The sequence below is a fragment of the Kribbella sp. NPDC048915 genome, assembly GCF_040649595.1.
Classification (GTDB): Bacteria; Actinomycetota; Actinomycetes; order Propionibacteriales; family Kribbellaceae; genus Kribbella.
In genome coordinates, this window is the sequence record NZ_JBEZFT010000019.1 from 1 (window position 1) to 54,911 (window position 54,911).

Sequence of the window (54,911 nt, forward strand, 5' to 3'; positions counted from 1 at the left end):
CCACCACCGACCGCAACAACTACAAGATCACCCACACCATCCACATCCACGACGGTTGACAACCACACCCCAGCCCTAACTGAGCGGCATTGGGGGCAACCCTCCAGCTCAGTGGGCAACCCCGTTCCGGGCGCCTGCGCCAACTCCCGGTGCGCGTAATGAGCTCGCGGAGGGCGTGCGCAGCCCGCGGAGGGCGTGTCCAGGTCGAGGTGGGCGTGCATAGGTCGCGGCGGGCGTGCACAGGTCGCGGCGGGCGTGCACAGCCTGCCGTGGGAGTGGACAGGTCGCGGTAGGCGTGCACAGGTCGCGGCGGGGGGGGCAGGTCGCGGTGGGGGTGCAGCTCGCGGTGGGCGTGCACAGGTGCGGTGGCGGTGCACAGCTTGGGTGAGAGTGAACAGGCTGGTCGGAGCGAACGGGCTGGGGTCGGCAGGGACAGCTTGCGTGGGTGTGAACAGGTTGTGGTGCGTGCAGACCTGATATTGCCTGTTGGAACCCCCAGCTTGGTGTCCCACGACCCGATGACCGGCGCTCTACCGGCGGCTCCTTGGCGTCTGGATGAGCGCGGACGGCCCACACCCCACGTCCACCCCAGCCCGCGTCCCTCACCCGGCGCCTTCGGCCACCACAACTGGGTGGTGCAGTTCGGCAGTACTACGGAAGCGACCGATGAGAGCCGTGCAAGCTCTGTGGATAACTCTCCGGACGGACACCCTCCGTATGCGACGCTTATACCCCCAGCATCAGCGAACGGAGCCCTTATGCCGCGCCGACCGGCCCTCAAGCCAACCGCCGCAGCCCTCTGCACCCTCCTGGCCCTCACCGCCTGCGAAGGCTCCCCCGAAGCCGCCCAACCCAACAGGTCACCCTCGGCGGCAGCGTCCACGCCGGCGTCGACACCGTCACCATCCGCGGCTCCGACGAACACCGCCGCAGCGCAGGCGGCGGCGGCCCAGACCGGATACCGGTCGTACATGGCGGCGAAGATGGCGACGGCCGCCAGCGGCGGCAAGGACGTGGCTGGGCTGTCCAAGGTGGCAGTCGGCATCATGTTGAAGGCAGAGTTGAACCAGGCCGCGCTGTACAGAGGCAGGGAGCTGCGATCAGTCGGACGTATCGATGTCGTCTGGACCAAGCCGCTCAAAGTGGGGGCGGCCGGAACCAACGGCCAGATCGCGGAAATCACGGTCCAGGCCTGCCTCGACGCATCGAAGGCGAAGACCGTCGACGCACAAGGCAAGAACGTCAAGGCGCCGGGCACGCCGACGCGCTGGCTGGACGAAATGCAGATGCGCTTCGATCACGGAGCATGGAAGGCTTACTACGGCACCAACCGGGCCGCGCAATGCTGACCACAGCAATCGCGACAGCGATTCTCGCCACGAGTCTGACCGCACCGACAGGTGTGACAGACAGCCTGACCGAGCCCAGTCAGCCGCCCTGTCGACAGAACATTCTACTCGGCCAGTGCGAATTGCAGGTGAGTGATGACGGGCATCCGCCCACAACGTCAGTCGTGAAGACTCCTGGTGCGAAGAAGCCGGGCGGGTCCGCCTGTATTTTCGAAGGGCAGGCCGTGCCGTGCCGGACGACGTACGGGTTCTTCGATGTGCGATCGGGGTGCTACCTGTTTTCGCTGGGCTTTCCAAGATCTTTGGAGAAGTCTGTTGGCAGTGCCAGCGATTACCCGCCAGGCACGAAGTTCTACGGCTGTTGGCTGATCCTTGGCGTGGTTGAAGGAAAGCCGGTCGTCCAGATCACGATGGAGTCAGTCAATCGGCCACCTGGTGAGGAGCGGACGATTGATCCTCGGGTGGCGGCTCGGCGGGTGGTGGAGACCATGGAGTTCGTGGCGCCGGGGCTGGGGTTGTCGCCGTACGTGCAGAGTGCGGATCACGTGGGCATCGTGAACGTGCCGATCTGGATGTGGGTGACGGATCCGGGACCGACGACCACTGGTCCGCAGACGAAGACCGCGACGCTGGGCGGGGTGTCCATCACCGCGACCGGCACCGTGGATCGCATCGAGTGGTCCATGGGCACCGGGAAAACCGTGACCTGTAAGGGATCCGGGACTCCGTTCACCCGCGCGATGGCGACCGGCAGGTCGCTCAAGGACATGCCGTCCTCCCCCACCTGCGGGTTCAGGTATCCGAAGTCCTCCCGCTGCGCGAAGTCCGGTACCTATACCGTCAGCGCGACGGCGTACTGGACCGTGCACTGGACCGGTGGCGGCATGGAAGGTGACATTCCGCTCGACTTCACCCGTTCCGTCCCGCTCCAGGTGACGGACCTGCGGCCGGTCCTCGTCGACCCCGACGGCGGCTCCGAACAACCGTCGGTACCTCCCCGCGGCTGCAGCAACTGACGAACAGGCTCCCACCACATCCGTGGCGGGAGCCTGTTCGGGGCAGGTCAGCGGTGCAGGTCGAAGCGGTCGAGTTCCATGACCTTGTGCCAGGCGGCAACGAAGTCGTTGACGAACTTCTCCTTCGCGTCGTCGCTGGCGTAGACCTCGGCGACGGCGCGGAGTTCGGAGTTCGAGCCGAAGACCAGGTCCGCGCGGGTACCGGTCCACTTGACCTTGCCGTCGACGGTCGCCTCGAAGGTCTCCTGGCTGCCGTCGGTCGCGTGCCACTCGGTGCCCAGGTCGAGCAGGTTCACGAAGAAGTCGTTCGTGAGCGTGCCCGGCTGCTCGGTGAGGACGCCGTACTGCGAACCGTCCCAGTTCGTGCCGAGGACCCGCAGGCCGCCGACGAGGACGGTCAGCTCCGGCGCGCTGAGCGTGAGCAGGTTCGCGCGGTCGAGCAGCAGGTGCTCGGCCGGGAGGCGGTTGCCCTTGCCGTAGTAGTTGCGGAACCCGTCGGCGACCGGCTCGAGCGCCGCGAACGAGTCGGCGTCGGTCTGCTCGGCGGACGCGTCCACCCGGCCGGGCGTGAACGGTACGACGATGTCGTACCCGGCGTTCTTCGCCGCGATCTCCACACCGACCCCACCGGCGAGGACGATCAGGTCGGCGAGCGACACCGGCTTCCCGAACGACTGCTGGATGTCCTCGAGCGTCCGCAGTACGAGCGCGAGCTGGTCCGGGTTGTTGACCTCCCAGCCGATCTGCGGCTGCAGGCGGATCCGCGCACCGTTGGCGCCACCACGCTTGTCACTGCCGCGGAACGTCGACGCCGACGCCCACGCGGTCGACACCAGCTGCGACACCGACAGGCCGGACGCCGCGATCGCGGCCTTCAGCGCGGTGACGTCGGCGTCGTTGATCAGCTCGTGCTCGACCGGCGGCAGCGGGTCCTGCCAGATCAGCACCTCGTCCGGAACCTCCGGGCCGAGGTACCGCGCAACCGGGCCCATGTCGCGGTGGGTCAGCTTGTACCAAGCACGCGCGAACGCGTCCGCGAACTCATCCGGGTTGTCCTTGAACCGGCGCGAGATCGGCTCGTAAATCGGGTCGAACCGCAGCGCCAGGTCGGTGGTCAGCATGGTCGGTACCTTGTTGGGGCCGCCGTGCGCGTCCGGGATGACCGCCTCGGCGCCCTTCGCGACCCACTGGTGCGCGCCGGCCGGGCTCTTCGACAGCTCCCACTCGTAGCCGAACAGGATCTCGAAGAAGTCGTTGGTCCACTGTGTCGGCTTCGTGGTCCAGGTGACCTCGAGACCGCTGGTGATCGCGTCGGCGCCCTTACCGCTCTTGTACGTGCTCTTCCAGCCGAGGCCCTGCTGCTCGATCGGCGCGCCCTCGGGCTCGGCCCCGACGTTCTCGGCCGGGCCGGCGCCGTGGGTCTTGCCGAAGGTGTGACCGCCGGCGATCAGCGCGACCGTCTCCTCGTCGTTCATCGCCATCCGGCCGAATGTCTCGCGGATGTCGCGCGCCGCGGCGACCGGGTCCGGGTTGCCGTTCGGGCCTTCCGGGTTCACGTAGATGAGACCCATCTGGACCGCTCCGAGCGGACGCTCGAGCTGACGGTCACCGGAGTACCGCTCGTCGCCGAGCCAGGTGGTCTCCGGACCCCAGTACACGTCGGTCTCCGGCTCCCAGACGTCCTCGCGGCCGCCGGCGAAGCCGAAGGTCTTGAAGCCCATCGTCTCCAGCGCGACGTTGCCGGTGAGGATCATCAGGTCGGCCCAGGAGATCTTCTGGCCGTACTTCTTCTTGACCGGCCAGAGCAGCCGGCGCGCCTTGTCCAGGTTGCCGTTGTCGGGCCAGCTGTTCAGCGGGGCGAACCGCTGCTGGCCGGCGCCGGCGCCGCCGCGGCCGTCGTGGATCCGGTACGTACCCGCGCTGTGCCACGCCATCCGGATCATCAGCGGGCCGTAGTTGCCGAAGTCGGCCGGCCACCAGTCCTGCGAGCTGGTCAGGACCTCGGCGATGTCCGCCTTCACCGCCGCGAGATCCAGGGTCTGGAACTCCTTGGCGTAGTCGAACTCTTCGCCGAGCGGGTTGGTCACCGGCTGGTTCTTGGCCAGGATCTTCAGGTTGAGCTGGTGCGGCCACCAGTCGCGGTTCGCGTCCCCTTGGGTCGGGTGGACGCCCTGACCGTGGTTCACCGGGCAGCCGCCGGTCTCGGCCCCGCGGCTCTCCGCGGTCGCCTCACCGGGCAGGGGCTCATGGTTCTCGGACATCGAATTCCTTCCAGGACTGGACTTGGACGACAGGGAGTTCAGGTACGGCAGTTCAGGTACGGCAGTTCAGGTTCGGTGTCGGCAGTACGGCGACTTCAGGTACGGCGAGGTCGGGGTCAGCAGGTTCAGGTACGGCGGGAGCAGTCGGCGCAGAGGCCCCAGTAGATGACCTCGGCCTCGTCGATGACGAACCCGTGGTCGTCGGACGCGGTGAGGCACGGCGCGTGCCCGACCGCACAGTCGACATCCGCGATGGCTCCGCACGAACGGCAGACCACGTGGTGATGGTTGTCACCGACCCGCGATTCGTACCGCGCGACCGATCCGAGCGGCTGAATCCGCCGGACCAGTCCCGCGGCCGTCAACGTGTGCAGCGAGTCGTACACCGCTTGGTGTGAGGCCTGAGGGAGTTCGTTGCGCACGGCACCGATGATCGAGTCGGTGTCCGCGTGCGGATGCCCGTACACCGCGGCCAGCACCGCCAGCCGTGGGCGGGTCACCCGCAACGAGGCCCCACGCAGCAACCCCTCGAGCTCGTCCACCGTCGGCATGCCCGCAGTCTCTCGCCTTTTCTGGAATGAGTCAAGATTAGCTTCCGCGTCCGGTACTGCGCCTTTTCGCTGCGGTACGGGCGGAGTACGGGCAGGGCGGCGAACGTGGCGGCCCCTAGGTTGCCCTTCATCAGGCAATTGGACTGTTGAGGAGTGATTGTGAGTTTGTCTGTCCGAAGGGTCTCGGTACTGGTCGCGGCGCTCGCCTTGCTGCTGTCGACCGCGGTGACGATCCGGCTCGCGAACACGGCGGAGGCCGTCACCTGCGTGCGATCGTCGAGCACAACCGACAGCGTTCTGGGCGGTCTGGGCTTCCAGTACCGGAACTGGCCGGGTGGCAACGCCAAGGTGCGCGTGACCTACAGCACCTCGAACGCCGTCAAGACGATCCGGGTCCGGATGGCGCAGGACGGCAAGAGTTCCTGGACGATCCTGTCCGCGAGCGGTGGCCGCAAGGTAACGAAGACGGTCAGCGTCGGCTACCACTCCAAGGGCAACGGGACCCTGTGGTTCGAGCCGCGGGGCGACAGCACGAGGACCGGCCGCACCCTCTACTCGTTCTGCCTCTACAAAGGCTGATCCGGCAACGAACTGAGCCGACCGGCTTCGGCCGCGAGCAGCTCGAATCCGCACGCCTTCGCGATCAGGGCGGCCTGCTCGGCGGACAACGCCGCCGCCGAGTGGTCGCCCGTCGCGAGTTGCGCCGAGGCCAGCGTGAGCAGTGCCTCGGCCTCGAGGTACGGATACGTGTCGCGCGCGATCGCCAGGCATGCCTCGATCCATTCGAGCGCCGCCGCTGGATCGCCGAGCGTCAGCTGCGCCTGCGCGACGGCCGAAGCGGTCTGCGCCTGCGCCTTCGGATCGCGGACGAGCTTCGCGAGCTCATGCGCTCGGAGGGCAGTCTGCAGTGCGGCGGCTCCGTCACCACGCCGGCTGTGCAGCCGCGCCCATTCGTCCAGCGTGGACGACTCGCCACGGTACTGCGAGCGCTGGTGATACGTCGCCATCAGCTCGCTCAACAGCTCGGCAGCACGTTCGGTCGCCCCTGACTGCCGCAACGCACCGGCCAGGTTGCCGCGGATCGTCAGGCGCGATGTCTCCAGACCGTGTTCGCTGATCTCCAGCGCCGACGTGAACAGGTCCGCGGCCTTCTGCAAGGCGCCCGCGTACAGCCGAACCATCCCGAGCCCGTTCAGCGCGATAGCACGCACATGCCCGCGGGGCTCGGTATCGGTCAACTCCAGTGCGCGCGACATCCAGTGCTCGGCGTCGTCGAGCTTGCCTCGCTCCAGTTGCAGCCAGCCGACCTGATGCGCCAGGTAGGCAGCAGCGATCGGACGCCCGACCGCCACCGCGAGCGCGTGACCGGCGAGGCAGTCGGACATCGCGTCCTCGTCTCGCCCGACCGCGCCCAGCGCCTGGCCGCGGTTGATGAGCATCGCAACCTTCGCGAAGTCGTCACCGGCCGCTGTTGCCGCGGCCATCCCAGCCTGTGCCGCCGGCAACCATCCCTCGGCGTCCCTGCGAAGCAGGTAGTACCCCCGGAGCTGGTCAGCGATCCGCCACGCCAGCGAAGCCCCGTCGTCCTGTACGACGGCCAGCAACGCCGGGAGCTCTTCGTCGAGCCACTCGAGCGCGGACTCCGCTGACTGGAAGACCTCCGCTGCGGCGGGGTACTCGCTCAGCCGGACGAGCTGTGGATGCACGACGTCGACCGCCGCCGTCACCGTCTCGGCGTACCACTCGTGCAGCCTGCTCCGCGCCGACTCGCTCTCGTCGTCCGTGGCGACCAGCCTGCGCGCATACAGGCCGAGCAGGTCGTGGAAGCGGTAGCGGTTCCTCGAGTGCTGCAGGAGCATGTTCGCGCCCAGCAGGTCCTCCAAGACGCGGTCGGCCGTCGGGACCGGTACGTCGAGCAACGCCGCCGTACTGTCGGCGCTGAAGTCGTCCCCCGGATGCAGACTGCACAACCGGAACGCCCGCTGCGCGTCCGGCGCGAGATCCGCGTAGCTGAGCTGGAAGCTGTTGAGCACGCTGGACTCGCCCAGACTGAGCTCGGAGAGTCGCCGGTTGCTGTCGTCGAGGCGGCGGGCCAGGTCGGCGACCGTCCAGCCGCGCCGGGTCGCAAGCCTCGCGCCCGCGATGCGCAGTGCGAGGGGTAGTCGCGCGCAGGCCTCCGCGAGGTCATCGATGCCCTCGCTGTCGGTACCCACTTCCGGCGCTCTGGAGGTGGAGGTGATCAGCGCGACCGCGTCCTCGTGGCTGAGTGGTTGGAGGCTGACAACCCCGGCGGCTTCCAGGTCGAGCAGCTGTCTGCGGCTGGTAACGATCGCATCGCTCTGCCCCGCACCGGGCAGCAGCGGCCGCACCTGCGCCGCGTCTCGCGCGTTGTCCAGGAGGAGCAACATCCTTCGGTCCGCGAGTTCGCTACGCAGCAGAGCGGCAGCCTCGGCCTCGTCGGTGCCGATCCGCCGGCCCGGTACGCCGAGCGCACGCAGGAACCGGGTCAACACCTGCAGCGGCGCCGTGGTCGCCGTACCGTTGCCCCGCAGGTCGGCGTACAGCTGCCCGTCCGGGTATTCCTCCCGCAGCCGATGCGCCGCCGTCAGTGCCAGCGCCGTCTTGCCCACGCCCGCGACACCGTCGATCAGCACCACCCGGGACGACAACCCGCGCCGGCCGAGCGCCGTGCGGATCGCGTCCAGCTCACCCGCCCGCCCGACAAAGTCCGGCGGCGCCGAAGGCACCTGCTGAACGACGCCCCGCTCACCCCTCGTGTGGGGCGGGAAGTTGGTGTGCTGCGGAGCCTCGTGGCGGCGGAGTACGGCGAGGTGGGCTTCGCGAAGTGTTTCGCTCGGGTTGATGCCGAGGTGTTCGGCCAGCGCGGTACGGATGCGGTCGTACGCATTGAGCGCCTCAGCTTGCCGGCCGGCTGCGTCGAGGGTACGGATCAGGTCGACGTGCAGCGGCTCGTCGAGTTCGTCACGGTTGGCCAAAGCGCGCAGCCGCTCCAGCGCGACCTCCGGTTGACCCAGATCGCGCGCCAGCCGAGCAAACGCCCGTACGGCGGCGACGTACTCGTTGAACACAGCAACGTACGCCGGATCGGCCAGCACCTGCTCCACATCGGTCTCACCGCGCCACAACGCCACAGCCTCCGACAACAACGCGAACGCCGCCGCCTCCCGTGTTGCTCGCGCCGTGAGGTCGCGGAACGCCAGCAGATCGAGCCCATCCACGTCCACCGTCAAGCGGTACCCGGTGCCTGCGGCAACCACCACCGGCGCCGACGCGTTGGCAGGCTCGAGCAGACGCCGCAGCCGCGCCATGCGTGTGTGCAGCAAGCCGGCAGCGTTCGCAGGTACCTGTCGCGGCCACAACAGGGCAATGAGCTCGTCCTGCCCGACAATCGCACCAGCAGCCAACGCGAGCCGTACCAGCAGGGCACGCTGCGTCCGCGAGTTCACCACGAGCGCCACGTCGCCCCGCCATACCTCCAGCGGTCCGAGTACGGCGATCCGCATCGGCCCGGCGCCATCGGCCGCACTCACCTCGTGACGAACCACCCTGGCCGCGGCATGCAGCTCGTCGGTGTCCCGCCGGCCTAACCCGAGCGCATCGGCCAGCGCAGCGATCGAGTCCGGCTTAGGACTCCGAGTACGTCCCTGCTCAAGATCCCGAACAGCCCCCGCGCTCAACCCTGCCCGAGCCGCCAACTCCCGCTGCGTAACCCCCGCCCCCACCCGAAACCCGCGCAGAAGCTCCCCGAATCCGCCCCGAGGCAGGCCGAACTCGTCCCCACCCCGCGTCCCCCGCGCCCAACCCGGCACTCAAGCATCCTACTGACGCTCAGTAGCACCCCAGCCCCCGGAACTCGAAACGGTCCGACCCATCCGCACCGCCCTCCAAGCCCGGCCCAGCCCCCACCAAACACTCGCTCAACGGCCCATCTCCCAGCCCAGCCCTCAAGCCAACCGCCCAACCCAACCCCAGCACCGGAGCAGACTGCCCAACCCGACTCCAAACCCCGAGCCAGCCGCCAAACCCAACCCCCGCACCCGAGCAGACTGCCCAACCCGACCCCAGCACCGGAGCAGACCGCCCAACCCGACTCCAAACCCCGAGCCAACCGCCCAACCCAACCCCAGCACCCGAGCCAACCGCCAAACCCAACCCCCAGCCGCCGAGCGAAGCGAAGGCAAAAAGGGGGTGCGGGTGGCGGAGCCCCCGCCGGCGGCGAGCGGAGCGAAGCCGCACAACACGACGAAGGCGAGGTGGTCAGCGCAGGATCTGCGCGACACACCTCGCCCATCGTCTTCGTGGAGCTGAGGGGATTCGAACCCCTGGCCTCTTCGTTGCGAACGAAGCGCGCTACCAACTGCGCCACAGCCCCGAGCTGGTCACCGGGTTTCCCTGGCGACCGCGAAACTCTAACACGGAGAGCCCCGCAGACTAAAACCGGATATCAGTCGCCGACTGCGCGCTTCACCTCAGGCTCTTCCTGGACCGAGGGCCGCGCCGAGGGGGTGACGGTTTCGGCGATTCCGGACTTCTCGGCGGGGTCGGTGGTGCGGGCGCTGGAGAACACCTCGTCGTCGGTCAGCGAGATGGTGCGGACCGTACGGTCGGGGGCCTTCTCCTTCATGACGTACGTCGGCAGCGTGACCGGCACCGGGTCCCAGAGGCCTTCGGCCGGCTTCTTCTCCTCGGGCTTCGGCGCGGGCTCGGCGGGGAGCTTGACCTCGATGGTCTTCTCCTCGTCGGGCGACGGCGCCGGCTTGCCCGCCGGGCCGCGGTCGTGTCGTGCCTGCGCCCGGGCACGGCGCTGGGCGGCGGCCTCGGCGCGGGCCCGAGCCTGGCGCCGCAGCTGCACGCGAGTGAGGATGACGAACGCCACGATCAGCGCACCGGGGATCGCGACCGTCCACCACAGCAGGATCTCCAGTCCGGCGAGGGCCACGACGGACAGCAGCGAAAGGGTCAGGATCGACAGCACCCGCCGACGGCGCATGGCGGCCACCCGGCGGGCTCGGTTCGGAACGTACCGCGTGCCCGGTGGCGACTCACCCGCGGCCGCTGCACCCGCCGCGCTCGTCCCAGCCGGGGCCGATTCGGTGGAGGCCGCTCCGGCCGGGCGTACGACGTACCGCGGCCGCGACGGATCGCGCGCGAGCACCCGCGCCTCGCCGGACGTCGGCACCACCGGCCGGCGTCGCGCCTCGTCGCCCCGCTTCAGCCACATCGGGACGAGGTAGGCGGCCCACGCGGCGACGATCGCCACATAGATCAACCCTGTCGTCCCCATGCGATGACGCTAAAGCGCGGCGGGGGCCAGATGGGGTACGTCGGACGGTGTGTCGCAAGAGAACTCGTGTGACTGGTGTGAACAGTACGCTCCGTAGTCAGCGCAGTCGCGCTACGAGACCGGGTCCGACCTCTTCGACGTTGAGGGCGAAGATGCGGTGGTCGCGCCAGTCGCCGTCGATGTGCAGGAACCGCGGCCGCTCGCCCTCGTACCGGAAGCCGAGCTTCTCCACGACCCGCAAACTCGCCTTGTTCTCCGGGCGAATCGCCACTTCGATGCGGTGCAGGCCGAGCGTGAACCAGCAGTGGTCGGCGGCCATCGCGACTGCGGTCGGCACGATCCCGCGGCCGGCGTACTGCTCGTCGACCCAGTAGCCGAGGTTCGCCCAGCGGGCCGAGCCGTAGGTGATTCCGGAGACCGTGAGCTGTCCCACCAGCGGCCACTTCGACCGCTTGCCGAGACCGGCCGCACCGCCGTACGTGATGACGAACGGCAGCATCCGCCCGTACTTCGCCTGCCGGTTCCAGTCGCGTGCCATCGCGCGAAACGTCCGCGCGCCGTCGTCCGCGCCCGGTGGCTGGGTGGCGTCCCAGGGCCGCAGCCAGCTCACGTTGCGCTGGCGGGCCGCGGCCCATTCGGCGCCGTCGCTCGGGCGCAGCGGGCGCAGCCCCACCTGCCCGTGCTTGAGCTCCACCGGCCACTGGACGACGGCCATCAGTCGGCGTCCGTCCGCACGTGGTCACCGCCGTGGACCTGGTCGACCGCATGACGCAGCAACGATTCGAGTACGGCGAGACCGTCCTTCACACCGCCCCGCGAACCCGGCAGGTTGACGATCACCGTCCGCCCTGCGACACCCGCGAGCCCGCGGGACAGTGACGCCGTCGGGATGCCGTTGGCCACGCCGTACGCCCGGATCGCCTCGGCGATCCCCGGGATCTCCTTCGACAGCACAGCGGCCGTCTGCTCAGGTGTCTCGTCGGTCGGCGAAATCCCCGTACCGCCGGTGGTCAGCACGACGTCGTACGACGCCTCCACCGCCGCACGCAGCGCCTGGCCGACGGGATCGCCGTCCGGCACGATCTGCGGACCGGACACTTCGAAACCCCATGCCTGCAACCGCTCGGCGATCAGCGGACCGGTGGTGTCGGTGTAGACACCGGCGGCTGCCCGGTTCGAGACGCTGACGACCAGAGCCTTCACGGCCGCTCCCAATGCCCGGTCTTACCACCTTCTTTGAGCTCCACCCGGACGTCGGACAGTACCGCTGCCGGGTCGAGTGCCTTCACCATGTCGATCACGGCCAGCCCGGCGACAGCGACGGCGGTCAGGGCCTCCATCTCGACACCGGTGCGGTCGGTCGTCTTCACCTGGGCCCGGATCAGTACGGCGTCGTCGGCGACCTCGAGGTCGACCTTGGCGCCGGTGATCGCGATCGGGTGGCACAACGGGATCAGGTCAGGGGTCCGTTTCGCGCCCATGATCCCGGCGATCCGGGCGACGCCGAGCGCGTCCCCCTTCGGCACGCCTCCGCCGCGGAGCGCCGTCACCACCTCGGCCGACACCAGAACCTTGCCGCTGGCAACGGCTCGGCGGACCGTGGTGTCCTTCGCCGACACGTCCACCATCCGCGCGGCACCGGTCTCGTCGACGTGGGTCAGCCCGCCCGGTCCCGGCGTCCCGGAGTCTTGTGTCATCAGGCACCCCCAAGCAGCATCAGCTCGACCTGATCGCCGGCCCGCACCGACGTCACGTCCTCCGGCACCACGATCAGTGCGTTCGCCCGGCTCAGCCCGCCCAGCAGGTGGGAGCCGTGCCCGCCGACTGTACTGGCCATCCAGCCCTCGTCACCGGACGTTGCCGCGGCCCGGACGAACTGCCGCTTCCCCGCCGGCGAGCTGAACCCGTCCAGCGTCACGCCCGGCATGAGCGGGCGCCGGTACGGCATCTGGCCCATCATCTTGCGCAGCGCCGGCCGCACGAACACCTCGAACGACACATATGCCGAGACGGGATTGCCGGGCAACGTGAAGATCGGAACCTCGTCCTCGCCGATCACCCCGAACCCCTGCGGCTTGCCGGGCTGCATCGCGACCTGCGGGAAGTCCACCGTGCCGAGCTTGGACAGCTCCTCCTTCACGATGTCGTACGCACCCATGCTGACACCGCCGGTGGTGATGACCAGGTCGGCCCGCACCAGCTGGTCGGACAGCGTGTCCATGATCCGCTTCGGATCGTCGTCGACGATACCGACGCGATACACCACCGCGCCGGCGTCGCGCGCGCACGCGGCCAGGGTGTAGCTGTTCGAGTCGTAGATCTGCCCTTCGCCCAGCCGGCTCCCCGGCTCGCGCAGCTCGGCGCCGGTCGAGATCACAACCACCCGCGGTCGCGGCCGTGCCTTCACCCGCGCCCGGCCAACCGCGGCCAGGACGGCGATCTGCCGCGGCCCGAGGACCGTGTCGCGGTCGAGCACCTTCGTCCCCGCCGTCACGTCCTCCCCCGCATGGCGCACCGAACCGCCGAGCGGCGGCTGCTGGGTGATACGCACGTTGACCGTCCCGCCGTCGGTCCACTCGACCGGGACCACGCTGTCCGCGCCGCGCGGCATCGGCGCCCCGGTCATGATCCGCACGCAGGTCCCGGGGGTGACCACGATCGGCTCGCTGCGCCCGGCCCGGAACTCCCCGACCACCGGCAGGGTGATCGGATTCTCGTCCGCGGCGCCGGCCAGATCCGCCGCCCGGACCGCATAACCGTCCATGGCGGAGTTGTCGAAGCCCGGCAGACTCACCCCCGAGACGATGTCCTCGCAGAGCATCAGCCCGACTGCGTCCATCAACGGCTGGTCGAACGCCGGCAGGGCGGCAACCCGGCCGAGCACGACCTCCAGATGCTCATCAACACTCCGTCTCACGAGCTCGACCCTAATCCACCCGACCGCCGTTCCCGGCGATAGTTCCGGAAGGGTGCGCCAAGAAGTCCGGCTGGGTTCTAGCCAGGTTCCGATTCGGGATGCGCGCCCCAGACCATGCGGACGTCGGGTGCGCGTTCCTCGTTGCCTGCGCCGTCGGTACGCCGTACCTCACGGAACCCGTGCCGCCGGTAGAAGGACTGTGCGCGGGTGTTGCTCTGGAACGTCCACAACGCCAGCCCGCCGGGGCGGAGGTCCTTGGCCAGGTCGACCAGCGCCGAGCCGATGCCCTGACCGCCCGCCTCCGGGTCGACGTACAACTGGTCGAGGTCGTCGCCGTCGAGCGTGAGGACCGCGACGATCCGGTCGTCGCCGAGCGCGACCCAGGTCTGCGCGTCCGGCAGCAGGACGTCGGCGAACCAGACGGCGACCTGCTCCTCGGTGTGGATCGCGGCCGGCAGTTGGGCGCCGTCGGCATGCCGCGAACGCCACCACAGCGCGGCCGCCTCGTCGGTGTCGGACGGTTCGAGCGGGCGGACCAGAAGGTCCTCGATCACCGCAGCTCGGTTCCGTCCGGGATCACCCGGCGCTCGCCCTCCGGCGCGATCACCTCGACGTCACCGATCACCACGACGTCCTTGCCGAAGGCAACATCGCCGCGGACCGCGAGCCGGTCGGCCCGGACCAGCGACGGCGCACCGGCCGGGAACCGGGTGTCGAAGTCGGCGAGGATCTTGTAGTACTCCGGGTCGAGGTCGATGTACGGCTCGTCGCCCTGGTGCGTCGTGGTCAGGTCGCCGGCCTCGTCGAGCTGGTACACGTCCGAGCGCAGCACCAGCAGATCGTTGGTGGTCTTCACCGGCTTGAACCGGCTGCGGTCGACGACCACCGCCTGCGAGCCCTCGAAGGTCTCGATCGCGGTCCCCATCCCGGTCTCCAGCTGGATCACCTTCGGCGAGGACGGGTCGGCCGGGTCGACCGTCTTGTGGTTCACGATGATCGGCAGCCCGAGGATTCCGTCGTTGCCTTCCATCAGCTCGGCCAGGCGGTCCAGGTCGATCCACAGGTTGTTGGTGTTGAACGTCTTGTGCCGGGTGATGTCCTGAAAGTACTGCGTGTCCTCGTCGGCGACCTGGGCGCTGTCGCGCAGGATCAGTCGCCCGTCGGACTTACGGACCGCGACGTGGCCGCCCTTGCGGTCGGAGCGGGTCCGCCGGCACACCTCCATCCCGAACGGCACGTCGTGATCGGCCATCCAGGCCGCGATCCGCCCGTCCGGGGTCGCCCCGAGGTTGTCGGCGTTCGAGATGAACGCGTGCCGGAAACCGCGCTCCCGGAGTGCGTCGAGTGTGCCCGACGCGACCAGCGCGGTGAAGAGGTCACCGTGACCGGGCGGGCACCAGGCGAGCTCCGGGTCCGGCTCCCACTCGGCCGGCGTCAGGTCGTCGGCGAGCAGCTTCGGCTCCATATTCTGCATGAAGTCGAGCGGCAGCCCGTCCACGGCGAGCCCGTCGTACTCGTTCAGAATCTGCAGCGACTCTTCCTTGGTGCGGAACGAGTTCATCAGGATCAGCGGCAGCGGTACGTCGTACGTGCGCCGGGTGCTGAGGATCTGGCGGGCGATGATGTCCAGGAAGGTCAGGCCGTCCTTGACCGGCAGCGCGGACTTCGGGCCGGTGACGCCCATCGACGTACCGAGGCCGCCGTTCAGCTTGATGACCACTGTCTCGGCCAGGGCGGCGCGCAGCGCTTCCGGATCGGTGTCCAGATGGTCCAGGTGCGGCAGGTCGCCGACCGGCTCGATGTCGTCTTCGCGGATCTTCCCCAGCTGCCCCGACTCGAGCAGCTGGTAGTAGTGCGTGAAGACCCGAATCGCGACGTCGGCAGCGCCGGCTGCGCGCATCTTCTCCTGTGCCAGTCTGAGACCCAGCTCACTCATGCACCAACCCTAGGCGACGCATGGTGATCCCAGTATTGCCCGGGTCACGCTCCTACGATCGAGCTGTGTTCCAGACGAAGGCCGCGGCACGGCAGCACTTCCTCGGCGCGCGCGGGCTGCGGCCCCAGCCGGAGGGACTGCTGGCGAGTGCCCAGCAGGCGCTGCCGGATGTGCACCGGATCGCGCTGTACGTGTCCAGGGGAGCTGAGCCGCAGACCGGTGCACTGATCGACTGGCTGCTCGCGACGCACCGCGAGGTGCTGTTGCCGATCCTGTACGCCGACAACGACCTGGGCTGGGGTGTTGCGCCCGGGGCGGCGGATCTGGTGCCCGGTCGGCTCGGGCTGTCCGAGCCGCCGACCGATCTGGGTTCGGAGGCGATCGCCACCGCCGAGCTGGTCATCTGTCCGGCCTTGGCGGTCGCCCGTGACGGCGTACGGCTCGGTCGTGGCGGTGGCTCGTACGACCGTGCGCTCGCCCGCGTGCGCCCCGGTACGCCGATCTGGGCCGCCGTGTACGACTCGGAGATCGTGGACCACCTGCCGTGTGACGAGCACGACTACCCGGTCGACGCGGCGCTCACTCCACGTCACCTGGTGCAGCTGCGAAGATCGGTGGATGACTGAGACCGCTGTCCAAGCAGCAGCCACAGCCGCACGCAACCTCGGCCTGACGGTCACCGAGCCGGCAGTGCTGTACGAGGGCTTCTCCACCGTTGTACACCTTAAGCCGTCACCCGTGGTCGCGCGAGTGCCGATGCACCTGCCACCAGAACTGCGGGAGTCGGCGCCGATCGCCGTCCGCCAGCAGCGTGAGCTCGACGTGGTCGCCTGGCTGGCCGGCCAGGGGCTGCCGGTGACCGTGCCGAGCCCACTGGTGCCGATGGCGCCCGTGGAGCAGGACGGCCTGTCCATGACGTTCTGGGAGTACGTCGACGTGGACAGGTCGACTGAACCGGACTACGCGGCCGCAGTGGCTCGTGTACCCGAGCTGCACGCGCTGCTCGCGCAGTACCCGGGCGAACTGCCCTTCATGAGTCCGCTGCGGTTCGTGGGGCACGGTCTCTCGGTCGCGAAGGCGGTGCCGGGGCTGCTGGAGCAGGAGGACATCGACCGGGCTCGTGCGGAGTGGAAGGTCCTGGAGCCGATTCTGACCACCAAGGCAGGCTTCGAAGCCGCCTTCCCGGCTGTCGCCGTGCAGCCGCTGCACGGCGACGCTCCGGCGTGGAATCTGATCACCACCACGAACGGTGCGTTCTGGGCCGATTTCGAGGACGTGACGGTCGGACCGCGCGAGTGGGACGTCGCCGGCTGGGGACCCGACCTGTGCCGCGCCTACAGCGACGCGGCGCCGGTCCCGCTCGACCCCGCGGTCCAGCAGCTGATGGATCTGGCCCGGGTACTCCAGCTCCTGGTGTGTACGCCGCTGGTGCCGCAGATTCCGGAGCTGGCGGACGGCATCCGCATGTACGCCGCCCAGTGGCGGGAGATGCCTTTCGCCGCCGGTCTGGGCTAGCCAGGGGCTAGCTGTCGGGCTTGGTGAAGGTCAGGGAGTGCTTCCGGGCCGCCTCGACGGCGCCCTTCGTGTAGGCCCACTGGAGCGTCTCACCCTTCACCCACAGCTCGGTCTGATCCGTGTAGTGCGACGAGAACGCATGGCCGGACACCCCGGTCAGGTTGATCCAGCGGGACTTGTCGAAGTCGGACAGGTCCACCACCATGCGCATCGACGGCGTCGACGTCACGGCGTACCCCTCCGCGGCGTCCCAGGAGGTCGCGTCGACGATCGACGTACCGCCGCCGAGCTCGTACGGGCCGCGGTTGAAGATCCTCCGGACCAGGCCGATGTCCGACGTACCGAGGGTCTGGTTGGTGAGCGTGAGCTTGTGCAGCCGGCCCCACTCCCAGTTGGACGGCTCCCGCGCCATCTTCTGGGTGATCTCGGTCCGCGCGTTGACCAGGGCCTCCCGCAGGATGTCGTCGCGGCTCTCCCGTTGCGGCGTGGCGATGTTGTCCCACCAGCCGCTGTTCTGCTGGGCGATCAGCTTGCGGACCACCTCGAACCAGCGGGAGCCGCCGTCCGGCCAGGTGTCCTTGGGCAGCTGGTCGTGGAACGTCAGAGCGAGCACGTTGCGCCAGACCACGTTGAAGTACGCCGCGGCGGCCGAGTCCGGCGGCTGGGTGAAGTCCCAGTTCCGCAGGGTGTCCTGGCCTTGCCGGTCGAACTCGTCGTCGATGCTGATCCGCAGCAGGTACGGCACCAGCATTTCGGCGATGCTGTTCTTGGTGTCCAGCTGGATCGACGCCATCGCGTTCGCATCCAGCTTCCCGGCCGCCTTGATCCGCTTGAGGATCTCCTGTGAGCGGTACCCGTAGTCCCACGAGTTGGTCAGGTAGTAGGGGTACGTGTTCGGCACCACTGCCTGGTTGGCGGTGACGATGACGCCGTCCGGCGGGTCGTACTCGGTCGGCAGCGAGTCGAACGGGACGTAGCCCTTCCAGTGGTACCTCGGGTCCCAGCCCGGGACCGGCCAGTCGCCGCGGCCGACCGAGCGGACCGGCACCCGCCCCGGCGCCTGGTAGCCGATGTGGCCCTCGGTGTCGGCGTACACCAGGTTCTGCGAGGGCGCCTCGAACAGCCGCGCGGCCGCACGGAATTGCGACCAGTTCTGGGCCATGTTGATCGCGAACAGCGCGTCGGCGGTCCGGCCCGGGGTCAGCGCGGTCCACTGCAGCGCGACGCCGTACGCCTTCGGGTACTTCGCCCGCGCCGCGGCGGACTCGCCGACCTTGCGCTCGTCCTGGCCGACATCGGAGATGAGCGGGCCGTGCCGGGTCTCGCGGACGGTGAGCGTCTCCGGCTCGTCCTCGCCGGCGATCTTGAACGTCTCCTGCCGGGTGGCCATCGCGCGCCACTTGTTGTTGTAGAGGACGTTGTCGCCGTCGATCCGCTCCAGGTACAGGTCCTGGACGTCCGGGTCGAGGTTGGTGAAGCCCCAGGAGATCGAGTTGTTGTGGCCGATCACCACACCCGGGAGACCGGAGAAGCTGAAGCCGGAGACGTCGAACGGACAACTCTTGCCGACGTTGTTGCAGTGCAGGCCGACCTGGGTCCAGATGCCCGGCATGGACGCGCCGAGGTGCGGGTCGTTGGCCAGCAGCGGCTTTCCGGTGGTGGTGTGGTCACCGGACACCACCCAGGAGTTCGAGCCGATGCCGTCGCCCTGTCCGAGCAGCTCGGGCAGGCCCTTCGCGACCTTCTCCACGGTGTCGAGCGACTTCAGCAGGTCCTGGGTGAGCATCCCGCGGCGGACCTCGGGGGCGACCGGCGAGGTGGTGAACTTGCCGTCCTTCGCGACCGCCGCAGCGGACAGGATCGGCTGGTTGCGCTCGTACGGGTACTGCGGGTAGAGGCTCTCGATGTTGCGCGCCGGGAACGCCGCCAGCAGCTTCGTCCGGGTGATCTCCTCGTCCAGGTTGCCGCCGAGGTCCCACGCCATCGCCTTGAGCCAGGCCAGCGAGTCGGCGGCGGTCCAGGGCTCCGGCCGGTAGTTCTTCGGCCCGCCGGGCTGCAGTGACAGGACGCCGTACTCCAGGCTCAGACCGGAGCCGCTGTGCTCGGACAGGTAGGCGTTGACGCCGCGGGCGTAGTCGTCCAGGTACTGCCGGGTGGTCGGACTGAGCAGCGGCAGCTCCTTCTCGGCCACCCGCCGCCAGCCGAGGGTCCGGGTGAACTTGTCCGTCTCGAGCGCGGACCTGCCGAACAGCTCGGTCAGCCGGCCGGACGTGACGTGCCGGCGGAAGTCCATCTCGAAGAACCGGTCCTGCGCGTGCACGTAACCCTGCGCGGCGAACAGGTCAGCCGGGGTGTCGGCGTAGATCTGCGGGATGCCGTTGGCGTCCCGGAGCACGGTGACGTCGGCCTCCAGACCGTTCAGATCGATCGTTCCGTCGTACGTCGGGAACGAATGGCGGACGACGTACACGACGGTTCCCGCAATCACCAGGAGGACCGTGGCGAGGGCGATTCCGCTGACGATGACGGCTCGAAGCAGGCGACGCACGGACCAACCGTAGAGAATCCCACCGCCCACCCCAAATGGGGTCCCGCACAACTTTGCGTTGCTCTGCGTCAGCTTTACATCGACGCTGAGTTGAGCTACAGAGGACCGGGTTTGGAATACTTCGGCCCGCTGGCGCATTATTAGCAGTCGGGTAGTAGGAGTGCCAGCGGCCTGAAGGGAACCGACCGTGCCGACGTACCAGTACCAGTGCACCGACTGTGGCGAAGCGCTCGAGGTGCGCCAGAGCTTCACGGACGACGCCTTGACCGTGTGCCCGAACTGCCAGGGCAACCTGCGCAAGGTGTTCAACGCCGTGGGTGTCGTGTTCAAGGGCTCCGGCTTCTACCGGACCGACAGCCGGTCGTCGGGCAACAGCTCGCTTCCCGCGAAGTCCGACTCGTCGGCCTCCGGGGCGTCCAGCTCCTCGTCGTCCTCCTCGGATTCGTCGTCGGGCGGTTCGTCATCCACGTCGACTTCTTCGTCCTCGTCTTCCGGTTCTTCGACGAGCTCGTCCTCGGGCACCAGCGCGGCCTGACCGCCGCGCCTGTGGATAACTGAAGGGCGGTCGCCGGAGAAACTCGTACCTTCTCCGGCATGAAAATCCCCTCGCTCCACGACCTGCTCCGGGCCGCCCGTTGGCACCGTCGGCTGCTGGCCGGCGTCGCCGCCGCGGCCGCTGTGTACTTCGGACTTCTTGCCCTCTCCCCCGCGCCGCCACCGACGGTCGCCGTGCTGGCGGCAGCGCATGACCTCAGCGGCGGAGCCATACCGGACCGCGGCGACTTACGCACTGTCGAGCTACCGCCCGACGCCGTGCCCTCCGGCGTACTGAAACCTGGCAGCGAGCTCACTCACCGTGTCCTCAACGGCCCGGTCAGAGCAGGCGAACCACTCACCGACGCGAGATTTCTCGCCCCACCCGCCGTGCCGTCGGGCTCCGTTGCCTACCCGTTCCGCGTCGACGACGCCGACATCGCCGCCCTGCTCCGGGTCGGCGACCGCATCAATCTGTACGGCGCCGTGAGTACGACCGCCGACGCTGCCGGGCTGCTCGCCCGAGCCGTGCGCGTGGTGGCGTTGCCGGCACCTCGATCGTCGTCCACCGGGGCGCTGATCGTGATCGCGACGACGCCGGACACGGCCGCGCGACTGGCGCAGGCCACCAGCAACGCGAGAATCAGCGTCGCTCTGACCCCCGATACGAGCTGATCACGCAGCGAATTGGCCGCGGGACGATCTGTTGCCATCCGGCGCGGGCACTCGCCCTACGGAGCGTGCAGGCCTAACTTGTGCGGGTAAACCCCTCGCTCCGTGGAGGCACCATGCTCAAGGGCTTCAAAGAATTCATCATGCGCGGCAACGTCGTCGACCTCGCGGTCGCGGTCGTCATCGGCGCAGCGTTCGGTGCGATCGTGACCGCGCTGGTCGACGGCCTCATCAACCCGCTGATCGCGGCGATCTTCGGAAAGGCCGACATCAGCAAGGTCGGAAACTTCACGGTCAACGAGGCGGTGTTCTCGATCGGCTCGATCCTGCAGGCTGCGCTCAACTTCCTGTTCGTCGCCGCGGCCGTCTACTTCTTCATCGTGATGCCGCTGAACAAGCTGGCCGAGCGCCGCGCCCGTGGGCAGGAGCCGGAGCCCGAGCCGTTGACGACCGAGCAGGAGCTGCTGACCGAGATCCGGGACCTGCTTCGTACCCGCCAGCTGTAAAGAGTCCCAGTCAGCAGGTGGACGTGAATCCTCAGCCCCTGAGCTCGCCGGCGTCCACCTGCTCGGCGGAACCCACGGCGGCGACTTCGCCCGCGTAGCGCATCCAGCGGTACGCGACCGGCTGACCGTCGTTCCATTCCGCCATCAACCCGGCCGGGACATCGACGAATCCGCTCCGCTGATAGGTCCGGATCGCGGCGGCGTTCTCCGGCCGGACCCGCAGGAACACCTCCGAGTAACCGGCGGCCAGCGCCGGACCGAGCAACGCCCGCACAAGTCCAGCACCGATTCCCCGCCCCCGGACCTCCGGGTCCACGATGATCCGGGCGAGTTCGACCTCGTCCTCCTCGTCGTCCAGCCAGACCTCGCCGTACCCGACCGCCCGTTCGCCGTCGAACAGCAGATAGGAGTGGATGTCCGGGTCAACCGTCCGCCAGCTCGTCAACAGCTCCTCCGGGAACGGATAGACCACCCGCCCGGACAGCAAGGCCACTTCCTTCTCGTCCGTCGCCCAGCCAGCGACCCGGACGCCGTACCGGTCCTCGTACCCCCGAAGCTCCACCGTCTCCCTCTCAGTCGACGAACTCCACGATCAGACCACGCAAGACACCACGCAAGACTCCGGCGCAAGACACCAGACCGCAGTGGCTTGAGAGCTGTGCGGCCGTGGTCAGCCGTGGTGCGGTGGGACCTCGTTCAGGATGCGTTCGTCGTCGTCGCTGCCGTACTCGCTGTCGCCCCAGGTCCGCGGGTCGTCGTCCCGGGTCTGGTCAGGCAGCAGCGGCTCGTCGTCCTCGTACGGGCTCGTCATGCCTCCAGATTACCGAGTCGCGCGAAGCCGCAGCAGCGGCCGACGGTGACGCGACCGGCGCCGCGGGCTTGTTTCGGGTCACCAGTGCGGGCACGTTACAGCTGTGCCTCGGTTGCGGATCGATCGAGCGGCGTGACCGGATAGACGTGCCGCCGTGATGTTCCGGCACGCGCGACGTGACCCCGTTCCACCATCATGGTGGACCTTGCCCAACCCGGAAGGACCGAGTCGTGAGTGCACAACGGACACGGGGCCTGATCGGTGCGACGCTTGTCGTGGCTGTTCTCGGAGGTGCCGCCGCCTGCGGCAACGAGACTGCCTCGCCCCCGCCCGCCGCCCAGCCCACCCAGTCGTCGGCGACCCCGTCGGCCAGCCCGTCGGCCAGCCCAGCCGACCCGAGCGGTACCCCGAGTACGGATTGCCCGGAGACCATCGCGGCCGTCCGCGCAGCCACCGACAAGGCCGTCTGGGGGCAGGGCGCAGCCGCGTCGAAGTTCAATCCGGTCAGCGTCACGATCTGCCAGTACGACGCCCACGCGACCGGGCAGAGCTACGCCACGGTGACCACCAAGCGCACGGGGCAGCAAGCGAGCGCCCTGCTCGCCCTTATCGACGCGGCGAAACCCGTCGCGAAGAAGCCGAACATCTGCACCAAGGACCTCGGACCCACGTACGTACTGCGGTTCACCGACAACGACCGCGGTGTCCTCTCGTTCACCGCCGAGTCCTTCGGCTGCCGCCGGCTCGTGGCGACGTCGTTCGAGGGCCAGGGCAAGCCCGGCGCCCTGCCGGCGCCACGCCAGGTGACGCCCGAGCTGATCAAGTCGCTCGGCCTGCGCTGACCCTGCCGCGGATGCGCACCCCGAAGCCGTCCGCAGTGGGGTCGAGCCGCGCCTGCCTTGCGGGTCCCATCTGAGGGCGACCCGCAAGGCAGGTTGCGGCGTGATCGCTGATGCTTCACCCTCAGCCAGAGGGGAGGGACGCATGCGAACGATCCGCCTGCTGCTTGCGCTGGTTCTCGCCTGCACGGCCTGCAGTCCGCCGGCCGCTCCGACCTCGTCGACGTCGGGATCAGCCGAAGGCACGTCGTGCCTTGGGGGCTATCTCTGCATGACGCTGCAGGTGCCTCTTGACCGGAGCCGCCCTGACGGCCCGACCCTCAACCTCCAGGTCGCCGCGGCCGACAACGTCGACGCGCCCCGCGGCGTCCTTCTGCTGCTCACCGGCGGTCCCGGTCAACCCGGCGTACCGCTGCTCCGCGATCTACGCCGCAGCGTGCATCCCGACGTGCTGCGCGAGTACCGCCTCGTCATGTTCGACCAACGCGGCACCGGGGCCAGAGGCATCAACTGCTCGGCGCTGCAGCAGACCGTCGGCGGTTCGGACTTCCTCACACCGCCGACCACAGCTGTGGACGAGTGCGCCGAGAGCCTCGGCGCCGACGCCGGGTACTACGGCACGCCGGACACCGTCGAGGACATCGAGCAATTGCGGCAACTCCTCAAGGTGGAACGGCTGACGCTCGACGGCACGTCGTACGGCAGTTTCACTGCAGCGCAGTACGGCCTCAAGTACCCGGATCGCGTGCAGGCGTTGGTGCTCGATTCCGTCGTACCGCACAAGGGCTTCGATCCGATGAACGTCGACCTGATGGCGGCCACGGCCGACGTACTGCGGGCCGCCTGCCGCCAGGACTCGGCCTGTACGACGGATCCCGTCGACGACCTGGCCTGGCTGGTACGGAACGGGGTGAGCGGCGCCGACCTGATGGAGTCGCTGTCGGTCTCGAGCCTCAACGCGGTCAACCCGTCCTTGAAGGGGATTTCGACGATCCTCCACAACGCCCGCAACGGTGACGATTCCGGGCTGAAGCAGCTGTTCGAGCGGACCACGAGTAAGGGCGTCACCTACGACCGGCTGTCCGCGGGACTGCACATGGCCACGCTCTGCTCGGACCTTCGCTTCCCGTGGTCCGGCAAGGCTGATCGCAAGGCCGCGTTCGACGATGCCGTACGGCGCTTGAACCCGAAGCGGCTGCACCCGTACGACGTGGCGACCGCGCAGAACGTGCTGCCGATTCAGGGTTGTCTGCGCTGGCCGGCCGACCGCGTGTCGACGTACCCGGCCAGTCAGGAGCTCCTGCCACGCACACTGATCCTGCACGGGACCAACGACCTGTTCTGCCCGCTCGACTGGGCGAAATGGGAGCGCGAGCACGCCCCCAACTCGAAACTCGTCGTGATTCCCGGAAGCGGCCACAGCGTGAAGCGTGATCCCCGCGGCCAGCAGGCGACACGGGAGTTCCTGCTGCAGTAGCCGGCGCCTGTAGTGGGCGAGGGGTAGAGATCGAACTGTAGAGAACTGTGCAGGAACAGTTGCAGCAGCCCGGCGGACTCGATGCGTCTAATAGGTGTGAGGAGCTGTACGCCCAGCCAGGGAGTGGCGAGTGGAGTTCGAGGAGTACGTGTCCGCCCGTGGACAGGAACTGGTTCGGCTCGGGTTCACGGTCTCCGGGGACTACCAGCGTGCCGAAGACCTGGCACAGATCGCGCTGATGCAGGCGTTCCGGTCCTGGCGGAAGGTGCGCACCGCGGACGATCCGCATCACTATGTCCGCCGCATCCTCGTGAACGAGTACCTGTCGATGACGCGCCGGCGGTCGTTCAGCGAGGCGCCGACCGCCGACATCGAGCCGCACCGCACCGTGCCCGACCACGCCACGCATGTCGCCGACTCCGACGATCTGTGGCGCGCCTTGACGACCTTGTCCGCCCGGGAACGGGTCGTGCTGGTCCTGCGCTACTACCAGGACCTGGACGACCAGACGATCGCCGACGTGCTCGGCATCAAACCGTCGAGCGTGCGCGCGACTGCCAGCCGGGCGCTCGCCTCGCTCCGCCGAACCAGAGACCCCAGAGACTCCTCAGCCAGAGACTCGGCCAGGGAGTCGGACCGTGTCGATGAGAGGTTGTCGTGAGCAACACCGATCTCGAGGATGACCTGCGTACCACCTTCGAACGCGCCGCGGCCTCCGTGCCGGACACCGTCGGCCTGACCGAGCGCGCCACCACGGGCGCCCGTCGCGCCCAGCGCCGTACCTGGATCGCGTCCGGCGCGGCTGCTGCCGCGGTGGCAGCGATCGCGGTCGCCGGCTTCGGACTCGCCGGCTCCAACAACACGCCCACACAGCCCCCGGCCGCCGCCGGCGGGTCGTCGACCTCGCCGAGCGCGCGGCTCCACGTCGTGTCGGCCGAATCAGTCTCGGGGACGTGGCAGGCCGTGCAGATGGTCGGCGCCGAATCGCTCAAGAAGGCGCGGCCGGAGCAGCCGGTGCTCGAGCTGAAACCGGACGGCACGTGGACGGGCTCCGACGGCTGCAACGGGCTGCAGGGGACGTACACCATCGGCCCGGACGGCGCGTTCAGCGCGACGATCGGCCCGCAGCACCTGGTCGGGTGCGACAACGTGCCGCACACCGGCGTACTGCAGGCCGCGAAACGCGTCACGCTCGACGACAACGCGCTGAAGTTCTTCGGCGCCGACGGGCGTCAACTTGCGAGTTACGCTCGCGCACGGTAGTCGCAATTGCCTGCGGACAGTGATCAGGTCTTGACGGATCGGAGTCGTTGACCGGACGATCTAGTGGTTCGGTCCACCGATTCGGGGAGCTACGTGCGACTCTCAGTTACCGTCCCGCTGGTCACGCTCGGCTCCATCTCACTCCTCGCGGTCGCCCTCGCCACGCCCTCCTCGGGCGCGGTAGCGCAGGGCGCGGCGTGTTCCCACGCCCAACCGAGTACCAGCTCGACCGAAGCGCAGCGGCTCGCGCAGCCGACTTCCGCAGCCGACGCGCGCCCGCTCGGCGAGTCGCTCGGCGACGGCATCTCGGCGGCGATCCAGTCACTCGAGCCGCTGGACGCCACCGGCCGGCCGACCTCGGGCTTGCCGTACGGGCTGAGCCAAGGCGTCATCGGCGTCGTCGGCTCGGCGACGACCGGCTACAAGGTGGTTGTCGACTCCGCGCGGCTGGACGAGGCGAAATACCAGGCCGCGATGCAGCGCAACCTGCCCGCGGCCGGAAAGTCATTGGTCAAGGTCGAATCGAGCTGCCGTACGGCGCAGGCGATCGCGGCGACGTGGAACGCTGTCGGCGCGCGCACGTGGTCGGCCGACGCCGCACGGACGACGTACGCAGCAGACCTCGATCCGGTGACAGAGAACGTGATCGTCGAGTACGACCAGGCGACCACGTCGGCCGCCTCGCTCGCAGGGCTCCGTGAGGTGCCCGGCGTCCAGCTCGTCGCTGGTTCGCTCGCACGGATGTCCCGGTTGAGCGACACTCCGAAGGGCGGTCATTGGGGCGGTGCGCGCATCACCTCCTCCCTGAAGAACTGCAGTGCGGGCTTCTCCGTCGTACGGCGCTCCAACGGCCAGCGCGGCTCCGTGACCGCGGGCCACTGCGGCGGGGCCGGTACGGCCTGGAAGTCGGGCACCAACTACTACGGCACCACGACGCTGCGGACGAACTACCCCGAGTACGACCAGGCGCTCGTCACCGGCAGCACGTACGGCCCGAAGATCTGGACCGACGGCCCCGGCGACAGCGTCAACACCCGCACCGTCACCGGCGGCGGCGACCCCGGCGTCGGCACGGTCATCTGCCAGTCCGGCAGCTTCAGCACGTCGCTGTGCAACCTCACGGTCCGCTCGACCTCCGCGCGGTACTGCGACGCCGACGGCTGCACGACGTACGTCATCCGCGCCACCCGCGGCGGTCTGGTCACCATTGTCGGCGGCGACTCCGGCGGTCCCGTCTACTCCCGCCGCGGCACCAGCTCCGCCACCATCCGCGGCATCACCTTCGCCGGCGCCGGCTGCGCCGCCTCCCGCTGCACGACGCTCTACGCCGAACGCTACAAGTCCATCACCGGCCACCTCGGCGTCACCGCCCTGACCGGCTGACCCCACCCCCACCTCCGCTAAGCTGTCCCCGCGTGCGCCCCCGTAGCTCAGGGGATAGAGCGTCGGTTTCCTAAACCGTGCGTCGCAGGTTCGAATCCTGCCGGGGGCACCCAATAGGTCTTGTTCAAAACACCCATGGATCACCCGGATCGGGCGTGGTTACGTTGCCTGGGCGCGTCGGTTCGGTCCACCCGGGACATGTGGCGACGTCTCGGTGTCGCCAGAGACCGATCTGTCCCGCAGACGGGCCCCTCGCGCCGTACCAAACCCTCAGACCGGTCAACGCTCTGTTCGAGAGCATGATCGAGATCGGGTGTTACCGCTGGACGAGATCAGCCGGCCTGGAACGCGAGCACGTGCAGCAGACCGACAAGGGACGCCGCGCCGATGATCTCGCCCGTGTCGATGCGTGCGCGGATCGAGTCGAGCGGCACCCAATCGATCCGTTCCGCTTCGTTGATGTCCTCCGGCGCACCGATGTAGTCGGCACCGTACGACACGAACAGCAGGTTTTCGGCGTCGGTCGTCCCTACTGAGGGCTGCAGGGATACCAGCGGCTTGACGTTTCGCGGGCGCCAGCCAGTCTCCGCTTCGACCTCCCGGGCGGCGGTCACAGCTGGATCCTCGTCAGGATCGGCATACCCGCCGGGTAGCTCCCAGACCCAGCGATCGATGATGAAGCGGTGCCGCCATATCATCAACACGTTCTCTTGCCTGTCATCGAGCACCACCATCATGGCGGCCTTCGGCATCCGCAGGACGTACTGCTCGAACTGGACACCATCGGGCAGCTCGACTGACGCGATACTCAACCGCAGCCGGCGAGTGTCGTCGATCAGCCGCTCGCCGTGGACCTTCCAGAGGCTGGATTCCGTGCCGCCATCAGCCGTCACGCTACGACCCTACCGAACATGCCTCATGGCGCTTGAAGCCACACAGCGCTGTTCGGTACACGACGTAGGCCCCGCCCGCCACCCAACCGCAGACCCGGACGAACTTACGGAACAAGCCCTAGTACCGGACGTCGCTCTGTAGCAGGGGTGGGTACACCGTCGAGGTCTCGCCGTCGACCGTGGTGCCCGCGAACTGCAGCATCGCGCGGGTGCGGCCGTGCAGCGGGGCGGGGTAGTTCAGTGTCGGCGCCGACACTTCGTCCAGCCGCCCGAACTGTTCGTCGGTCAACTGTACGTCGAGCGCAGCCAGGTTGCTTTCCAGGTGCTCGACGCGCCGCGCGCCGACGATCGGTACGACGGTTCCCTTCCGGGCCCGCAACCAGGCCAGCGACACCGCCGCCGGCGACGTGCCGAGCTCGTCGGCGACGGCCGTGACCTCGTCGATCACGACGAACTCGGCCTCGCTCGGCCCGCCGACGAACGCTGCCCGCGCCGAGTCCGTGACGTCGGCACCGCGCCGGTACTTGCCGGACAGGAACCCGTGCCGCAGCGGGCTGTACGGCGTCAGCGCCATGCCCTGGTCGAGCGCGAGCGGCGCGAGCTCACCCTCGACTGTGCGGGCGAGCAGCGAGTACTCGACCTGGAGCGCGATCAGCGGCGTCCAGCCCTTCAGCAGCGCGGTTGTCTGGGCCTGCGCGGTCACCCAGGCCGGGGTGTTCGAGAAGCCGACGTACCGGATCTTGCCGGCCCGGACGAGGTCGTCGAGGGTGCGCATTGTCTCCTCGATCGGTGTGTTTCGGTCCCAATTGTGCAACCAGTACAGGTCGAGGTAGTCGGTCTGCAGCCGGCGTAGCGACTGGTCGAGCTGCGCGACGATCGACCCCCGGCCCGCACCACCGCCGTTCGGGTCGCCGGGGTACATGTTGCCGAAGAACTTGGACGCCACGACGAGGTGCTCGCGCCGTCCGGGCGAGGCCGTGAAGAAATCGCCGAGGATCTTCTCGGAGTGCCCGTTGGTGTAGAAGTTCGCCGTGTCGATGAAGTTCCCGCCGGCATCGAGGTACCTGGCGAGGATCTTCTCCGACTCCTCGACGCTCGTTCCGGCGGCGCCGGGATCCTCGCCGAAGGTCATCGCGCCGAGGGCGAGCGGGCTGACCCGGAGTCCGGAGCGGCCGAGGGTGACGTACTGGTCGAGTCCCATGAGTGATCTCCAAAGTGTCTGTCGGTTTCTCCTTCCATCTCATCGCCGGGGCCGCCCGGACGGTAGACCGATCCACTCAGGCTCTTGCCTATTCCTCTCAGCATGCTTGTTGATCGTGCTGCCGCCGTGATTGGCTGCACAGGTGCCCAGAGACCAGTTGCTCACCGAGCTCCGCGACCGCATCGCGACCCATGCACGACCCGACTTCCGGTCCGCGTTCGACGGCCTGGCGCTGTCGAAGGTCGAGTCCTCCGATCCGGAGTACTCGTTGACCGAGCCGCTGCTCGTCGTGATGGCTCAGGGCGCGAAGCGCCTGCTGCTCGGCGACGAGGTGTTCGACTACCGCGCCGGTGAACTGTTCGTCGTCACCACGGACCTTCCGGTCTCCGGCTACTTCGTCGGCGCGAGCGCGCAGACGCCGGCGCTCGGCCTGGGGCTCGCGCTGCGCGCGGAGGCGATCGCGACGCTGCTGCTGCAGGCGCCGTCGGTACGACGGACGGGCGCGGGAGCGCGGCGAGCGACGTCGATCGCGATCGGCCCGGCGAGCGCGGAGATCCTCGATGCCACGGTCCGGCTGCTGCGGCTGCTCGAAACGCCCGCCGACCTCGCGGTCCTCGGCCCGCTGATCGAACGCGAACTACTCTGGCGCCTGCTCACCGGGCCGCACGGCGACGTGATCCGCCAGATCGGCCTCGCCGACAGCAGCCTCAGCCACGTCAACCGCGCGATCCGCTGGATCCGCGACAACTACGCCGAGCCGCTGCGCGTCGCCGACCTCGCCGACCTGGCGGGGATGAGCACCGCGGCGTTCCACCGGCACTTCCGCGACATCACCAACCTCAGCCCTCTGCAGTTCCAGAAGCGCATCCGGCTGCAGGAAGCTCGCTCGCTGCTCGCCGCGCACCCCCGCGACATCGCCGGCGTCGGCCACCTGGTCGGCTACGACAGCCCGTCCCAGTTCAATCGCGAGTACCGCCGGCTGTTCGGCGTCCCGCCCGGCGCCGACGCCGCCCGCCTCCGCGCTGACTGACTCGCGAACTGACAATCCCGCCCAACGCCTTGTGCGAAAGCGGACCCCGTCAGCCGTGGAAGGGGGCCAGGCGGATGGTCAGGGTGCTGAGGGCGTAGTGGTGGAGATACCAGGCGCGGCCGTGCGGGACCTGATGGGCTTCGGTGCGGAGCAGAGCGGAGAACTCTCGTTTGAAGTCGGTCCGGGGGTAGTCCTGGACCACGGTCCGGCGGACGCCGTCAGGGAGTTGGTCGCTGCGGAGGCCGAAGACGTCGACTGCTGCGCCGGCCGAGAGCAGGAAGGCTTCGGGGCCGAAATCGAGGGTGACGCCTGGTGTGTGGTGCAGGGCGATCGCGTTGGTGACCAGTTCGCGTTGTACGGCGGGCACCTGGTGGCGGTCGCTGAAGTCGCGGGCCAGTTCCGCGCTGCGGACGGTGAAGTCGACGCTGGGGACCTGGCTGGGCAGGCCGGTGTCGTGGAACAGTGCGGCGAGGTACAGCAGTTCGCGGTCGTACTCGATGTCGTCGAGGGCGGCGAGCGCAGCACCCCAGGCGTACGCGCGGCGGGAGTGGTTGAGCAGCGCCGGTGTCAGGAGGTCCTGTACGGCGGCCTCGGCCTCACGTGCCAGTGGGGAGTTCGGCGGGGCCAGCGCGTCCGGTGCGACCGTGTTCCGGCGGCCCGCGTGCATGCGCGTGGCCATGGCGGCACGGCCGGCGACGAGGCTGCCGAGGTTGCGCAGGAGTGCCGGCGCGAGCGACAGGCGTTCGCCTGCCGACAGGACGCCTCCGGTCCTCTCGGTCCACCCGATGGTGCCGATGGGGGCGTGCGTCACCGTCTGCATCATGCCGATCCCACCCTTCCCCGATGCTGTCAGAGTAGGGCGGCCGGGCGCCTGTGGACAGCCCCGGGCGGGCCGACGTCTCGACAGCACGGTCTCGAAAGCGGAGACTGCCACCATGGCCGGGGCACCGAATGCGGCGGAGGACGCGGTGTGGTGATCGGCCGGCATCGGGGGGGTGCTCGGACATGGACGATGGAGGCACGACCAGGCGGCTGGGGCCGTCAGCACAGGCGGCGGACGCAGCCGAGCAGGACCGCTACGAGGTCGTCGTGGTGGGCGCAGGCCAAGCGGGCTTGGCGATCGGGTACTTCCTGGCACGCCAAGGACGCCGTTTCCTCATCGTCGAGGCGGCCGACACAGTGGGCGCGGCCTGGCGTGACCGGTGGGATTCGCTGACGCTGTTCACACCACGCCGGTACGACGCACTGCCCGGCATGGCCTTCCCGGGTGATCCCGACGGCTACCCGACCCGCGACGAGGTGTTCTCATACCTGATCGCGTACGCCGAGACGTACAAGCTCCCGGTGCGCGTGAACAGCCCTGTCGCGTCGCTGACCCGCACCGAGGCCGGGTACGAACTGGAGTGCAGCGGCCGGACGATCAAGGCCGATCAGGTCGTGGTGGCGACCGGTCCGTTCCAGCAGCCGGCAGTGCCTGCGTTGGCCGACCAGCTCGGATCTGATGTCTCCCAGCTGCACAGTACGGACTACAGGCAGCCGCGGGACCTTCCAGCCGGGACCGTACTGGTCGTCGGCGGCGGCAACACGGGCTACCAGATCGCGGCGGAGCTTGCCGCGACGCACACAGTGCACCTCTCGGTCGGCTCCCGGCAGACGCCGCTGCCGCAGCGGGTCTGGGGTCGCGACTTGTTCTGGTGGCTCACCAAGACCGGGCTGCTGAACCTGAGCGTCGATTCGCGGATCGGGCAGCGGCTGAGCGAGCGGGAGACACTCATCGGCTCGAGTCCGAAGGACCTGAGACGCAGTGGTGTCGAAATCCACGCAAGAGCAGTCGACGCGTCGGACAACACCGTGTACTTCGCCGACGGCACGCAACTCACTGTCGATGCGGTCGTCTGGGCCACTGGGTACCGGTCCGACTTCTCCTGGATCAAGGCGCCGATGCTGGACGACAAGGGCCGGCTCCGCCACTACCGAGGTGTAGCCCAGGTGCCTGGCCTCTACTGCGTCGGCCAGTACTGGCAGTACACGCGCGGCTCAGCGTTGCTCGGCTGGGTGCGCAACGACGCGGAGTACATCGCCTGGAAGATCCAGAACCTCGCCGACAGTCGCGAAGTACCAGCCAACGAACGTCAGCAGGAGCGCAACCATGTCGAGCCACGGTGACCACACCGACAGGGGCAACTTCCCTACTGCCACCGAGAATCTGCCGGAGTCCCGAGCGACCCAGGTCGTCTCGCTGGCGAACGACGAAGCGTTCGACCTGACCATCGCCCCGATCGCCAAACGCCTTGGCGACACGACGGTACGCATGCTCGCTTACAACCGATCCGTCCCCGGGCCGACGCTGGTGGTCCAGCAGGGTTCCGAAGTCGTCGTCAACGTGACGAACGAGGCCGACACCGAAGCCACCGTGCACTGGCACGGGCTGCGCTTGCAGAACGCGTACGACGGGACGCACGAGACCCAGGCGCCGATGCAGGTGGGCCAGAGCTTCCGGTACCGCCTGCAGTTCCACGACCCAGGGGTGTACTGGTACCACCCGCACATCCGCGAGGACTACGGGCAGGAGATGGGGCTGTACGGCAACATCCTGGTTGTCCCGTCGGACCCCGAGTACTGGCCACCGGTGAACCGGGAAGAGCTGATCACGCTCGACGACGTGCTGATCGAGGACGGTCAGATCGCGTCGTTCAGCCGCACGGAGACGACGTACGTGGCGATGGGCCGGTTCGGCAACACCATGCTCGTCAACGGCGACCTCACGACCGAACTGACGGCCGACCTCGGCGAGGTCGTTCGCTGCTACTTCACCAACACGGCGAACACGCGCGTCTTCAACGTCGGCTTCGACACGGCCCGGATGAAGCTGGTGGGTGGTGACAGCGGGCATGTCGAGCAGGAGGCGTTCGTGACGGACGTGATGCTCGCGCCGTCCGAGCGGGTCGTGGTGGACGTCCTGTTTGACCAGCCCGGGACTGTGACGCTCTCGCATCGGCATCCGCAGCGCACCTATCCGCTCGGTACCGTCACTGTCCGCGAGAATCCGGCCGAACCGCGGTTGAGTCAGCAGTTCGAGGTACTGCGGACCAACGCCGACCTGACCGCCGAACGTGAACGGCTGGCGCGTTACCGCGACGCCACACCCGACAAGACGCTCGCGTTCGTGGCCGAAATGGATCTCGGCGTACCCGAGGGACCGGTCGTCTACTCCTGCCCGATGCACTCCGAAGTCGTCACCGCCGAGCAAGGACGATGCCCGTACTGCGGCATGAAACTGGTGGCCGTCGCCGCCGGCTACGTCTGCCCGATGCATCCCGACGTCGTGAGCGACTCTCCCGACCGCTGCCCGCAGTGCGGGATGAAACTCGTGCCGGCCCAACTCGTGGATCAGCCCCAGACCCAGCACGGCAACGGCCACCACAACCACGCGGACGGTCACGAGCAGGAGGCGACCGGTGGTATCGAGTGGGAAGACGACATGGTCGACGTCAACCGGATGACCACACCGGCCACGATGCGCTGGAAACTCGTCGACCGCAGCAGCGGCGACGAGAACCACGCGATCGACTGGCGGTTCCGGGTCGGCGATCAGGTGCGGATCCGGCTGGTCAACGAGATGGACTCCGACCACCCGATGCACCACCCCTTCCACATCCACGGCGCGGGCCGGTTCCTCGTGCTGAGCCGGGACGGCGCCGTCGAACCGAATCTGGTCTGGAAAGACACGGTTCTCGTTCGGACCGGTGAGACCGTCGACATCCTCCTCGACGTGACCAACCCCGGTCTCTGGATGGCGCACTGCCACATCGCCGAACACCACGAGAGCGGAATGATGTTCAGCTTCACCGTCGCCCCGTAGCGGGGACGACCGAAGAACGGTGAGGGCAGGGGCTCTCGCCCAGGGGGTGGGTTGTCATGACCCGGGGAAGTACGACAGCGGCCGCGCCAGTTCAGGCGGCTCCGGCACCGAAGTCGAGGCGTATCGGCACCGTCGTGGCCGGCTCACTGGCCGCAGGGCTCGTGGCGGCGCTCCTGCTCGCGTTTCTGCCGGTTGGCACCGTGGACGTGGACTTCTCCACTGCGATGGTGCTGTTCGGGTTCGCCCTGGGTTGGGCGCTCTTGGCTGTGCTGTCCGTACGTTTGACCGATCAGCCACAGCGGTGGGCAGTAGTACCCGCGATCGTGATGGCTGTGTTCGCTGCGCTGGTCCTTTGGGCGCCGGAGTCCGTGGTGGACGCGCTGCGGTGGGTCTGGCCGCCGGTTGTGCTGGCGCTCGTCGTCTGGGCGTGGATTCGCTCCAAACGTGAGTTGCATAGCCACACGCGGACGTGGCTGCTGTGCCCGGTGCTGCTGGTCCTGGCACTGCTCGCCGTCGGTGGCGGGTACGAGACAGTCAGCCGAGCCATCGCACCGAAGGTGGTGATGAACGGGGCGCTCGTCGATGTCGGGCCGTACCGACTGCACCTCGAATGCCATGGCACCGGAAGCCCGACGGTGATCCTTGAACCCGGTGCCGGCGGCTCGGCGGCGTCAATGGGTCTGATCGCTCCGGCGGTCGTCCGCGACAGCCGCGTGTGCGTTTACGACCGGGCCGGGCGCGGCTGGAGTGATCCGGCGGCTGATCCGCCGGACGGCGGGCAGGTCGCGACAGACCTGCACACGCTGCTCATCAACGCCCAGGAGAAGGGTCCGTACGTGCTGGCCGGACATTCCTTCGGCGGGCTGTACGTGCGGTCCTTCGCCGCCAGGTATCCCGACGAGGTCGCCGGCCTCGTACTGGTCGATTCCACCGCCGCCAGGAGCGGCGCCGTACCTGCGCGTGGTTCCGACCGCTTCCTCAAGCACGCGTCATCGTTGCTCGCGACAACGTCCCGGCTCGGTGTCAGCCGGTTCCTGGCGAGTCTGTCGTACGGCGAACTCCCGCCGGCGTACCGCGACGACGCCCGCACGACCGCCGCCACCGGGAAGGAACTGCGCGGGACGATCGCCGAGTACGGCGTCGCGAGCCGGTCGGCGGCCGACGCGGGAAACCTCCGCAGCCTCGACGGGAAACCGTTGGTCGTCCTGACCGCAGAAGTTGGTAACTCCAACGGATGGATGGACGACCAGGTCAAATCGTTGAGCCTGTCCACCAACAGCGTTCATCGCGTCGTCAGCGGAGCGACCCATGCCTCGCTCGTGGACGACCCCGATCACGCCGCGGCGGTCACCCAAGCGATCAACGACGTCATCGCCACGGTGCGCAGCGGCGTGCCACTACCCCACCCCTGAGGAGCTGAGATGCTCGCAATGACGCAAACGGGCTACGGCTCGACCGAGGTGCTGCAGCTGCGGGAAGTCGACAAGCCCGAGCCGTCCGACGGCGAGGTGCTGATCCGCGTCGAGGCGGCCGGCCTCGACCGCGGGGTCTGGCATTTGATGGCCGGTCTGCCGTACCCGATTCGCCTCGCCGGGTACGGCGTCCGGGCACCGAAGAACCCGGTCCTCGGGATGGACGTGGCCGGCGTCATCGAATCCGTCGACCACAGCGTCACCAGATTCCAGCCAGGTGATGAGGTGTTCGGCGTCGGGCGAGGCACCTTCGCGCAGTACGCCGTCGCTCTCGAGCGCAAGCTGGCACCCAAGCCCGCGAGCCTGACATTCGAGCAGGCAGGAGCCGTCCCCATCTCGGCGATGACGGCACTCCAAGCCGTCCGCGATCACGGTCGTGTCCGGCCCGGTCAGAAGGTCTTGGTCACCGGCGCGTCGGGCGGCGTGGGCACGTACGCCGTACAACTGGCCAAGGTGTACGGCGGGGATGTGACCGCCGTGTGCAGTACCTCGAAGACGGACCTGGTGCGATCGCTCGGTGCCGACCACGTCATCGATTACACCCGCGAGGATTTCGCGGCGAGCGGCACGCAGTACGACGTGATCCTCGACATCGGCGGGAACGCGTCGCTGACCCGACTGCGGCGGGCGCTCACGCCGTACGGCACCGCGGTCATCGTCGGCGGCGAAACCGGCGGCCGCTGGCTCGGCGGCACCGACCGCCTGCTCCGCGCCAGAGCGCTGTCGCCGTTCGTCCGGCAACGCCTCACCACGTTCGTCAACTCCGAACGCCACGAACATCTGCGGGACCTCACCCCGCTGCTCGAATCCGGGCAAGTCAAACCCGCAATCGACAAGGTCTACCCCCTCGCCGAAACCCCCACCGCCGTCCAGCACCTCCTCGACGGTCAAGCCCGCGGCAAGCTGGTCATCACCGTCGGTGCTGGAGGCCGTCCAGGAGCAGATTGAGGAGGCGGGTCGCTGTCGGCTCCTGGTCGGGTTTGCCCGCGACCGTGAAGATGCCGATCAGCGCGGCGGCGATGTCTTCGGCGGGGATGTCGGCGCGGAACTGACCGGTGCTGCGGCCGGCCTCGAGGATGTCGTCGATTGCGGCGAGCAGCTCGGTGCGGGTGTGGGCGTGGGCGATCTCGCCGGATTCGACCATCGCGAGCAGCGTGTCGAGCATGCCGTTCTTCGTCGCGATCCAGGTCCCGAACAGGTCCATCCAGCGGCGCAGAGCGGTGGGCGGGTCGAGTTCGGCGAGCAGCTCGCGGGCGCCGGCGGTCAGCCGCGACACCTGGTCCTGATAGACCGCGTCGACCAGCGCCTCGCGGGTCGGGAAGTGCCGGTACAGGGTGGCGATGCCGACCCCGGCCTCGGTGGCGATCGCGCGCATCGACGGCTCGGCCTCGGCGGTGGCGAACATCCGGGTCGCTACCTCGAGCAGCTGCTGCCGGTTCCGGGTCGCGTCCGCCCGTGGTCCACGGGTCTTGGTGGCGGTCAAAACGGATCACGCTCCACTTTGTGCTAGCTTGGATCTGTAAACGGAGCATAGTCCGTTTTCTGACATCCCGACGGGAGACAGTTGAGCATGAGTGAACCTGGCAGCACCACGATCACCAGCCGGGCGGTCCAGTTCGAGGCATTCGGCGGACCGGAGGCGTTGAGCGTGCGCGACATACCCGCGCCGCACGCCGGGCCGGGGCAGATCCGCGTCCGCGTCACCGCGGCCGGCCTGAACCCGATGGACTGGTACATGACGTCCGACGCAGACACCGCCGCGCGCTTCGGCCTGACCTTGCCGTGCGGGTTCGGCACCGACTACGCCGGGGTCGTGGACGAGATCGGCGACGGCGTCAACGACTTCGCCGTCGGCGATCGGGTGTTCGGCGGCGCACTTTCCCGCGCGGTGGCCGATTACATCGTCGTGGACGCAGCGGGCAGTACGGCGGTGGGCGGCGAGGCGCACCGTACGCCGGACGGCCTCGACGACCGTACCGCCGCCGCACTCACCATCGCAGGCTGTACGGCGGCCGCGGCGCTCGCCGTGATCAAGCCCGCTCCGGGCGACACGGTGCTGATCGGCGGCGCGGGCGGCGGCGTCGGCGTCTTCGCCGTCCAGCTCGCGCGGCTCGCGGGGGCTCGCGTGATCGGCACGGGATCAGCCAGTTCGGCCGACGCCCTGCGCACTCTCGGGGCCGAGCCGGTCACCTATGGCGAAGGCATGGTCGACCGGGTCCGCGCGTTCGCGCCCGACGGCGTCACCGCGGTCATGGATCTGCACGGCACCGACACCGCACTGGCCGGCCGCGAACTCGGCGTACCCGACGACCGCATCACCACCATCGCCGCCCACATCGACGGCATCACCCCCGCCAACGGCGCCAACGCCGCCCCCGGCACCCTTGAAGACATCGCCACCCTGGTCGCCGAGAACCGCCTCCGCATCCCGATCGCCGCAACCTTCGGCGTCGACCACGTCCGCGAAGCCGTCGAACTCCAAGCCGCCCGCCACGTCCACGGCAAGGTCGTCATCGAGCTCTAGCCCGAGTCACGGACAGGTCTTCTCGTAGGGCCGCTCGCCGAACGCTTCGGTCCATTCGTCACGGGTCAGGTTGCGGCCGGCCATCGTGCATGCGGTGGCGATGGTGCTCTCGATTCGGGTGTCCCAGGTGTACCCGGAACCGTCGTCCGCCGTGATCGTGACGACGTCGCTGTCGTCGGAGAACGCCGCGAACGCGGCCGCCGAGTCGTCCTTCACCGGAACAGTCACGGTACCGAGCAGGGCGAGTGAGTCCGCGTCCCACAGCCTGACAGTGCCGCGGGTTCCGCCCGAGACAAGGCGCGTGCTGTCCGCCGAGAACCGGACAGAGCGCGACTCCTCGCTCTGTCCGGCCGGCTGGCCGCGCTTGACCTGGCCGGACCGCACATCAATCGTGCGATCGCGCACGCGTTCGACACGCAGACTCCACTGTCCGGAGCCCGGCCGCTCGGTGAGACCGCATTCGGCAGCCGATCGACTTCGAGTGGAACTGCCAAGCAGTCCGGGAAACAGATAGGTCCGCAGCGGGAGGGTTAGGGCTTGAGGTAGGCGGCTATTTCGGGGATGAGGTCTGCGAACGGGCGGTGCATGTCGAGTTGGAGGTAGTTGTCGGCGGGGCGTTGGATGCGGGTCATCCATTCGCGGAAGAGCGGGGCGCCGTCCTCGCGGTCGGCGCCGACATCGGGTGGGAGGATGTCGAGGGCTGGACGGTGGGTGCGGAGCCGGGGGCGTCGGCGGAGGCGTTCGTCGAGGAGATTCAGGTCGCTGATCTGGCACTCGATGTACTTGTAGCGCGCGCCGTGCGCCGCCGCGATACTCATGCCTTCGTCGAGGATGCGCGGCCAGAAACAGGGACTGTCCATCGCCACGTCATGCCCTTGCGCGAGGAAATGCCGCGCCATCGCGTACATGGTTTCGTACGCCGCCTTCGTACTGCTGGTGAGATCGAAGCCCGCGTCGAGGATCGCGCTCTTGATGACGTCGTAGTCCACCGCGACCGCGCCGTACGTGGCGACGACATGCGCGGCGACAGTCGATTTGCCCGCACCGGGCACGCCTGACATCTGCAGCAGGAACATAATGGCAAACCACCCTAACCGCTGTTGAAGGGAAGTCATGGCGCTGCGGATCGTCGTCGGTGCGGGACCTGTCGGTACGGCGACCGCGCGGCGGCTGGCCGAACGCGGAGAGCAGGTCCGCGTCATCACCCGCTCCGGGAGCGGACCGGACGGCGTCGAGCAAATCGCGGCCGACGCGACGGACGCCGACTTGCTCGCGCGGTACGCCGCGGGCGCGGCGGCGATCTACTCGTGCGCGGGACCGCCGTACCATCGGTGGTCGACCGACTGGCCGCCGCTCGGAGCAGCACTCGTCAAGGCCGCCGAGGCGAGCGGCGCAGTACTCGTCACGACCGGGAACCTCTACGGATACGGCGCTGCCGACGAACCGATGACCGAAGACCTGCCCTTGCTGCCGAACTCGGTGAAGGGACGGGTACGCGCGAGGTTGTGGAACGACGCGCTGGACGCCCACCGCGCCGGTCGGATCCGGACCGCGGAGGTGCGCGGATCGGACTACCTCGGCGCCGGCGCGGTCACGACGTTCAACGCGATGGTGCTGCCGAAGGTGATCCGCGGCCGGCGGGCGTCGATTCCGGCCGAGCTGGATGCGCCGCACAGCTGGACGTACGTCGGCGATGTCGCGCGGACGTTGATCGCGGTCGGCGACGACGAGAGCGCGTGGGGCCGCGCCTGGCACGTGCCGAGCCCGGAGCCGATCTCCGTCCGAGCCCTCGCCAACCGCGCCGCCGAACTCGCCGACGCACCACCTGCGAAGGTCAGCGCGATGCCGTTGGCGGCGTTGCGGCTGGTCGGACTGTTCAACCCAACGGCGCGAGCGCTGATCGAAACGCAGTACCAGTGGCGCAGCCCGTTCATCCTCGACTCGACCGCCGCATCAGTTGCCTTCAGCATCAAACCGGCCTCGATCGACGAGGCTCTCACCGAGTCGATCGAAGCGCTCAAGCGACTCGTGTGACTGGCATGTGGATGGTGTGGCACACCGCCGGCCAGGCTGTGCACGCTCGACAGTTAGTGTGGTGCGGGGCGGGTGTGTTCGGTGTCTGATTCACGCTCAGCTGTGGCTCCTGGCACGGGATACGTCCTGTCGACCTGACACGCTGCGACCCGCTCAAACATCAGTACTGCGGGCGATCCGGTACACAACGTTCGCGCGCAGCGGACCTTCGGGGGCCGTGGTGTCCTCGAAGTCGTCGGCAGGGTTGCGAGTCATGCCGATCCGGCGCATCACCGCCTGCGAGCGGTGGTTGCCGGCCGTCGTGACCGCGAGAATCTCGGGCAGTTCGAGCGTGTCGAAGCCGTAGTCCAGGACCTTCAACGCCGCCTCGGTCGCGTACCCGTGTCCCCATGCGGAACGAGCAAGCCGCCAGCCGATCTCCACACCGGTGAACGGCATGTGGTCTTCCACGTCGTCCAGGCCGGCGAATCCGACGAACTCGCCGGTGGCCTGCACCTCGACGGCCCACCACCCGTACCCGCGCCGGTCGAAGTCGAGCTGGAACTCGGCCACGGATGCGGCGCTCTGTTCGCGCGTGAGCAGGTCGCCCAGATGCTCGCGAACTTCGGGGTCGGCGTTCATCGCCGCCCAGGGCTCGACATCGGAGTCGCGCCAGCGACGAAGCAGCAGGCGATCCGTTCGAAGCTCGGTACGGGGGTCGATGCGGGGGTCGGTGCGGGGGTCGGTCATACCCACACCCAACGCGAGCCGCGGCCCGCAGGCAATTTCTTTCTGTTCCCAGGGCTCGATATCGAACAACACCTGGAGTGCAGGAGTCTCACCACCCGCGTTCTAGGCTGTGCGGATCGACCGGGAGAAGGGCACATATGGGTTCCAGGAGGGCCGGCCGGGGTTTCCGGCGGCTGGTGGTCACGTTGCTGGTGCTGGCGGTGCTGGCGGTCGTGGTGGATCGGGCCGCCGCCTACGTGGCCGAGAATCAACTCGCCTCGATGGCAGCGCGGGAGGCCGAGCAGTACGACGTCCGCGCGGCCGACACGTCGGTGCAGATCGGGGGTTTCGGGTTTCTGCCGCAGCTCGTGAAGGAGAACTTCTCCAAGGTCACGCTCACGATGGAGCAGCCGACGTTCTCCGGCGTGCCGGGTGAGGACCTGAAGGTGGAGTTGCAGAGCGTGCACGTCCCGCGTTCGCTGCTCACGCAGCGGTCCGGGGCCGTCACGATCGGCGCCACCGACATGCGGCTGCAGTTGTCCCCGAAGGAGCTGGCGCGCCTGGCCGCGAAGACGACCGGGCTCGACAACCTGTCGCTCGTCGTCGTCGACGGCCGGCTGCGCGCGCGGACCTCGGTGCGCGGGATCGAGATCGACGTACCGATCCTGCCGCAGGTGCAGCAGGGCCGGATCATGCTCGCGCTCGGCGAGCTGTCCGGCCGGATCCCGTCGGCCGTTCGGGACGTGCTGCGCAGTCAGCTGTCGCGTGGCATCTCGCTGCCGGAGCTGCCGTTCGGCGCGCAGCTCACCGGGATCTCGGTGGTGGACAACTCGGTCGTCGTGACCGCGGCCGCGAAGGACCTGAAGTTCGGCGCCTGAGTCCCTTGGGTTGCGATGCTTCGCGATATATCGTCGAAGTATCGCAATCACTTTCGTGAGGGACGGTGGTCCAGATGACCGGATCGGCGTACGCCGCGGGCTGGCCGTGGGCTCAGTTCGCGCGGCACTGTTCAACTTTCGAGTCGACCTTCGACGAGCTCAAGGACGAGTTGCGCGCGGCGATGAGCGGTCACCGCGGGCATCGCAGTCACCATCAGAACTACGGCCCGCCGTGGGCGGGATTCTTCGGTGGCGGCGGTCAGATGTTCGGTCCGCCGTGGGGTCCGCCGCCCCCGCGCTGGCGCGGCCCGAAGGCGCGTCGCGGCGACGTCCGCGCAGCGATCCTGGCCGTGCTCGCGGAGCAGCCGATGAACGGGTACGGAATCATCCAGGAGATCGCCGAGCGCAGCGGCGGCGTGTGGAAGCCCAGTCCGGGCTCGATCTACCCGACGCTGCAGCAGCTCGAGGACGAGGGCCTGGTGACCGCGGACGCGGCGGTTGGGCGGCGGACGTTCACGCTCACCGATGAGGGGCGTGCGTACGTCGCGGAGCACCAGGACGAGGTGTCCGCGCCGTGGGAGGCGATGAGCGCGCCGCCGGGCGACGACGAGAACGGGTTCAAGCCGCTGTTCGGGCAGGTCGCGACGGCGATGTGGCAGATCCTGGCCAGCGGTACGCCGGAGCAGCAGGCGAAGGCCCGGGACGCGGTCGCCGACCTACGCCGCAAGCTGTACGGGATCCTCGCCGAGGAGGACGACGCCGACCCCCAGGACCGGCCATGAGCTTCACCGAATGGGAGCGCCTGCGCGCCGACGTACCGCGCAAGCGCGTGCGGATCGGGGACGCCGAGCGGGACCGGGCCGTGACGATGCTGAGCGACCACTTCGTGGCCGGCCGGCTGACGCAGGCCGAGTTCGAGGAGCGCAGCGAGGCGGCGACGAAGGCGCGGTACGCCGACGACCTCCAGCCGCTGTTCGACGACCTGCCGGCCGCGGAGCTGCAGGTGGCGCGCGGGCCGGGGTCCCTGCGCCGGCGCCCGGGTCCGCCACCGCCGTTCATGATGCTGATGCCGTTCCTGATGATCGGACTGGTCGTTACTTCGGTCGCGCTCACTGCGCCGTGGTTGCTGTGGGGCCTGTTCTGGATCGTCATGATCAGCGGCATGTCCCGGCACCGCTGGCACCACTACCGCTGAGCCAGGGCATGTCCTAGCTTCGCCCGCGTGCGCGCGGGATTTCCTGGGCGAACTCGACGACGAAGCCGTCCGGGTCGGCGATGTGGACCGTCCGATGTCCCCACGGACGGTCCGCCGGCCCGCTCAGGACGCGTACCCCCGCGGCCCGCAGCCGCTCGGCGCGCGCGTCCACGTCGTCCACCCGTACGACGACTTCACCACCCGCGCCCGGGGTCACCTCGGTACCGGTCAGCCACTCCGCACGGCGCCGCTCGTACAACGCGAACCGCACCCCACCTGCGTCGAACTCGGCGTACCCCGCATCCGTGAACTTGTACGCCAACCCGACCACGTCACGGTAGAACGCCACCGACGCGTCCAGATCCCCCACATATAAAATGACGTACCCGATCTCCATGCGCTGGACGGTACGCCTCTCCTTGGCGGAGGTGCTGGCGGGTGTGCTGGACAAGCCGGGGTGGTATGCCGACTTCCACGACGAGGAGAGCTTTGTGATCTTTCTGGAGAAGATCTTCCGGCACCGGCGAGGTAACGAGGTGACTCAGGCGTTCGGGCGGGCGCTGCAGATCCCGGAGCCGCGGCTGGATTGGACGCGGTGATGGCGGACGTACTGCGGTACGCCGCGTTCACGACCGACCCGGCCGGCGGTAATCCGGCCGGCGTGGTGCTGGACGCCGGCGGACTGGACGACGACACCATGCAGGCGATCGCGGCCGAGGTCGGGTACTCGGAGACCGCGTTCGTGACCGGCGAGGGCGCGGTGCGCCCGGTGCGGTACTTCTCGCCGAAGGCCGAGGTCCCGTTCTGCGGTCACGCGACGGTGGCGACCGCGGTCGCGTTGGCCGAGCGGATCGGACCGGGTGAGATCGTCTTCGACACAAAGGCCGGGCGCGTCCCGGTCGTGGTCGACGAGGAGTTGCGCGCGACGTTGACGAGTGTCGAGCCGCACGTCGAAGCAGCCGATCTGGCCGATGTCCTGGACATTCTGCGCTGGTCGCCCGACGACCTCGATCCGGAGCTGCCGCCCAGGGTCGGGTACGCCGGGGCGCGGCATCTCGTGCTGGGTACGGCGACGCGGCAACGACTGGCCGACCTGGACTACGACTTCGACCGCCTGCTCGCGTACATGCTGGAGCGCGATCTGACCACACTGCAGCTCGTCTGGCGCGAATCGCCGACGGTCTACCACGTGCGCGATCCGTTCCCGGTCGGCGGCGTGGTCGAGGATCCGGCCACCGGCGCCGCCGCGGCCGCGTTCGGCGCGTACCTCCGCGAACTGGGATTGGCCCAGCCCACCATCACGCTGCACCAAGGCCACGACCTCGGCCGCCCCAGCCTGATCACCGTCGAGCTGCGGCCGGACGATCCGCGCATCCGCGTCAGCGGCCACGCCGTCCCGATCGCGTCCTAGGGCACGCGGGTGAGCCAATCCTTCGTCGCGAACTTCGACACGACGCGTTCCTCGGCCTCGGCAACGGTTTCGGCAGCGATGGTGCCGTCGCTCAACCCGTAGCGGTTCCGGAACGTTCCGACCATCCGGGAGATGACGTCCGCGCGGTCGAGACCCGTCTGGCTGCGCAGCGGATCGACGCGTTTGTTGGCGCTCGTCGTGCCCTTGTCGGACAGCTTCTCCCGGCCGATCCGCAGTACCTCGAGCATCTTGCCGGCGTCCATGTCGTACGCCATCGTCACGTGGTGCAGCACCGCGCCACCGGCGAGCCGCTTCTGCGCGGCGCCGGCAATCTTGCCCGCGGGCGAGGTGATGTCGTTGATCGGCTGGTACGTCGCGGCGATGCCAAGATCGTTGAGTGCACCAATGACCCAGTCGTCGAGAAACGCGTACGACTCGACGAACGACAGGCCGGAGACGAGCGATTCGGGCACGTACAGCGAGTACGTGATCGTGTTGCCCGGCTCCACGAACATCGCGCCGCCGCCGCTGATCCGCCGTACCACGGTGACGTCGTGCCGGGCCGCGCCGTCCAGGTCGACCTCGTTGCGCAGCGACTGGAAGCTGCCGATGATGACCGCGTTCGACGCCCACTCCCAGACCCGCAGCGTCGGCGGCCGCTCCCCCGATCCGACCTGCTCGGTCAGCACCTCGTCGAGCGCCATCTGCAACGCCGGCTCGCGCGGTACGTCGTGCACGAACTGCCATCGGTGATCGCGCCATCCGGTCGCGCCGGTGACGGCCCGCCGTACGGCGACCGCGACCGCCTCGGGTGAGAACCCGAGCATCTCGACGCCGTCGCCGAGCGCCGCCCGGACGCGCGCCGCGATCTGTGCTGCCGGGGTGCCGATCTGCAGACCGGCCAAGGCGCCGTTGATCCGCTCCAGTGCGTCGTCCGGCTCGAGGAAGAAGTCGCCGGAGATCTGCGCGTTCCGAACCCGGTCGTCGATCACGTCGAGGTCGGCGACGACGAGCTTGCCGCCCGGGACCTTGTACTCACCATGCATACTCATCATCAACTTGCTCTGGTCAACAGTTGTTCCCCTGGCGCATGCTGAGCCCATGGGGGAGATGAGCATGAACAAGGCGATCCACGCTGCGGTGCGGCGGGATCTGGACCGATTCCTCGACGCGCTGGAGCGCTTCCAGGACGGCGACCGAGGGCGAGCCGAGCAACTGGCGACGGCTTGGCAGAACTTCGACGCGCAGCTGACCCGCCATCACGAAGGAGAACACGAGATCGCGTGGCCGGCTCTGGAACGGCTCGGCGTGTCGCCGGAACTGCTTGCCCAGCTGGATTCCGAGCACGCCACGATGGCGACCGCGTTGGCTTCGACGCGGACGGCGATGGGCACGTTGCGGCGGACGGCGACCGCGGCGGATGCGGCGTCCGCACGGACCGCGATGCAGGAGCTGCAACGGGTCACGATCGAGCACCTGGATCACGAAGAGGCGGAGATCGAGCCGGTGTACCTGCAGAACGAGGGGTCGCCGGAGCTCAAGGCGATGGGCCGCGAGTTCGCGAAGGTGACGCCGTCCGAGGGCGGCACGTTCTTCGCCTGGGCCCTCGACGGAGCCTCCCCGGCCGAGTCCGCCGCCATCACCGGCACCGTCCCGAAGCCGGTCCTCACCGTGATCGCCGGCCTCTTCGGCCGCACCTACCGCAAAACAGTCGCCCCCACCTGGCGCGTCTGAGGGCGCACCTGAAGGCGCGGACCGTTACGCCGCAGGCTTCAGCTGCAGCGCTACCTGGGTGACGTGCGAACGGACAGTTTCGATGTCGGCGGAGGCGTCGATCTCGTGGTGGATGCCTCGGGTCGCGTAGAAGTCGATCAGCGGCGCGGTCTGCTCGTGGTAGATCTCGAAGCGGCGCCGGATGACTTCTTCGGTGTCGTCGGAGCGGTGCTCGATCTCCGCGCGGCGCAGCAGGCGGCCGACCAGCGCGTCGACGTGCACCTGGAGGACGAGCGCTGCGGTGAGTGACCGGCCCTGCTCGCGGAGGAGTTCGTCCAGGACACCGGCCTGGTCCAGCGTGCGCGGGTACCCGTCGAGGACGAAGCCGGGACGGGCGTCGGGCGCCGCGAGCCGGTCGCGGACCATACCGTTGGTAACCTCGTCCGGGACGTACTCGCCGGCGTCGAGGTACTTCTGCGCGGTCTGACCGAGTTCGGTCCCCTCCGCGATGTTGCGACGGAACAGGTCGCCGGTGGAGATCACCGGCACCCCGAGACGTCCGGCCAGGTGTCCAGCGTGCGTGCCTTTGCCCGCGCCTGGCGGACCCATCAGCAAGACAGTCGTCACGGCGCACCCCCTCCTGACTCTCGGTGAGTCCCCCAGGATAGAGAATCTGCCCGCGCCTGCGGTACGGCGTACGTCACTTGAGATCCGGGTCTATGTCACAACCCGCGCATTACTGTCCGCAACCGCCCACCCGCGAACGCCCGGACACGTCAGAACTCCATTTCCGGGCGGAGCTCGATGGTGTCGCCCGGGCCGGCGAAGTGGGCGGCCAGTTCTTCGGCGCGCTCCCGGGTGGCGCAGTCGAGGAGGAAGAAGCCGGCCAGTTGCTCCTTGGATTCGGCGAACGGGCCGTCCGTGCTCACCGGCCGCTTGCCTTCCCAGCGGTAGACGCGGCTGGTCGATGGGGCGTCCAGCGCCAAACCGGTGACCAGTTCGCCGGACGCGGACAGCTCGGCGAGCAGTTCGTCGAACTCCTTGCCCATTGCGGCCCGCTCGTCCGCCGGGATCGCACGGCCGACCTCGGTGAAGTCGATCGTCGGGTGCCCCCACGGCTGCGGGTTGGAGTGGATCAGGACCACGTACTTCATGTCGAACCTCCTGTGTCGTCGTTGTCACCCCGGACGTCGGAGGCGCCGGCAGCCCCTCGACATTGTGCCTGGTACGGCTCCAAGAGGTCGGCCAGGTCTGGGGTGCCGCGGCGGGCGATTCCTGCGAGGAAGTCGGCGACTTGGACTCGGGGATCGTGGCGGGAGTCGACCTGGGTGAACGAGTGCAGCGGGCCGGGCACGATCCCGCCGGCCAAGAACGACCCGACCCGAGCCACCCGCCCCGGCGTCAGCGCGCTCTGTTCGTCGTGGACGACGGCGACGCGGCGGCCGCCGGCGCTCCAGTACAGGACTGTTTCGGCGAGCGCCGGGACGAGCGGTTCCAGCGGTGGTGGCAGCTCCGGGTCCTCCTCGATCAGCCGCTGCATGATCTGCTCGACTCGCGGCCGCGTCACCGCACGCAGCTGCGGTACGTCGGCCGGCAGCGTCGCGAAGAAGCGGTCGACCGCGGCGTGATCCATCAGCCGCACCCGCTTCGTCCGGGTCAGATCCACGAACGCGGCCAGGAACCCGGTGCGATGCCGCAGCGCCGCGACGACGGACGAGTGATCGGTGCCGAGGCTGGTGCCGGCGCCGTACGACGGTTCCTCGGTGAACAGCTCGACCACGCGCGCGGCGACGTACGCCGTCTTGTCGATCACGTGGACGTGCGCATGCCCGCGCAACGCTCCGAGCAACCACTCGAGCGCGGGCCGCTGCTCGGGTCGGAGGAGCTGGTTGGACTTGTACTCCGAGCGGCGCCGGAGGTGACTTCGCAGTACGTCGACGAGCTCGGCGGCCGCTGCGAGATCGAGGTCGGTGCTGGCGTGTGTGATGACGGGCGAGGCGGGGTCGAGCAGGTTGGTTCCGGAGAACCCCGACTCGTCACACGCGACCTCGACCCAGGACTCGAATGTCATGGGGAGAGTAGCTCCAAGGCTGATGGACTGCACGCTACGGGGCCCGTCCACGGGACGGGCTTGATCGGACGCGCCGTCGGTCATCGGGCGCGGTGGCGATCAGTAAGCGGCAGCAGCCTGGGCAGACATGTCGCCCATCATGATCCGGTCACACTCCGGACACCAGCGAATTCCGCCGGCTCAGCGCACGGCGGCTCAATAATCGACGGCTGCTGCGCGCATGACCTCGCGGATCTCGACCGAGCGACCGGCGACGTGCGCGTCCGGCAGCAGCCGCGCGAGCTCGACCGCGCGGTCACGGTCCTCGACGTCGACCAGGTAGTACCCGTCGATACAGCTCGGCTCGCAGTCGGGCAGCCGGATCGACAGCTGCGGATCCGCGAGCAGTTCGCCGCCGACCAGTTCCCCGGCCTCGTACGCGACCCGCTCGAACTCGTCGCGCCGCAGGCTGTGCTCACCGCCACCCTGCAGGATCAGTAAGAACTTCATCGGCGTCTCCTCTCACCCAGAAGACGGAGCCGGACGCCGGATCTTGACATCACCGAACGACGCCGCCGCGAACTGCTCCGATCCTCAAGCGGTGATCGCCCACGCCCGGGCCGTCAGCTTGACGGAGCCGTCCGGCTCGATCGGCAGCCGGGCCTGGACTGCGTCGCGCAACGCATCCTGGTCGGCCGGGTCGAGGCTGCGCAGGTATGCCGGCGCGACGCCTTGCCCGCCGCGAAACGGTTCCCAGTAGTCGTCGAACGACGAGAACACCGTCGGTACGACGATCTCGCGCGTCCGCATGCCTCTGAACCCGGCGTCGCGGAACAGCCCCGCCAGGCCTTCCGGCGTACAGAACGGGAACCGGCGCCCTTCGTCGTGCTCGCGATCCTGCGGCCGGACGTCGAGCATCGCGTCGAAGAAGTACCGCATCAGCTGCATGCCGTCGGTGTAGTCCCAGACGTACGCCGCCACGGTCGTACCGATCTCGCGCATCCGGCGCAGCGCCGCGACCCGCTCGGGGACGAAGTTGAGCACCAACCCGGCGACCACGACGTCGAACGGACCGTCCGGAAGCTCGGCCGCCGACCGCACCTCGAACTCCACCCGCGGATCCACGAGCTGTGAGCGCGCGTAGCCGATGAAGCCTTCCGACGGGTCGATCCCCAGCACCGACGCCGGGTCGGCCGTCCGGAGAATCGTGCTGGTCAGCGCCCCGGTACCGCACCCGACGTCGAGCCATCGCAGTCCGGCCGGCTGCTCCAGCCAGTCGACGAACTCGGCGGCGACCAGCCGGCTCCACCGGCCGACGTACGACTCGTAGATTCCCCCGCTCGACCACTCGGTCACTTGCGCAGCATAGACGGCAACGACACCCCCGTCAGCGCCTCGGAAACGTCCCAGAGCCGGGCGTTCGTCGCGGGATCGGTCGCGTTCTTCGGGTTGCGCACCACGGTGGTCGGACCGACCAGCCCCATCGGTCCCGACGGCCCGTAGAACACGCCCGACTCGGCTTCCGGATCGGCCGCGGCGAACAGCATCGGCTCCGTCCCGGTCACGACGTCCTGCGACGGGATCGGGCTGTAGCGGTAGCCGAGCCGGCCGAGCAGCGACTGCCGCTCGCGGCCGAGGCTGGCCCCGGCGGACTGCAGGTTGGTCCGCGTGTAGCCCGGATGCGCGGCGATGCTCTGCAAGCCCCAGCCGCGCGAGGCCGACAGCGCGGCGAGGTGGTTGCTGAGGATCAGGTCGGCGAGCTTCGACTGCGCGTACGCCGGGACGCGCCGGTACCGCCGTTCCCACTGCAGATCGTCGAAGTTGATCTTGCCGATGTACGCCGCACCGCTCGACATCGTGACCACCCGCGGCGCGGGCGCGGCCAGGAGCATCGGCAGCAGCCGCAGCGTGAGCGCGAACGGGCCGAGGTAGTTCGAGCCGAACTGCAACTCGAAGCCGTCCTTGGTGCGGAAGCGCTCCGGCGGGTTCATCACGCCGGCGTTGTTCACCAGGACGTCCAGGTGCTGCTCGTCGGCGGCGAGGCGGTCGGCGAACTCGCGGACCGAGTCGAGATCGGCGAGGTCGACCCGCCGTACCTCGAGCTGGGCGTCCGGGGACTCGGCCAGGATCTCGGCCCGGGCCGCCTCGCCCTTGGCCGGTGTCCGCACCGCCATCACCACCCGCGCGCCCGCGGCCGCGAGCCGCCGGGTCGCTTCCTTGCCGGTGCCGCTGTTGGCGCCGGTCACGACAACGAGCTTGCCGCGCTGATCGGGAACGTCGTACATGGTCCACACTCCATAAAAGACTGGTGGTCTGTTATGTGCGACGTTATCAGACCGCTGGTCCGATAACAACAGACCGTCGGTCTGTAGAATGCGGACATGACTTTCCAGCGCGCCCGGAGTGCCGAGCAGCGAGCCCAGCGGCGGTTGGCGATCCTGGCCACGGCGGCGCAGATGCTGACCGAGATGCCGGTCGCGGACGTCAGCCTGAACGAGCTGAGTCGCCGCGTCGGCCTGGCGAAGTCGAACGTGCTGAACTACTTCGACTCCCGCGAGGCCGTCCTGCTCGAGCTGTCCAGCAGTGAGCTGGCGGCGTGGGTCGAGGACCTGCGCGGCATCCTGGCGGAGACGCCGCCCACGGCGACGGTCGGCGAGCGGGCCGACCACCTGGTCGCGACCATCGTCGGCACGCTGACGAAACGGCCGGTGCTCTGCGACCTGATCAGCTCACAGGCGGCCGTGCTGGAGCGGAACGTCTCGACCGAGACCGCGCTGACCTTCAAACGCGCGGCCGCGGGGGCGTTCCAGGAGATGATCGCAGCGGTCGTCGGCGCCCTGCCCGAACTCGGGGCGGAGGGAGCGGGTCGCTTCATCGCCCACGCGAGCCTGCTCGCGGGCGCGGTGTGGACCCACTCCCATCCCGTCCCGGCGGTGCTGGCCGCCTACGAGGCCGACCCGGCGCTGGCTCCGCTCCGGATGGAGTTCGAGCCGGCGCTCACCGACGGCCTCCGGACCTTGCTGTACGGCTTGCTACCGCGCGACAACGACGAGCGTCAGGGCAGGTAGTAGTTCGGGTTCGGCAGCTTGAAGGTACGGTCCGCGAAGCCACCCTTCAGGTCGGAGAACTGGTCGCCGAAGTTCGCGACGATGTCGTAGCCGAGCGACTCGATGTGCGCGCGGGTGGCCGACTTGTAGTGGATCGTCGTACACGAACCGTTCGGGTCGTTCGCGCAGGCCCGCTGCAGGTACTCCGGGTAGTCGGCCACGGCCGGCTTGGTGAACAGCCCGTCCTCGCCGTTGCGCAGCGTGGTCGGCTTCGGGAAGCCGGCGTCGATGCCGACGCCGTCCTCGGTCAGGTTGCCCAGTGTGGCCTGCTCCTGCGCGGCACCGCGGCCGGTCAGGAAGAAGACCGCGTACCCCTCACGCTCGGCCGTCTTCACCAGGTCGACCATGCCCGGAACGGCCGGGAACCGCTGGGCCAGCACGTACTCCGCATTGGTGGCCGGGTTGAACGCCCAGTTGCTGGCGATCTCGTAGTTCCAGGTTGCGAGCGCGGTGTCGTCGACGTCGAGCAGGATCGCCTTGGTCTTGCGGGTGTGGTGCGGCGCCGAGATCCACTGCGTGCCCGCGGCGGCGACCTTGCGGGCCTCCTTCGCGTAGTTGCTGTCCGGCGCGAACGTACCGGAGCCGAGCGGGTCGCCGTAGTAGTTGCGCAGCTGCTGACGCAGTACGTCGATGTTCGTGACCTGCTTCTCGCTGCGCGGCGTCGACGTCTGGATCGCCGGCTGCTGCGTCGCGACACCGGCCGAGTACGCCACCCCGCCGACGACCGAGGTCATCGCGACCGCGGCGACACTGCTCAGAACCATCCGGCGGGACGGCCGGCGCCAGGAACGGAAAACCATGATGAGCCCCTCAGAACAGGAAATGCGTGCGAAGGCACGCTAACTCCATTCGCCACCGATGTATCTCATCTGCGGCCCAACGAAAGGGGAATCCTGCACTCAGACGGCTTTGACGCACCGGTGACACGGCACCGGGATGCTGCGGTCCCCGACGCTCGCCGGGTAGTCGAACGCGCCGCCGTCGGTCCACCCGTTGCGCTCGTAGAACCGGCGCGCCCGCGCGTTGCCGGTCGCCACGGCCAGCCAGGCCTCCGCGTGGCCGGCGGCCTTCACCTGGCGCTCGGCCTCGGCGAGCAGCATCGCGGCGACACCCGATCCGCGCTGCGCGCCCGCGACGTACACCTGCTCGACCTCGTCCCCGACGACGATCACGAACCCCGCGACCTCGTCGCCCACCACCGCCACTGTGGTGTCCGCGATCCGCTCGGCCGCTCTGGTCCAGAACGATTCCTCGGTCCGTACGGCGACCAGCTCGTCAGGCACGTGCCCGAGGTGACCGTCGCGCCACCCGGCGTACCAGATGGCCGCGACGGCGTCCGCGTCCTCGGCCGTCGCTGCTCTCACCCTCATGGGTCAGCAGGTTAGTCCGGGTCGTAGGCCAGATTCGGCCGGAGCCAGCGCTCCACCTCGGTCACCGGGAGCCCGCGCCGTACGGCGTAGTCCTCGATCTGGTCGCGTCCGAGCCGGCCGACGCTGAAGTAACGCGACGCCGGGTGGGCGAAGATCAGACCGCTGACCGCGGCCGCGGGCGTCATCGCGTACGAGTCGGTCAGCCCGAGGCCGATCTTCTCCGCCTCGAGCAGGTCGAACAGGTCCAACTTCTCGGTGTGGTCCGGGCTGGCCGGGTACCCGAGTGCGGGCCGGATGCCGCGGAACCGCTCGGCGTGCAGATCCTCCAGCACCGGCTCGACGTCCGGCTCGAACCAGGCCCGCCGTGCCTCCAAGTGGATCCATTCCGCGAAGGCCTCCGCGAGCCGGTCGGCCAGCGCCTTCACCATGATCGCGCGGTAGTCGTCGTTACGTTCCTCGTACGACTTCGCCAGCACCTCGGCGCCGTGGATCGCGACCCCGAACCCACCGAGGTGGTCGTCCGCGGGCGCGATGTAGTCGGCCAGGCAGCGGTTCGCCCGGCCGGCCGGCTTCGCGGTCTGCTGCCGCAGCATCGGGAACGAGCGGCCGAGCCCGTCGAGAACGATGTCGTCACCCTCGCTGTGCGCCGGCCAGAACCCGTACACCCCCTCGGCGGTGAAAGACCCGTCGGCGATGATCTCATCCAGCAGCGCGTTCGCGTCGTCGAACAGCTCGCGCGCGACCGGCTGCTCCAGGATCGCCGGGTACTTGCCCTTCAGCTCCCAGGCCAGGAACAGGAACTGCCAGTCGATCATCTCGCGCAGCGTCGCGATCGACGGCGTCACATGCCGCAGCCCGGTGAACGCCGGCACCGGCAGCTCGCCGTACTCGACCTGCTCCTTGTTCGCCCGCGCCTGTGCCAGCGTCAGCATCGGCGCGCGCTGCTTGTTCGCGTGCTGCTCGCGCAACCGCTCCTGCTCGATACTGTTGCTCTTGGCAAGCTCTGCCGCGCGGTCGTCGTCGAGCAGGTCCGACACCACGCCCACCACGCGGGACGCGTCCAGCACGTGCACCGTCGTACTCTCGTACGCCGGGGCGATCCGGACCGCGGTGTGCTGCTTCGAAGTGGTGGCGCCGCCGATCAGCAACGGCAGCTTGAGTCCACGGCGCTGCATCTCCTCGGCGACCGACACCATCTCGTCCAGCGACGGCGTGATCAGCCCGGACAGGCCGACCGCGTCCGCACCCTCGGCCACCGCGGTGTCGAGGATCTTCGCCGCCGGCACCATCACGCCGAGATCGATCACCTCGTAGTTGTTGCAGCCGAGCACCACGCCGACGATGTTCTTGCCGATATCGTGGACGTCGCCCTTCACGGTCGCGAGCACGACCTTGCCCTGGCCGCGGACCATCTCCGCACGGCCTTCCCGGCGGGCCTGTTCCTTCTCCGCCTCCATGAACGGCTCCAGGTAGGCGACCGAGCGCTTCATCACCCGCGCGCTCTTCACCACCTGCGGAAGGAACATTTTGCCCGCGCCGAACAGATCGCCGACGATCTTCATGCCGGCCATCAGCGGACCCTCGATGACGTCGAGCGGCCGGGGCAGCTGCTGGCGCGCTTCCTCGGTGTCGTCCTCGATGTAGTCGACGATGCCGTGCACGAGCGCGTGCGACAGCCGCTCCTCGACCGAGCCCTCGCGCCAGCTCAGGTCGACCTCGCGCTGCTTGCCTTTCCCCTTCACGTTCTCCGCGAACGCGACCAGGCGGTCGGTGGCGTCGTCGCGACGGTTGAAGATGACGTCCTCGACCAGCTCCAGCAGGTCCTTCGGGATGTCCTCGTAGACCGCGAGCTGGCCCGCGTTCACGATGCCCATGTCCAGGCCGACCCGGCCGGCGTGGTACAGGAACGCCGAGTGCATCGCCTCGCGGACGATGTCGTTGCCGCGGAACGCGAACGACAGGTTCGAGATGCCGCCGCTGATGTGCACACCCGGGCAGCGCTGCTTGATCAGCGGCAGCGCGTCGATGAAGTTCTTCGCGTAGTTGTTGTGCTCCGCCATCCCGGTCGCGACGGCCAGCACGTTCGGGTCGAAGATGATGTCCTCGGCCGGGAAGCCGATCCCGGTCAGCAGGTCGTAGGCCCGCCCGCAGATCTCCACCTTGCGCTCGACGGAGTCCGCCTGGCCCTGCTCGTCGAACGCCATCACCACGACACCGGCGCCGTAGTCGAGGATCTTCCGGGCGTGCTCGAGGAACTGTTCCTCGCCTTCCTTCAGGCTGATCGAGTTGACCACGCCCTTGCCCTGCACGTGTTTCAGCCCGGTCTCCAGCACCGACCACTTCGAGCTGTCGACCATGATCGGGATCCGCGCCACCTCGGGCTCGGTCGCGATCAGGTTCAGGAACGTGGTCATCGCCTGCTCGCTGTCCAGCAGGTCGGCGTCCATGTTCACGTCCAGCAGGTTGGCGCCACCGCGCACCTGCTCCAGCGCCACGTCGACCGCGGCCTGGAAGTCGCCGCCCTCGATCAGCCGGCGGAACTTCGCCGATCCGGTCACGTTGGTGCGCTCACCGATCATC

At 68.7% G+C, this 54,911-nt stretch carries 58 protein-coding genes, 2 tRNA genes and 1 pseudogene (1 of these 61 running past the window's edge); 28 read left to right on the top strand and 33 right to left on the bottom strand.

Features of this window, described 5'->3' with window-relative positions:
* Window positions 1-971 precede the first annotated feature (971 nt).
* Window positions 972-1,349 (top strand): hypothetical protein, encoded by a 378-nt coding sequence (locus tag AB0B82_RS12850; RefSeq protein ID WP_360166072.1) that lies wholly within the window; start codon window positions 972-974, stop codon window positions 1,347-1,349.
* A complete protein-coding gene (locus tag AB0B82_RS12855; RefSeq protein WP_360166075.1) occupies window positions 1,343-2,365 on the top strand; it encodes a hypothetical protein in 1,023 nt (340 codons plus the stop codon). The genes AB0B82_RS12850 and AB0B82_RS12855 overlap by 7 nt, the downstream gene beginning before the upstream one ends.
* Before the next feature lie 47 nt (window positions 2,366-2,412).
* Here the strand turns inward: AB0B82_RS12855 and katG are convergent, their stop codons facing one another.
* Complete coding sequence (katG, locus tag AB0B82_RS12860; RefSeq protein ID WP_360166078.1) at window positions 2,413-4,626, bottom strand: catalase/peroxidase HPI; 2,214 nt, start codon at window positions 4,624-4,626, stop codon at window positions 2,413-2,415.
* Window positions 4,627-4,751: 125 nt separating this feature from the next.
* Window positions 4,752-5,177 carry a Fur family transcriptional regulator gene (locus AB0B82_RS12865; RefSeq protein ID WP_360166081.1) on the bottom strand — a complete coding sequence of 142 codons (426 nt, stop codon included), beginning with the start codon at window positions 5,175-5,177 and terminating at the stop codon, window positions 4,752-4,754.
* 159 nt (window positions 5,178-5,336) lie between these two features.
* On the opposite strand from AB0B82_RS12865, the gene AB0B82_RS12870 reads away from it, so the two are divergent.
* A complete protein-coding gene (locus tag AB0B82_RS12870) occupies window positions 5,337-5,756 on the top strand; it encodes a hypothetical protein (RefSeq protein ID WP_360166084.1) in 420 nt (139 codons plus the stop codon).
* Here the strand turns inward: AB0B82_RS12870 and AB0B82_RS12875 are convergent.
* The 10 genes and pseudogenes from AB0B82_RS12875 to AB0B82_RS12920 form a co-directional block, all read right to left on the bottom strand.
* Complete coding sequence (locus tag AB0B82_RS12875; protein ID WP_360166344.1) at window positions 5,744-8,728, bottom strand: BTAD domain-containing putative transcriptional regulator; 2,985 nt, start codon at window positions 8,726-8,728, stop codon at window positions 5,744-5,746. The genes AB0B82_RS12870 and AB0B82_RS12875 overlap by 13 nt on opposite strands.
* Window positions 8,729-8,770: 42 nt before the next feature.
* Window positions 8,771-9,007, bottom strand: a pseudogene (locus tag AB0B82_RS12880) (helix-turn-helix transcriptional regulator); the annotation flags it as partial.
* A gap of 490 nt (window positions 9,008-9,497) precedes the next feature.
* A tRNA-Ala gene (locus AB0B82_RS12885) sits at window positions 9,498-9,570 on the bottom strand.
* Between the two features lie 72 nt (window positions 9,571-9,642).
* Complete coding sequence (locus AB0B82_RS12890; protein ID WP_360166087.1) at window positions 9,643-10,482, bottom strand: hypothetical protein; 840 nt, start codon at window positions 10,480-10,482, stop codon at window positions 9,643-9,645.
* Between the two features lie 97 nt (window positions 10,483-10,579).
* On the bottom strand, window positions 10,580-11,197 hold the full coding sequence (locus AB0B82_RS12895; RefSeq protein ID WP_360166090.1) for a GNAT family protein: 618 nt from the start codon (window positions 11,195-11,197) through the stop codon (window positions 10,580-10,582).
* Window positions 11,197-11,685, bottom strand: coding sequence for a MogA/MoaB family molybdenum cofactor biosynthesis protein (locus AB0B82_RS12900; protein WP_360166093.1), 489 nt, complete (start codon window positions 11,683-11,685; stop codon window positions 11,197-11,199). Before AB0B82_RS12900 ends, AB0B82_RS12895 begins: the two co-directional genes overlap by 1 nt.
* Window positions 11,682-12,179, bottom strand: coding sequence for a cyclic pyranopterin monophosphate synthase MoaC (gene moaC, locus AB0B82_RS12905; RefSeq protein ID WP_360166096.1), 498 nt, complete (start codon window positions 12,177-12,179; stop codon window positions 11,682-11,684). The genes AB0B82_RS12900 and moaC overlap by 4 nt, the downstream gene beginning before the upstream one ends.
* A complete protein-coding gene (gene glp, locus AB0B82_RS12910; RefSeq protein WP_360166099.1) occupies window positions 12,179-13,399 on the bottom strand; it encodes a gephyrin-like molybdotransferase Glp in 1,221 nt (406 codons plus the stop codon). The genes moaC and glp overlap by 1 nt, the downstream gene beginning before the upstream one ends.
* Window positions 13,400-13,476: 77 nt before the next feature.
* Entirely contained in the window at window positions 13,477-13,953 is a 477-nt protein-coding gene (locus AB0B82_RS12915) for a GNAT family N-acetyltransferase (protein ID WP_360166102.1), read from the bottom strand.
* Entirely contained in the window at window positions 13,950-15,335 is a 1,386-nt protein-coding gene (locus AB0B82_RS12920) for a UTP--glucose-1-phosphate uridylyltransferase (RefSeq protein ID WP_360166105.1), read from the bottom strand. The genes AB0B82_RS12915 and AB0B82_RS12920 overlap by 4 nt, the downstream gene beginning before the upstream one ends.
* Window positions 15,336-15,400: 65 nt before the next feature.
* Here AB0B82_RS12920 and AB0B82_RS12925 point away from each other — a divergent pair, with 65 nt between their 5' ends.
* Together AB0B82_RS12925 and AB0B82_RS12930 are read left to right on the top strand one after the other, a co-directional pair.
* Complete coding sequence (locus AB0B82_RS12925; RefSeq protein WP_360166108.1) at window positions 15,401-15,961, top strand: 5-formyltetrahydrofolate cyclo-ligase; 561 nt, start codon at window positions 15,401-15,403, stop codon at window positions 15,959-15,961.
* The gene (locus tag AB0B82_RS12930) at window positions 15,954-16,850 is read left to right on the top strand and encodes a phosphotransferase (RefSeq protein ID WP_360166111.1); all 897 of its coding nucleotides are present in this window, start codon (window positions 15,954-15,956) and stop codon (window positions 16,848-16,850) included. Before AB0B82_RS12925 ends, AB0B82_RS12930 begins: the two co-directional genes overlap by 8 nt.
* A gap of 7 nt (window positions 16,851-16,857) precedes the next feature.
* Here AB0B82_RS12930 and AB0B82_RS12935 read toward each other — a convergent pair whose 3' ends face one another.
* Entirely contained in the window at window positions 16,858-19,398 is a 2,541-nt protein-coding gene (locus tag AB0B82_RS12935; RefSeq protein ID WP_360166114.1) for a penicillin acylase family protein, read from the bottom strand.
* A gap of 187 nt (window positions 19,399-19,585) precedes the next feature.
* On the opposite strand from AB0B82_RS12935, the gene AB0B82_RS12940 reads away from it, so the two are divergent.
* From AB0B82_RS12940 to mscL, 3 genes are all read left to right on the top strand, one after another.
* Window positions 19,586-19,933 (top strand): FmdB family zinc ribbon protein, encoded by a 348-nt coding sequence (locus AB0B82_RS12940; protein WP_360166117.1) that lies wholly within the window; start codon window positions 19,586-19,588, stop codon window positions 19,931-19,933.
* A 59-nt stretch (window positions 19,934-19,992) separates the two neighbouring features.
* Complete coding sequence (locus AB0B82_RS12945) at window positions 19,993-20,607, top strand: SAF domain-containing protein (RefSeq protein ID WP_360166120.1); 615 nt, start codon at window positions 19,993-19,995, stop codon at window positions 20,605-20,607.
* 113 nt (window positions 20,608-20,720) lie between these two features.
* A complete protein-coding gene (gene mscL, locus AB0B82_RS12950; RefSeq protein WP_360166123.1) occupies window positions 20,721-21,110 on the top strand; it encodes a large conductance mechanosensitive channel protein MscL in 390 nt (129 codons plus the stop codon).
* Between the two features lie 31 nt (window positions 21,111-21,141).
* Here mscL and AB0B82_RS12955 read toward each other — a convergent pair whose 3' ends face one another.
* A complete protein-coding gene (locus AB0B82_RS12955) occupies window positions 21,142-21,672 on the bottom strand; it encodes a GNAT family N-acetyltransferase (protein WP_360166126.1) in 531 nt (176 codons plus the stop codon).
* A gap of 108 nt (window positions 21,673-21,780) precedes the next feature.
* Entirely contained in the window at window positions 21,781-21,921 is a 141-nt protein-coding gene (locus AB0B82_RS12960) for a hypothetical protein (protein WP_360166128.1), read from the bottom strand.
* A gap of 230 nt (window positions 21,922-22,151) precedes the next feature.
* Here AB0B82_RS12960 and AB0B82_RS12965 point away from each other — a divergent pair, with 230 nt between their 5' ends.
* The 6 genes from AB0B82_RS12965 (at window position 22,152) to AB0B82_RS12990 (ending at window position 26,992) form a co-directional block, all read left to right on the top strand.
* The gene (locus tag AB0B82_RS12965) at window positions 22,152-22,763 is read left to right on the top strand and encodes a hypothetical protein (protein WP_360166131.1); all 612 of its coding nucleotides are present in this window, start codon (window positions 22,152-22,154) and stop codon (window positions 22,761-22,763) included.
* Between the two features lie 142 nt (window positions 22,764-22,905).
* A complete protein-coding gene (locus AB0B82_RS12970; RefSeq protein ID WP_360166134.1) occupies window positions 22,906-24,237 on the top strand; it encodes an alpha/beta hydrolase in 1,332 nt (443 codons plus the stop codon).
* A gap of 130 nt (window positions 24,238-24,367) precedes the next feature.
* Window positions 24,368-24,898 (top strand): SigE family RNA polymerase sigma factor, encoded by a 531-nt coding sequence (locus tag AB0B82_RS12975; RefSeq protein ID WP_360166137.1) that lies wholly within the window; start codon window positions 24,368-24,370, stop codon window positions 24,896-24,898.
* On the top strand, window positions 24,895-25,500 hold the full coding sequence (locus AB0B82_RS12980) for an META domain-containing protein (RefSeq protein ID WP_360166140.1): 606 nt from the start codon (window positions 24,895-24,897) through the stop codon (window positions 25,498-25,500). The genes AB0B82_RS12975 and AB0B82_RS12980 overlap by 4 nt, the downstream gene beginning before the upstream one ends.
* 93 nt (window positions 25,501-25,593) lie before the next feature.
* Window positions 25,594-26,883, top strand: coding sequence for a hypothetical protein (locus AB0B82_RS12985; RefSeq protein WP_360166143.1), 1,290 nt, complete (start codon window positions 25,594-25,596; stop codon window positions 26,881-26,883).
* Between the two features lie 36 nt (window positions 26,884-26,919).
* Window positions 26,920-26,992: transfer RNA gene (locus AB0B82_RS12990), tRNA-Arg, on the top strand.
* Between the two features lie 223 nt (window positions 26,993-27,215).
* Here the strand turns inward: AB0B82_RS12990 and AB0B82_RS12995 are convergent.
* Window positions 27,216-27,776: an NUDIX hydrolase gene (locus AB0B82_RS12995; RefSeq protein ID WP_360166146.1), complete on the bottom strand. Its 561-nt coding sequence runs from the start codon at window positions 27,774-27,776 to the stop codon at window positions 27,216-27,218.
* A 118-nt stretch (window positions 27,777-27,894) separates the two neighbouring features.
* Window positions 27,895-28,977 carry an aldo/keto reductase gene (locus AB0B82_RS13000; protein ID WP_360166149.1) on the bottom strand — a complete coding sequence of 361 codons (1,083 nt, stop codon included), beginning with the start codon at window positions 28,975-28,977 and terminating at the stop codon, window positions 27,895-27,897.
* Window positions 28,978-29,119: 142 nt separating this feature from the next.
* Between AB0B82_RS13000 and AB0B82_RS13005 the strand changes: the two genes are divergently transcribed.
* Window positions 29,120-30,007, top strand: a complete 888-nt coding sequence (locus AB0B82_RS13005) for an AraC family transcriptional regulator (protein ID WP_360166152.1) — start codon at window positions 29,120-29,122, stop codon at window positions 30,005-30,007.
* Between the two features lie 49 nt (window positions 30,008-30,056).
* Here AB0B82_RS13005 and AB0B82_RS13010 read toward each other — a convergent pair whose 3' ends face one another.
* A complete protein-coding gene (locus tag AB0B82_RS13010) occupies window positions 30,057-30,830 on the bottom strand; it encodes an HD domain-containing protein (protein ID WP_360166155.1) in 774 nt (257 codons plus the stop codon).
* Window positions 30,831-31,012: 182 nt separating this feature from the next.
* Between AB0B82_RS13010 and AB0B82_RS13015 the strand changes: the two genes are divergently transcribed.
* From AB0B82_RS13015 to AB0B82_RS13030, 4 genes are read left to right on the top strand one after another with little or no spacing between them, the layout of a single operon-like run.
* Complete coding sequence (locus AB0B82_RS13015) at window positions 31,013-32,173, top strand: NAD(P)/FAD-dependent oxidoreductase (RefSeq protein WP_360166158.1); 1,161 nt, start codon at window positions 31,013-31,015, stop codon at window positions 32,171-32,173.
* The gene (locus AB0B82_RS13020) at window positions 32,157-33,869 is read left to right on the top strand and encodes a multicopper oxidase family protein (protein ID WP_360166161.1); all 1,713 of its coding nucleotides are present in this window, start codon (window positions 32,157-32,159) and stop codon (window positions 33,867-33,869) included. The genes AB0B82_RS13015 and AB0B82_RS13020 overlap by 17 nt, the downstream gene beginning before the upstream one ends.
* 56 nt (window positions 33,870-33,925) lie before the next feature.
* The gene (locus AB0B82_RS13025) at window positions 33,926-35,281 is read left to right on the top strand and encodes an alpha/beta hydrolase (protein ID WP_360166163.1); all 1,356 of its coding nucleotides are present in this window, start codon (window positions 33,926-33,928) and stop codon (window positions 35,279-35,281) included.
* A 9-nt stretch (window positions 35,282-35,290) separates the two neighbouring features.
* Window positions 35,291-36,289, top strand: coding sequence for an NAD(P)-dependent alcohol dehydrogenase (locus AB0B82_RS13030; RefSeq protein ID WP_360166166.1), 999 nt, complete (start codon window positions 35,291-35,293; stop codon window positions 36,287-36,289).
* Here the strand turns inward: AB0B82_RS13030 and AB0B82_RS13035 are convergent.
* Window positions 36,252-36,824, bottom strand: coding sequence for a TetR/AcrR family transcriptional regulator (locus AB0B82_RS13035; protein ID WP_360166169.1), 573 nt, complete (start codon window positions 36,822-36,824; stop codon window positions 36,252-36,254). The two genes, AB0B82_RS13030 and AB0B82_RS13035, sit on opposite strands and share 38 nt — an antisense overlap.
* An 87-nt stretch (window positions 36,825-36,911) precedes the next feature.
* Here AB0B82_RS13035 and AB0B82_RS13040 point away from each other — a divergent pair, with 87 nt between their 5' ends.
* Entirely contained in the window at window positions 36,912-37,865 is a 954-nt protein-coding gene (locus AB0B82_RS13040; RefSeq protein WP_360166172.1) for an NADP-dependent oxidoreductase, read from the top strand.
* A gap of 6 nt (window positions 37,866-37,871) precedes the next feature.
* Here AB0B82_RS13040 and AB0B82_RS13045 read toward each other — a convergent pair whose 3' ends face one another.
* Both AB0B82_RS13045 and AB0B82_RS13050 read right to left on the bottom strand, forming a co-directional pair.
* Window positions 37,872-38,093: a hypothetical protein gene (locus tag AB0B82_RS13045; RefSeq protein WP_360166175.1), complete on the bottom strand. Its 222-nt coding sequence runs from the start codon at window positions 38,091-38,093 to the stop codon at window positions 37,872-37,874.
* Between the two features lie 302 nt (window positions 38,094-38,395).
* Window positions 38,396-38,941, bottom strand: coding sequence for an AAA family ATPase (locus AB0B82_RS13050; RefSeq protein ID WP_360166178.1), 546 nt, complete (start codon window positions 38,939-38,941; stop codon window positions 38,396-38,398).
* Window positions 38,942-38,978: 37 nt separating this feature from the next.
* Here AB0B82_RS13050 and AB0B82_RS13055 point away from each other — a divergent pair, with 37 nt between their 5' ends.
* Window positions 38,979-39,899 (top strand): NAD-dependent epimerase/dehydratase family protein, encoded by a 921-nt coding sequence (locus AB0B82_RS13055; RefSeq protein ID WP_360166181.1) that lies wholly within the window; start codon window positions 38,979-38,981, stop codon window positions 39,897-39,899.
* A 153-nt stretch (window positions 39,900-40,052) separates the two neighbouring features.
* On the opposite strand, the gene AB0B82_RS13060 is transcribed toward AB0B82_RS13055, so the two are convergent.
* Window positions 40,053-40,628, bottom strand: coding sequence for a GNAT family N-acetyltransferase (locus AB0B82_RS13060; RefSeq protein WP_360166184.1), 576 nt, complete (start codon window positions 40,626-40,628; stop codon window positions 40,053-40,055).
* 137 nt (window positions 40,629-40,765) lie between these two features.
* Between AB0B82_RS13060 and AB0B82_RS13065 the strand changes: the two genes are divergently transcribed.
* The 3 genes from AB0B82_RS13065 (at window position 40,766) to AB0B82_RS13075 (ending at window position 42,680) form a co-directional block, all read left to right on the top strand.
* Window positions 40,766-41,485: a DUF2993 domain-containing protein gene (locus tag AB0B82_RS13065; RefSeq protein ID WP_360166187.1), complete on the top strand. Its 720-nt coding sequence runs from the start codon at window positions 40,766-40,768 to the stop codon at window positions 41,483-41,485.
* A 74-nt stretch (window positions 41,486-41,559) separates the two neighbouring features.
* Window positions 41,560-42,267 (top strand): PadR family transcriptional regulator, encoded by a 708-nt coding sequence (locus AB0B82_RS13070; RefSeq protein WP_360166190.1) that lies wholly within the window; start codon window positions 41,560-41,562, stop codon window positions 42,265-42,267.
* Window positions 42,264-42,680, top strand: a complete 417-nt coding sequence (locus AB0B82_RS13075; RefSeq protein ID WP_360166193.1) for a DUF1707 domain-containing protein — start codon at window positions 42,264-42,266, stop codon at window positions 42,678-42,680. The genes AB0B82_RS13070 and AB0B82_RS13075 overlap by 4 nt, the downstream gene beginning before the upstream one ends.
* A 13-nt stretch (window positions 42,681-42,693) precedes the next feature.
* On the opposite strand, the gene AB0B82_RS13080 is transcribed toward AB0B82_RS13075, so the two are convergent.
* Window positions 42,694-43,077: a VOC family protein gene (locus AB0B82_RS13080; RefSeq protein ID WP_360166195.1), complete on the bottom strand. Its 384-nt coding sequence runs from the start codon at window positions 43,075-43,077 to the stop codon at window positions 42,694-42,696.
* Between AB0B82_RS13080 and AB0B82_RS13085 the strand changes: the two genes are divergently transcribed.
* The gene (locus AB0B82_RS13085) at window positions 43,076-43,279 is read left to right on the top strand and encodes a hypothetical protein (protein WP_360166198.1); all 204 of its coding nucleotides are present in this window, start codon (window positions 43,076-43,078) and stop codon (window positions 43,277-43,279) included. The two genes, AB0B82_RS13080 and AB0B82_RS13085, sit on opposite strands and share 2 nt — an antisense overlap.
* Window positions 43,279-44,091 carry a PhzF family phenazine biosynthesis isomerase gene (locus AB0B82_RS13090; protein ID WP_360166201.1) on the top strand — a complete coding sequence of 271 codons (813 nt, stop codon included), beginning with the start codon at window positions 43,279-43,281 and terminating at the stop codon, window positions 44,089-44,091. The genes AB0B82_RS13085 and AB0B82_RS13090 overlap by 1 nt, the downstream gene beginning before the upstream one ends.
* On the opposite strand, the gene AB0B82_RS13095 is transcribed toward AB0B82_RS13090, so the two are convergent.
* A complete protein-coding gene (locus tag AB0B82_RS13095) occupies window positions 44,088-45,146 on the bottom strand; it encodes a lipoate--protein ligase family protein (RefSeq protein ID WP_360166204.1) in 1,059 nt (352 codons plus the stop codon). The genes AB0B82_RS13090 and AB0B82_RS13095 overlap by 4 nt on opposite strands.
* Window positions 45,147-45,192: 46 nt before the next feature.
* Between AB0B82_RS13095 and AB0B82_RS13100 the strand changes: the two genes are divergently transcribed.
* Complete coding sequence (locus tag AB0B82_RS13100; protein WP_360166207.1) at window positions 45,193-45,825, top strand: hemerythrin domain-containing protein; 633 nt, start codon at window positions 45,193-45,195, stop codon at window positions 45,823-45,825.
* A gap of 24 nt (window positions 45,826-45,849) precedes the next feature.
* Here the strand turns inward: AB0B82_RS13100 and AB0B82_RS13105 are convergent, their stop codons facing one another.
* From AB0B82_RS13105 to AB0B82_RS13130, 6 genes are all read right to left on the bottom strand, one after another.
* Window positions 45,850-46,431, bottom strand: a complete 582-nt coding sequence (locus AB0B82_RS13105) for an adenylate kinase (RefSeq protein ID WP_360166210.1) — start codon at window positions 46,429-46,431, stop codon at window positions 45,850-45,852.
* A 149-nt stretch (window positions 46,432-46,580) separates the two neighbouring features.
* A complete protein-coding gene (locus tag AB0B82_RS13110; RefSeq protein ID WP_360166212.1) occupies window positions 46,581-46,958 on the bottom strand; it encodes a YciI family protein in 378 nt (125 codons plus the stop codon).
* Window positions 46,955-47,875 carry a hypothetical protein gene (locus AB0B82_RS13115; RefSeq protein ID WP_360166215.1) on the bottom strand — a complete coding sequence of 307 codons (921 nt, stop codon included), beginning with the start codon at window positions 47,873-47,875 and terminating at the stop codon, window positions 46,955-46,957. Before AB0B82_RS13115 ends, AB0B82_RS13110 begins: the two co-directional genes overlap by 4 nt.
* A gap of 195 nt (window positions 47,876-48,070) precedes the next feature.
* Window positions 48,071-48,364 (bottom strand): hypothetical protein, encoded by a 294-nt coding sequence (locus tag AB0B82_RS13120; RefSeq protein ID WP_360166218.1) that lies wholly within the window; start codon window positions 48,362-48,364, stop codon window positions 48,071-48,073.
* Window positions 48,365-48,448: 84 nt separating this feature from the next.
* The gene (locus tag AB0B82_RS13125) at window positions 48,449-49,210 is read right to left on the bottom strand and encodes a class I SAM-dependent methyltransferase (protein ID WP_360166220.1); all 762 of its coding nucleotides are present in this window, start codon (window positions 49,208-49,210) and stop codon (window positions 48,449-48,451) included.
* Complete coding sequence (locus AB0B82_RS13130; RefSeq protein ID WP_360166223.1) at window positions 49,207-50,139, bottom strand: SDR family oxidoreductase; 933 nt, start codon at window positions 50,137-50,139, stop codon at window positions 49,207-49,209. The genes AB0B82_RS13125 and AB0B82_RS13130 overlap by 4 nt, the downstream gene beginning before the upstream one ends.
* 96 nt (window positions 50,140-50,235) lie before the next feature.
* On the opposite strand from AB0B82_RS13130, the gene AB0B82_RS13135 reads away from it, so the two are divergent.
* Window positions 50,236-50,922 carry a TetR family transcriptional regulator gene (locus AB0B82_RS13135; RefSeq protein WP_360166226.1) on the top strand — a complete coding sequence of 229 codons (687 nt, stop codon included), beginning with the start codon at window positions 50,236-50,238 and terminating at the stop codon, window positions 50,920-50,922.
* Here AB0B82_RS13135 and AB0B82_RS13140 read toward each other — a convergent pair.
* The 3 genes from AB0B82_RS13140 to metH form a co-directional block, all read right to left on the bottom strand.
* Window positions 50,910-51,761 carry an HAD family acid phosphatase gene (locus AB0B82_RS13140; RefSeq protein ID WP_360166229.1) on the bottom strand — a complete coding sequence of 284 codons (852 nt, stop codon included), beginning with the start codon at window positions 51,759-51,761 and terminating at the stop codon, window positions 50,910-50,912. The two genes, AB0B82_RS13135 and AB0B82_RS13140, sit on opposite strands and share 13 nt — an antisense overlap.
* 99 nt (window positions 51,762-51,860) lie before the next feature.
* Window positions 51,861-52,331 (bottom strand): GNAT family N-acetyltransferase, encoded by a 471-nt coding sequence (locus tag AB0B82_RS13145; RefSeq protein WP_360166232.1) that lies wholly within the window; start codon window positions 52,329-52,331, stop codon window positions 51,861-51,863.
* Between the two features lie 11 nt (window positions 52,332-52,342).
* Window positions 52,343-54,911, bottom strand: partial view of a methionine synthase gene (gene metH, locus AB0B82_RS13150; RefSeq protein ID WP_360166235.1) — the 3' portion only. Its footprint extends 1,046 nt past the window's final position; the window shows 2,569 of its 3,615 coding nt (coding positions 1,047-3,615); its start codon lies off the right edge, out of view — the gene reads right to left on this strand; the stop codon is at window positions 52,343-52,345.

Coding starts and splice junctions, on each gene's coding strand:
- AB0B82_RS12850 (WP_360166072.1), top strand. CDS start 972: ATGGCGGCGAAGATGGCGACGGCCGCCAGCGGCGGCAAGGACGTGGCT.
- AB0B82_RS12855 (WP_360166075.1), top strand. CDS start 1,343: ATGCTGACCACAGCAATCGCGACAGCGATTCTCGCCACGAGTCTGACC.
- katG (WP_360166078.1), bottom strand. CDS start 4,626: ATGTCCGAGAACCATGAGCCCCTGCCCGGTGAGGCGACCGCGGAGAGC.
- AB0B82_RS12865 (WP_360166081.1), bottom strand. CDS start 5,177: ATGCCGACGGTGGACGAGCTCGAGGGGTTGCTGCGTGGGGCCTCGTTG.
- AB0B82_RS12890 (WP_360166087.1), bottom strand. CDS start 10,482: ATGGGGACGACAGGGTTGATCTATGTGGCGATCGTCGCCGCGTGGGCC.
- AB0B82_RS12895 (WP_360166090.1), bottom strand. CDS start 11,197: ATGGCCGTCGTCCAGTGGCCGGTGGAGCTCAAGCACGGGCAGGTGGGG.
- moaC (WP_360166096.1), bottom strand. CDS start 12,179: ATGACACAAGACTCCGGGACGCCGGGACCGGGCGGGCTGACCCACGTC.
- AB0B82_RS12920 (WP_360166105.1), bottom strand. CDS start 15,335: ATGAGTGAGCTGGGTCTCAGACTGGCACAGGAGAAGATGCGCGCAGCC.
- AB0B82_RS12930 (WP_360166111.1), top strand. CDS start 15,954: ATGACTGAGACCGCTGTCCAAGCAGCAGCCACAGCCGCACGCAACCTC.
- AB0B82_RS12945 (WP_360166120.1), top strand. CDS start 19,993: ATGAAAATCCCCTCGCTCCACGACCTGCTCCGGGCCGCCCGTTGGCAC.
- mscL (WP_360166123.1), top strand. CDS start 20,721: ATGCTCAAGGGCTTCAAAGAATTCATCATGCGCGGCAACGTCGTCGAC.
- AB0B82_RS12960 (WP_360166128.1), bottom strand. CDS start 21,921: ATGACGAGCCCGTACGAGGACGACGAGCCGCTGCTGCCTGACCAGACC.
- AB0B82_RS12970 (WP_360166134.1), top strand. CDS start 22,906: ATGCGAACGATCCGCCTGCTGCTTGCGCTGGTTCTCGCCTGCACGGCC.
- AB0B82_RS13000 (WP_360166149.1), bottom strand. CDS start 28,977: ATGGGACTCGACCAGTACGTCACCCTCGGCCGCTCCGGACTCCGGGTC.
- AB0B82_RS13010 (WP_360166155.1), bottom strand. CDS start 30,830: ATGATGCAGACGGTGACGCACGCCCCCATCGGCACCATCGGGTGGACC.
- AB0B82_RS13015 (WP_360166158.1), top strand. CDS start 31,013: ATGGACGATGGAGGCACGACCAGGCGGCTGGGGCCGTCAGCACAGGCG.
- AB0B82_RS13020 (WP_360166161.1), top strand. CDS start 32,157: ATGTCGAGCCACGGTGACCACACCGACAGGGGCAACTTCCCTACTGCC.
- AB0B82_RS13025 (WP_360166163.1), top strand. CDS start 33,926: ATGACCCGGGGAAGTACGACAGCGGCCGCGCCAGTTCAGGCGGCTCCG.
- AB0B82_RS13030 (WP_360166166.1), top strand. CDS start 35,291: ATGCTCGCAATGACGCAAACGGGCTACGGCTCGACCGAGGTGCTGCAG.
- AB0B82_RS13040 (WP_360166172.1), top strand. CDS start 36,912: ATGAGTGAACCTGGCAGCACCACGATCACCAGCCGGGCGGTCCAGTTC.
- AB0B82_RS13050 (WP_360166178.1), bottom strand. CDS start 38,941: ATGTTCCTGCTGCAGATGTCAGGCGTGCCCGGTGCGGGCAAATCGACT.
- AB0B82_RS13055 (WP_360166181.1), top strand. CDS start 38,979: ATGGCGCTGCGGATCGTCGTCGGTGCGGGACCTGTCGGTACGGCGACC.
- AB0B82_RS13060 (WP_360166184.1), bottom strand. CDS start 40,628: ATGACCGACCCCCGCACCGACCCCCGCATCGACCCCCGTACCGAGCTT.
- AB0B82_RS13065 (WP_360166187.1), top strand. CDS start 40,766: ATGGGTTCCAGGAGGGCCGGCCGGGGTTTCCGGCGGCTGGTGGTCACG.
- AB0B82_RS13070 (WP_360166190.1), top strand. CDS start 41,560: ATGACCGGATCGGCGTACGCCGCGGGCTGGCCGTGGGCTCAGTTCGCG.
- AB0B82_RS13075 (WP_360166193.1), top strand. CDS start 42,264: ATGAGCTTCACCGAATGGGAGCGCCTGCGCGCCGACGTACCGCGCAAG.
- AB0B82_RS13085 (WP_360166198.1), top strand. CDS start 43,076: ATGCGCTGGACGGTACGCCTCTCCTTGGCGGAGGTGCTGGCGGGTGTG.
- AB0B82_RS13080 (WP_360166195.1), bottom strand. CDS start 43,077: ATGGAGATCGGGTACGTCATTTTATATGTGGGGGATCTGGACGCGTCG.
- AB0B82_RS13090 (WP_360166201.1), top strand. CDS start 43,279: ATGGCGGACGTACTGCGGTACGCCGCGTTCACGACCGACCCGGCCGGC.
- AB0B82_RS13095 (WP_360166204.1), bottom strand. CDS start 45,146: ATGATGAGTATGCATGGTGAGTACAAGGTCCCGGGCGGCAAGCTCGTC.
- AB0B82_RS13100 (WP_360166207.1), top strand. CDS start 45,193: ATGGGGGAGATGAGCATGAACAAGGCGATCCACGCTGCGGTGCGGCGG.
- AB0B82_RS13110 (WP_360166212.1), bottom strand. CDS start 46,958: ATGAAGTACGTGGTCCTGATCCACTCCAACCCGCAGCCGTGGGGGCAC.
- AB0B82_RS13115 (WP_360166215.1), bottom strand. CDS start 47,875: ATGACATTCGAGTCCTGGGTCGAGGTCGCGTGTGACGAGTCGGGGTTC.
- AB0B82_RS13120 (WP_360166218.1), bottom strand. CDS start 48,364: ATGAAGTTCTTACTGATCCTGCAGGGTGGCGGTGAGCACAGCCTGCGG.
- AB0B82_RS13130 (WP_360166223.1), bottom strand. CDS start 50,139: ATGTACGACGTTCCCGATCAGCGCGGCAAGCTCGTTGTCGTGACCGGC.
- AB0B82_RS13135 (WP_360166226.1), top strand. CDS start 50,236: ATGACTTTCCAGCGCGCCCGGAGTGCCGAGCAGCGAGCCCAGCGGCGG.
- AB0B82_RS13140 (WP_360166229.1), bottom strand. CDS start 51,761: ATGGTTTTCCGTTCCTGGCGCCGGCCGTCCCGCCGGATGGTTCTGAGC.
- AB0B82_RS13145 (WP_360166232.1), bottom strand. CDS start 52,331: ATGAGGGTGAGAGCAGCGACGGCCGAGGACGCGGACGCCGTCGCGGCC.